The organism is Chryseobacterium sp. W4I1 (assembly GCF_030816115.1).
Lineage (GTDB): Bacteria > Bacteroidota > Bacteroidia > Flavobacteriales > Weeksellaceae > Chryseobacterium.
This window is the reverse complement of the sequence record NZ_JAUSXQ010000001.1, coordinates 1,095,761-1,153,431: the sequence shown is the minus strand read 5'-3', so window position 1 is coordinate 1,153,431 and position 57,671 is coordinate 1,095,761. Positions and strand designations below refer to the sequence as shown.

The window sequence follows — 57,671 nt, the reverse complement described above, 5'->3', positions numbered from 1 at the left end:
CTTCCAGTTCTGCATTGGCCTGCATCAGCTCTTCCTGCTGGACTTTCAATTCTTCTTCGGATGCCTGCAGCTTTTGTGTTTGTGCTTCCAGTTCCGTGTTCAGATTTTCCAGTTCAGAATGCTGTACCTGTAGTTCTTCTGACTGCGCCTGGGTTTCTTCAAGCAGTTGCTGTTCTTTTTCACGGCCTTTTGCTGCATTCAAGGCAATTCCGATGTTACGGGTACATTCTGCAAAATACTCAATCCTGTCCTGATCAAGGTCTGAAGCGGAACCCAATTCAAGCACCCCAATGTTGTGACCGTCTGCACGGATGGGAAGTAATATAATACCGTTGATTTTTATTCTGCTGCTGGCAAAAGTTACAACAAAATCTTCTTCATGAAGGTTGTTATAGACCTGCAGCTTCTCATTCATAAAAACCTGGCCTACCATTCCTTCTCCCGGCTCGAACGACTTTTTCATCATACTTTCCAGGCCGAAGGATGTACTCAGTTTAAGGACGCCTTCATCAAACAGATATAGTGCCCCATTGATGCACTTTCCATATTCAACAAGCTGGTTTAAAGATGCACTGGAAACGTCTTTTACCGATTTATTGCCTACCAAAGATTCATTGAGTAAAGCAAGACCTTTCTGTCTCCAGTCACTTTTATTAATCTTATCAAAAGACTTCTCAAGAGAATCTGTCATGTGGTTTAGGGAATCTACCAGATCACCCAGATCATCCTGTGAATTATCCACTGCTTTCTGGCTGTAATCACCATTGGCTACCCGGTTCGCAATCTGTTGAATAGCACTTACCCTTCTGCTTATTTCCTGATCTTTTGCTCTCAATTCTTTCTCAAGCTTATCTCTTCTGATCAGATCTGACCTTAATTTAATATAAAAGAATATGGTAACTACGATTGCCGATATGGCGGAGAAAATAATAAATAAGACGGTGGTACCGGATGAACGGTTGAGATCTTTATTTTTGATTTCAAGCTGGCTTTCTTCATATTTTACAAAATCACGGACGATCTCGCGGCATTTGTCCATATAGCTTTTGCTCAGCAGGATCTGTTGCTGCGTCATAATGATACCATTGTGTCTGTTCTGCACAAACTGTTTTAAATTGCCAATATTGCTGTTGACATTTTTTTCCAGGTCATTTAACCGCTGCAACTGATTATTATCGCTAATATCCAATGATTTTGCAGTTTCTATCGCCTTAGGAAATTCAATTAAACTCCGGTTATAAGGCTCTAAAAAAATTTCTCTTCCTGTAAGCTGATAACCTCTGTTTCCTGTTTCGGCATCCAGTAAGGCAACAAGAACATCTTTTACGGCAGTGATGGAACGTCTGCTTTTAGACAAACTTTCCCGGTGATCCATCTGGTTTTGAATACTCAGATAGGAAGCCGCCGAACTGGCAATTAAGATTAATAAGGATATTCCTACTCCAAACTGGAGATTTCTAATTATTTTTTTTGGCATGAAAACTAGTTTAAAGGTAAAGCAAAATAGAAAGTAGAACCTTCCTCTAATTTACTGGATACTCCAATAGTTCCGTGATGCTGCTTAATGATCTCTGAACAGATGAACAACCCTATTCCCATTCCCTGGAACTGCAGCGAAGATTCTTCTACACGATAAAACTTACGGAAAACAGCATCCTGCTTAAAGTCCGGAATTCCTATTCCAAAATCGGTTACACTTACTTTTACTTCCTGCTTTTCTTCGTCTACGAAAGTAGTGACAATCACCTGGTTATTCTGTGGAGAATATTTTATTGCATTGGTAAGGAAGTTAATCAGAACCTGCTCTATGCGTATTTCATCCAAAGGAATTAAAACATCGGAATTTATGCCGTGCCATGATATTTTCACGTTATTTTCATCATGAGTCTGCAGGATGGTTTCCACTGCATTGCTGATCACTTTTTCAAGGCTGGTAGGCTTTCTGTTGATTTTAAGCTTACCGTTTTCTATTTTGGAAACATCAAGAAGGTCGGTGATGAGGGTATTGAGTTTTTCGATCTGATCCTGAACCTTGGCCATAAAACCTGCTTCTGCACTCTCTTTTTCAAGCTTTAATTTACGGTCCAGCAGCTGAACATAGGCTTTTATACTTGTTAAAGGTGTTTTCAGTTCATGACTGGCAATACTCAAGAATTCATCTTTTTCTTTTTCTACTTTTTTCTGATCGTCGATATCGGTAAAGGTTCCTACCCAGTTTTTGATAACGTTTCCTTCATGCACAGGGGTTATACGTAAGAGGTGATAGCGATAGTCTCCTGAATTGATGTTTTTTATTCTGGCCTCCAGTTCCAGTGCTTTACTCTTTTTTCTGCAGTGTTCAAATTCTTCTCTGATATTAAGATCATCCGGATGCGCTTCCGGAAAATCTGTCTCAGAATCGGAATATTCATACCATTTGCCGTTTACAAATTCAATATCTCCTTCTTCATTAAGCGTAAAGGCAATCTGTGGCAGAGATTCCAGCATCAGCTGAAAATGATCGATCTGAGACTTCATAGTCACCTGCGATTCTCGTCTGCCCTTGACTTCCAGCTCCAGACTCTGCTGGGTCTTTTTCATTGCAATATTGTGCTCCTGAAGACTATAAAATGTCTTCACCTTCAGCATTAGAATCTCAGGATCTACCGGCTTTGTAACATAATCCTTACCGCCGGATGCATATCCGCGTGTTATGAATTTTTTCTCCGTATTTACTGCGGATAAAAAGATGATGGGTACTTCTTTGGTTTTGCTGTAATCAGCAAGGGTTTCGGCCACTTCAAATCCGTCCATTCCCGGCATCTGCACGTCCAGAATGATCAGTGCATAGTTATTTTTTATAGCTTTCCCTAAAGCTTCTTCTCCGGAACCGGCTGTATCTACCTGAAAATCTTTAGATTCCAGCAACTTCTTCAGTGAGTAAAGATTACTTTGGTTGTCATCAACGATTAAGATCATAAAATGAATCAGTACTTGTTGGTTTGTATTAATTAATAATCCCAAAAATACTCACAAAATTCCGAAAAACATTTATTTATTAATCATTTTATGCTTAGATACCACACGTATAAACTTATAAATCAATTTTCTAAAAAAAATAATGACAAATAATTAATTATAGTCAAAAAAAGCTTTGATCTGTTAAATAAACAGCATCCGTCAGCAGGTGTATGTTTATACAATTAAGATACAAAAGTCCTTCAACTGTGGGTTTGCTTTTATCATCTTTCCTTAAGATGAGTACATATTATTTTAAGGCAAATAAAATAGTTCCGCTAATGATGAGTAAAGCTCCGATGGTGGTTTTCAGCGTTAATGTTTCTTTGAAAAACAACACGGACAGTATGATGGCTATTGCCACGCTCAGCTTATCTACGGATGCCACCTGGGATATTTTCCCGATCTGTAAGGCTTTAAAATAAAACAACCAGGATAATCCTGTTGCAACTCCGGACAGCACAAGGAAGGTAATGTTCATTTTTGACAGTGAACCGATTCCTTTTAAGTCTCCTTTTATCAGGACAATACTCCAGACCATGATGAGAATAATGACCGTCCTGATCCCTGTTGCCAGATTGGAGCTGATATTTGCCACCCCTATTTTCGCAAAAACAGCAGTGAATGCTGCAAATAATGCTGAAAGTAATGCGTAATAGAACCACATTTTTTTAGTTTTTAAAGTTTATATTAAAAAGTTTTCACCAATCCTATCCCTAGCGTTTTGTTCTGATAAAACGGCATAACCATCGTAGCTGTATTTTTATTTTTACCTGTCAGCATATTATTGATTTTAGGGTATAACCAATAGGCCAGCTCAGTGGAAAGGATACCAAAACCGGCTCCTGCCACGACATCCCCTACCCAATGTTTATCATTTAACATTCTGTAAACTCCCGTGAAAACGGCCAATGAATAACCGGAAACTCCCAGCCAAAAATTGGTGTCTTTGTATTCTCTGAACATAAACTGTGCAGAAGCAAATGCTATGGCCGTATGTCCTGACGGAAAGGATAGATTATTGGACTGGTCCGGTCTTTCTTCTTTAACGATATGCTTTAAAGGGATTGTAATGGCTGATGTAATAAGCATTGAGGTTCCGTAAATTATACTTCTGTCTTTGAAATTATGCTTCCCCTGTACACCTGCCGCATTAAGTCCGTAAACTAAAACTGCTGGAGCAAACTGAGTGTAGCTATCAAGACGTATATGATCCGGCTTGTGTTCATTAATTTCATCCCTGGTAGAAAAGTTAAGCTGTTTCAGATCTTTAACTGTCAAACTTGCAACTCCGTAACCTATCAATGCTGCGGGTACAATCAAACTTTTATAGTGAAGATGACTTTTTTCAGGAGTTAATATGACTACACTGTCATGCTGCGGCTCCTGGATCTGTATAGTATCGGTGCTGTTCTGAGCCGTGATCTTTCCGGAAGCTGAGATCATGGCAATCAAAACGATCAGTATTTTTTGATGGTATCTTGGCATCTGATTATTGTATTAGTTTGTTTCTAAATTTTATTCTTGATTGATCAACTGGATATTGACTTCTTTAAACTTTGTCAAAATTTTTTGCCCGTATTCCGTGAAATAGGAATGACAGGTAAGGAAAGCGGAATTCTTGATCCTCCATTCTTCATCGGTATAGACCAGTCCCAGATATTTTTCAAATTCCTGCCTTATTGCTTTTTCATACTCCTGATAGCCGGGACGGGTTAAATGATACATATCTGCATCACAAATCACTTTTTCAGCTAAAGAAGATGGATTTTGAGGATACTTTGTAGATTCAATACAGTTTAAAACACTTTTGATCATCGTTTTTCCGCATCCTGAGTTTTCTAAAAAATGCTCCGCTATTTTTTTGCTTTCTTCCTCATGTCCCATATAGGCATTGGCATATCCGCAGTCATGAAACCATGCAGCGATCTCTAGCATATTCATTTCTTCCTGAGAAAGGCCGCACTGTAAACCAATCTCATGTACAGCTGCAACGACTTCATAGGTATGATGGATATTATGAAATAAAAGTTGGCCCGAAAGATTTTCCGAAAGAAATGCAATCACATAACTACGAACTGCTTCTGTTAAATTATTCATGATCATGATGGTTTTAAAATTTATAGCTGTATCCGAGCCTGATCACCTGTGTTTCATAATAGTCATCGCTTGTGTAAGCAAACCCATTACCCTGAATTTTCTTCTTAATAACCATGGTATTTAATAGATCGGCTGCATTCAGAAATATTTCACCTTTCCCATTTTGAACAGATTTTTTCACTCCCATATCCATTGAAAACCTTGATCCTATCCTACCTTGCGGAATAATATCCGGGGCCAGATAAACAGCTGTCAATTGGGCATCGAACCCATTAGAAAATTTGAAAATGTTATTTAGTTTTATATTTCCTGAAACCGCCGTTTGCCTGTTTGCTGAAAATATATTGGGTTGCGGATAAAGGTTTTCAACGATAAAAGCCTTGATCTGATTTCTGTATATATTTCCATTAACATTAAAAGAATAAAGCTTAGAAATTTTCTGATTCCAGATCATTTCCAATCCTGAATTGTAGCTTTTTCCTGCATTCTGAAATACGGCATAAATCAAAGTGCTTCCCGGAACAGTACTGGAGATCCTGGAGATCGTACCATCCGCAAAACGGTGATACAGTGCAGAATACAGATAACCATTATTCCAATTATATTTATGTCCCATTTCTATTGAATTGGTAAACTGAGGTCTCAGCCCGGGGTTACCTACTTTTATGATCTCGGCATCATCATATTTCGGGAAAATCCTGATGTCTACTTCATTTGGCCGATCTACTCTTCTGTTATAAAATATGGAGAGCTTGTTATGATCATTAAGCTTATAGGCTAATCTCAGGTTGGGAAAAGGCTGTGTGTAATTGTAGCTGTCACTTTTGTAGGTGGGATGATTGGGGTTTACATCGTATTGTACTTTTACATACTCCAATCTTACGCCAAGTTCTGCTTCCCACTTTTCATTTTCAAAAACGTAGTTTCCATACACTGCCGGAATCAGTTCTTTGTAAGTTGCCCAGCCTCCCGCATTGACATCCAGAACAGAATTCGCACCGGGAATAAAGTTCATATTGGTTGGGATGCTTCTGTTTCTCAGTTTAATTCCCGTTTCAATTCGTCCATATTTCAATGGTTTTATGTAATCAACATTAAAATCATACACCTGCTCATCAGATAAGAGTTTGAAAGCATCCGTGCCCGTTGAGGCCGGTAGGTAATTATCATAAAAATATTTCTCATCTTCCCGGTGAAAGGTATAATTGAATCCCACATTCAATACATGTCCTGCTTCTTTGAATTTATGCTGATAAGAAGCGGTTCCCATGACCGTGGTTTTCAATTCGTCTTCCAAAAACTGCCAGAGACGGAGACGCTGTGAAAGATCTCCATTAAAAAACGGCTGATCTCCGCGGTCAATAATCTTTTCACTTCCGTAAAGTCCCGAAACCGTCAGTGTATTCTGAGCATCAATATTCCAGTCCACTCCTGCTTTTGTGGTGAGATAATTGGTATTTCTATTTCTTTTTAACTGTGAATTAATGATTGTTCCATCATCATAAGTTCTGGTAACAAATTCATTTTTATTCAGTGTTTCTGTATATAAATTATCAGCCTGCATAAAAATATTAACCTTATCTTTTCTATAATTAAGCGAAACTGAAGGATTGATTTTTGGAGTGACCGTATACTGAGGTCTTATGGTCGGAAGATTTTCTTTTCTTACCCAATAAGAACCTGTACCATAAGTAAAACCAATCTTTCCGTTCCATCCGTTCTGCTTGTTTTTCTTCATGATAATATTGATGATCCCTGCGTTACCATTGGCGTCATATTTTGAAGACGGATTGTTGATGATCTCAATTTTGTCAATGGCTGAAGATGGAATATTATCCAGTCCGCTCTGACTTCCAAAACCCGTCATTGCAGTTTGTTTACCATCGATCAGAACCGTCACCTTATCATTACCCCGCAGCTGTACTTTATTGTCCTGCACTGTAATTCCGGGCAGGTTTTGCATACTTTGGAGCACAGAACCTCCGCTTTGGCTGATGTTATCGGCAAGGGAATAGGTCTTTTTATCAAGCTGGCTGCTGAGTTCATTTTTTTTGGAGGCTGTTATTGTAACCTCATCAATTTTTGTTTCTTTTTCTTCTTTTATCTGTTCAAGTTCAACCGGAGGAATTTCTAAAAATTCTGAATGGCTACCCACAAAAAACGGTTGAGTCTGCTTCCGAAATCCTGAAAATGAAAATTCCAGTTGATAGTTACCCGGTTTGATTCCTACCAAAGAAAACCGACCTTCTTCGTTGGTTATCGTGCCGGATACAAATACGCTATCTTTTTCTGTTTTAGCAATGATATTTACATAAGGTAAAAAAAGACTGATCTGTTTTGCTTTTAACGATTCCGGAAACAGTCACATTAGTCACCTGTCCCCAGATAACGGAAGAAAATAGTATTGAAATCGAAAAAAATAGCAGCTTTAACCTATTCATTATTTTAGTTTTTTATTTCTCTTAAAAAATTTCCTTTACTGTCAAAAATCAGATCTTTGCCTTTCATTTCTGCTTCGTAGGTGACCACTCCTTTTGCGTCCGTTATTTTAGCAGCTTCTTTTATTTTTTGGTGCGGATAGTTTTTAGCCAGATAGCTTTTAATGGGTACAGAAAGAGCGTTGATGCCAATCTCATTTTCGGTTTCGAGAATTTTACCAAAAGGATCTATTACAACAGTAGTTTCCGCTTCTTTTGATTTGAATCCTGCTTCATAATTCCCGTTTTCCTTTTCCCATTTTACCTCTTTTACTGTTGGAAACTGTTTCTGAAAACTTTTCTGAACTGATGCGGGCACTTCTTTTTGCTGAACTTTCTGGGCATTGAATAAAGCTGCCAGTGCTGTCATCGTTAATAGAAATACTATTTTTTTCATTTTTTTAAACTTTAATTGTTATACAATATTCAGGGATGATTTAGAAGAAATTTTGAATTTTAGCTTTGATGAAGTATTTCTTTCTGTTGTTTTTGGTGCGAAATAATGATCATCACGAATAATAAAGCCAAAGAAACTAATGAAGCATATAAGGTACTGAGCTCCAAACCTCCTTTCACTAAAGGTTTAGTAAGAAAATCTCCAAAGGTGGCTCCGAATGGTCTTGTAAAAACAAAAGCAATCCAGAAGAGCAAAACATGATTGATCTTTGTGAAATAATGCAGGAAAACAACAATAAGGATAATAAGACCCGTAATCACCGCTCCGGCTAAATAACTGTATCCTAAATTGTCACTCAGAAAATCACCAAATGCTGTTCCCAGGCTGTTGGAGAAAAGAATGGCAACCCAATAGAATATCTCCTTGTTTTTTTCAAAAATCGGATATACTTCCAGGTTATTATATTTTTTGTACCATAAAAAAAGAGTGAACAAAAGACCACTTACTAAAATTAAACTACCCAATAAATAGCCTGTTTCCAGAGTTCGGTCTATAAAATCAGAAATTTCTGTCCCTAAAGTAGTGGTCCCTATAATGACCAGCCAGTAAATGACGGGAATATATTTTTTTACATTAAGCTGTACGGAAATAATGATGATGAAAAACAAAAGTGTAACTCCTATTCCTACAGTATAACCCAGGCCGAGTGTCATGGAAATAAAATCTCCCAGGGTTTCCCCTAATGTGGTTGCTGTTATTTTCATCAGCCAGAACAGGATGGTAACGGCTGCTACTTTATTGAGCGGTTTCATATTTTTTCTTACAAATTTGAGAGTCAATTTTGTAGAAATTTAGAACTGCCTGATTTCAGCTTCTTAATCAATAAAATAAGTAGTTAAGATTGGAAAAAATAGAAATGTAGATCAAAAACTTCCTGAAAGTTTTATTTAAAAAAAATACCATTTCTATGTACGAAAGGGCAAAATTGCAGGCTACTCTGAAGAATGTTAAATTTTACAGGCCGATAGAGAAAACGTGGTGCCCGTTCTCAAATCGATAGGTTATGGTCCATTTTTGAAATTTACAGATTTCATTTATAATAGCCAGTCCAAGACCGCTTCCACTGTTATCAGCTGATAGTTTTGAAAATCTTTTGAACAGCAGATCCGTATTCAGTTTTTCTGTTCCGGAATTGGAAACTTCAAAAAAAGAATCTGTCAATTTTACTGATATCGTTCCATCAGATGAAGTATGGCGAATGGCATTTAAAATGAGATTATTAATGAGAATTTCCGCCAAACTGCTATTGCCTTTCACCTTAACATCAGGAGATATATTTTCAGTCACCGAAATATTTTTTTGTACAAAATGTTCGTCAAGCATTTCCATACTCTGATGCAGCAATCCGTCAAACTGAATGGTTTCTGAATTGTCAAACTGATGATTATCAATTTTAGCCAGCAGTAAAAGGTTTTTATTAATCCTTGAACTTCTGTTTAAAGCCCTGTTCATTTCCTCAGCAATAAGGTATTGTTTTTCAGTGAGACCTTCACTTTGCAGTAAAATATCCAGTTTATTTTTTAGGATCGCCAGAGGAGTCTGCAGTTCATGGGAAGCATTTTCAGTAAATTCTTTTTGTGTTTTAAAAGCTGAGACATTATGCTCTATCAATTTGCTTAAAGAATGGTTGAGTTCTTCAAATTCCGCCGTATCTGTTTCATCAAATTCAATTTTCGTCTGGCTGTTGAGATTGAATGTCTTCAGCTTATCAAGCGTATTCCGGAATGGCTCCCATATGGAATTCGAAAGTTTTTTATTTAAAACCAATAAACCAACAACAATAAGAATGAAGAAAAAAACAGTGATTAAAGCAATAGCTGCAACGGTTTCCTGAGATTCTTCAATATTGGTTTCTATGGTAAAGAGAAAGGGTTGATGGTTGATATAAACCACTTTTTTCAAACATCGGTATCTTTCTATTTCCGGTTTTGAAGCAAAAGTTTTCTGCTTTTCAACCGTGAAAAAGCTATCTTTTTTTAAATTATTTAGTGGTAATCTTTCAATATCTGTTCCCGGCTGAATTTGGTTCCAAAGTATAATACTCTTTTCCAATTCCTGGTCTGAAAGCTTTAAATTATTGAATTCATAAGCCGTTTTTTCCGCTATAGTCACATTATGCTCATCCAGCTCCCCTTTCCAAATGGTATCCACAACAAAATAGTACACGGGAATACTGATGACCAATATAATTAGGACATAAATGATAAATGGCTTTGTAGTCTTGCTTAATAATGGTTTCAATGGATAATGAATTTAAGATTGATAGTTATGATCCTGTAATAACGTTGATATTTTCAATTTGAAAACATCAGACTCCTGTTTCCCATTTATATCCTGTTCCATATACCGTTTTCAGATAATGTTCGCATCCTGCTTCATATAGTTTCTTTTTGAGGTTTTTTACGTGTGCGTATACAAAATCATGGTTATCCAGCATGTCTGCAAAATCACCGGAAAGGTGTTCTGCCAATGTACTTTTAGAAATGACCTTATTTTTGTTGCCAATAAAATAGATAAGAAGATCAAATTCTTTTTTTGTGAGAATAATTGTTTTATCATTAATAGTCACTGTCTTAGCTAAAAGATCAATCTGCAGTTCGTTTTGTTTGACAACATTTGAATTATTAAACTGTTTTCTGCGGATAATAGAATAAATTCTTGCCATCAGCTCTGAAAGATGAAAAGGTTTGGTCAGATAATCATCTGCTCCCAGCTGCAAACCGGTGATCTTGTCATCCAAGGCATTTTTAGCGGAAATAATGATGACACCGTCCTGCTTATTCTGTTTTTTCAATTCTTCCAGTAAGGTAAGACCATTTCCATCCGGAAGCATGATATCCAGTAAAATACAGTCGTACTGGAATGCTTCTGTTTTTTCCATCGCTTCACTGAATGTTGATGCGAACTCGCACAGATAGTTTTCTTCTGAAAGGTATTCAGAAATACTTTTGGCCAATTCGGTTTCATCTTCAATAATCAGAATTTTCATCAGTAGAATGGTATTTATTTAAAATCTGACAAAACACAGATGTTTCACTTCGCAAATGTAAAGATTCAATTCTGAAGAAATTTTGAATTGATCAATAATGAATGAAATTAAAAGATAAGAAGTCCATTGAATTACTTTTTCAGTAGTATATCAGATCCTGCTTTCATGTATGCTGTATCGGATAAATCTTTCAACTTCACCTGGGGAGAAAATCCCTCTCCCACTTCAGCATATTCTTTTTTCGTCCGGTCTACTATATTTCCTGTCGTCAAGACAAGAAATGCTCCATCGGAAAGTTTATATTCCTGGTTTCCTGAGGTGAGTCCCATCGTATTCTGCCCGATAACCGTTGCATTCTTCTGCCCTGCAAATGCAATGGTACTGAACTCGCCTGAGCTTGAAGTTTTCTTATTGACCATAACCACCACCGGTTTTGTTATACGCTGAGGAACTTTTTTGATCTTAAAATGATGAACGAGCTGTTTACCCTCAAACAAGCTGCCGTTAGTATGATAATCAAAATAAGCATATTCTCCTTCTGCATCTACTGTCCCGATCACGTTTTGTTTATCCAGCAATGGAGAAAGAGCAGCCAGCATGGGATAAAACATTCCGCCCCCGTTGTCTCTGAGATCCAGGATCCAGCCTTTGGGTTTTTGGACATCCAGTTCTTCAATTCTTTTATAAAAGGTGTTGACGAATTCATCCCATTCTGCAAAATGATAACAGGCAAAACCGGGAAGTTTAATATAGGCCAGCTGGTTTTCAGTCAATTTTGCCTCAATTACAGGGAATTCCTGGCCGGTAGCTCTGTAGCCGAGTGTGTAGGCCTGAACCATTTCAGGTGGAAAGAAATTGGAATGTGCATCTTTAAGAGCACCAAGAATATCTTTGATAAGCGGATAAGTTTCCCTGATGGTATGTAGATTTTCAGCTTTTTTGCGTGAGTCTGCATATAGTGAATCCCAATTGATCCGATGTTTGTTGACTGACTTAGCTTTCATCAGATCAAGGGCGCTCACGACATAGTTTTTGACGCTGTCGTTTTGTGCGTTTACATTCATATGAATAAAAAGAAGGAAAATGGTAATCAGAAAGTAAAATTTTTTCATAATATCTTATCAATTGAAAGGTGATAAAGATAATATATTTCAGGGATGATTATACAAAGAATAAAAATGGATCATTAATCTGATGGCATTTCCACAAGTGAATCTGTTTTACATCAAAATGGAATCAGCTTTTCAGCCAGTTTAAACATTCCGTGATCTGTCTTTTGCTGATAAATACATCAGCATCCACTTCAGGTTCAGGGGAAAGCTTAAGTTCTACTTTTTGGCTTGAATGTTTAATAATTTCAGTGACTGCTTCTTTATTAATGATAAACTTACGGTTTACCTTAAAGAAAACATTGGGATTTAATTTTTGGATAATATCTTTAATGGTATCATCATAAATATAAGTCTGATGGTCCTTTGTCGTTAAGAAAAGATATTTTCCTGATGCGAAAAAATAGGCTGTATGATGCTCGTCTACGGATTTAAGTTTATTCCCTTCTCTTACCATAAAACGTTTCATCATTTCGGAATCTCCCTGATGTAAGGTAGAAATGGATTTTAAAGTAGGTTCGGGATCAAAATTATTCCTGATAGAAATGAATTTCTGTAATGCTTTGTGTAAGTCCTGCTCTTCAAAAGGTTTTAGGAGATAGTCAATGGTGAAATGCCTGAAAACCCGTATCGCATACTCATCAAATGCCGTGATAAAAATAATAGGCGTAAAAAGATCCACCTGTTCAAAGATCTCCAGGCTCATTCCATCACCAAGATGGATATCCATAAAGATAAGATCTGCGGAATCTTTTGTGAAAAAATCTATTGCCTGCTTTTTGGAACGAAGAATAACGGTCTCTGTAACAGGGACTATGTTTTGATTATCCAACAGGTTTTTCAGATAATTAACAGCCAGCAATTCATCTTCTATAATGGCAATTTTCATACTATTGGCAAAAGTACAAAAAAACCGCTTAAACAATCAAGTTCAAGCGGTTTCAAGGGGTGTTAATATGAAGTGTTATAAATTCGGATTATTCTTCTTCGCACTCATCGGATATTCTATAGTATATCTCGGGTCGTTTTGTTGAAGAATATATTCTATGCCTAGTACGGTATGCGTTATTTTTTTCTGATTTGCTCTTCTCAAATCAAACCATCTGTGGCCTTCCAGTGCAAATTCTCTGAATCTTTCATCAAGAATAAAACTCATGAAATCTGTTGTATTCATCCCGTTGAGCTGATTCTGAACGGAAATATATCCGTCTGTCGTATATCTGTTTTTTAAAACCGGAAGCAATGCTTCTTTTGCTTCATCAAGCCTGTTTAGTTTCAATAATGCTTCAGATTTTATAAAGTATAATTCAGCTGTTCTGAAAGATACTCTGAAATCATTACTTCCTCCCTTGATCACTTTATATTTGTTCTTATTTTTCTCAAAATAGATTCCAAATCTTTTGTCTGTGGCGGTATTATATTGCGCAATCAATTCCGGAGATGCGAAAATTACATTTTGCACATTGGTATTCAGCGGGTTATCTAATGCTAAAATAGATTCCACTGAAGCATAGTGGTTAGGGGCAGTATTGCTGGTATTTAAATTACTTAATTCTCCTTTTACAGTCAATAGCCCTTGTGCATCTTGCAGTGCTTTATTCCAGTCTCCCTGATAAAGTGCCACTCTTGCACTGAAAGCCATCAGTGCATTTTTGGAAAATTTATAGTTAGCACCAGCAGCCTGCTGTTGTTCTACCATAAGCCCTTTCGCCTTTTCCATATCTTCATGGATCTGATTGTAGACTTCCTGTACTGAAGAAGGCTTCAATACGGCTTCCATGTCAGCTATCAGACTAATAGGAACTCCCCTGTCTGAAGAAGCTGTAGCACCATTATAAGGTTTTGCATATAAATTAATCAAATCAAAATAGGAATAAGCACGCAATGCGTAAGCTTCCGCCAAAATCTGATTCTTTTCTGGAGAGTCTTTCATGGTCTTACTTCCCTCGTTGATAGCCTGGTTCAGGTAGAAGATTACTGTATAAAAATCTGCCCACTGAAATTCTTTTGTTTCAGCATCATAATTGCTATCCTTCCACATAGACAGTTCACGATAATAAGGGAAATCGCTGGTATCTTCATCAATTATCATCTCATCTGTACGAAGGGCTGAAAGGGATTTATGAATAGGGTATTTGGAATACGCCGAGGTAAGTATTTTTCTATAATCTTCAACACTTACCGGGATTACTTTCCCTTCAGGCTGGATGTCCAGAAACCGCTCACATCCTATACTTGTAAAGCTAATGACTGCCAGAGCAATGAATGTAGTTATTTTTCTCATTTTTTTCAAGTTTTAAAAAGAAACATTAAAGCCAATTGTAACTGATTTGGCAATAGGTTGTGCATAAATATTACCATAGGTTTCAGGATCAAAATATCCGTTATATCCGTTACTGAATACAAAAAGGTTACGGCCTTCCACACTCAATCTCAGACTACTGATTCCCATTGGACTCGTAAATTCTTTAGGAAGTGTATATCCTAAACGGATACTGCTGATTCTCAGGTAACTGATCTCTTTTGCCCATATATCAAGCAGCCCATATGCATTATTCGGGCTATCGGTAAGCCATTTGTTCCCCATCCATCCCGGGTTATCTTCCATATTAGGACTTGTTATTGCCGGAAGTGAAGCTCCTGCTTCATAAATATCCCTTGTATAATTTCTTCCTCTGTCTAAATCCATTCCTCTGTAAGAAGGCGATCTCATCACGGTCTGCTTAAAGTTGAAAGCTGCTGAAACAGTGAGATCAAAATTATGTACTTTAAAAGTGTTTATAATACCTCCGGTAAATTTAGGGTCCCTGTCTCCAATGTAAGTGAACAGGCCTCTCATTTCTTCAGCGGTAAGCTTTGTCCCTACCAGCTGTCCCGGAAGGAATTCTTCATACACATCATACAGTTTAAAGAAGTCTTCAATTTTCATCTTTTCATTCCCTTTCCAGAACATAGGGTTTCCATTCTCATCCATCCCTGCCGTTTTCAAAGCAAACACAGCATTTACGGGAAGTCCTTCTCTTGAAGGAAGCATCGAGTTCTGACGAGGTTGTTCAGTAATGACGTTACTCTTATTATGAGCAAAATTAATAGTGGTTGACCATTTGAAGTTGTCTTTCTCGATATTTCTGGTTGAAATGGCCACCTCAAAACCTTTGTTCGTCAAGCTTCCCCAGTTCATCATCGTATAATTGAATCCCGTTTCAAGCGGTGTTTCTCTCATACTGATCATATCTGTTCCCTTTCTGTTGTATACGTCAGCAGTAAGGTTGATACGGTTTTTAAACAATCCAAGATCAATTCCGAAATTCACATTGGTTGTTTTTTCCCAACGAAGCTTGTCATTCGGAGAAGTTATTACATTAATAATTTCTTCTTTTTTTCCCGGAAGAATGGTTGCTTCTCCATATTCTCCGATAAAAAACGGCGATGTATTACGGTCAATATTTCCCTGTAAACCATAAGAAGCCCTTAATCTAAGATTAGAAATAAGAGGTACATTCTTCATAAAATTTTCCTTTGTCACCAACCAGGAACCTGAAGCGGCCCAGATTGGCAAATACTTGTACTTTTTATTTACCCCAAAAAGGTTGGTACCGTCATATCTCACACTTCCGAAAAAGGTATATTTCTGGTCATAGGTATAAGAAGCCGTTGCAAACATAGAAGCATAAGCATTCTCTACAGTAGGCATTTCACGGTAGGTTTCGTATTTTTTATCTCCGGCAAAATCAGAGTTAGGAAATATAATCGGAGTTCCTGTTTTGGTAAGGCTATTAAAACCAAAAGCTCTGGTAACCCTGGTGTTATCTTCTGTTTTTCGAATTTCAGTTCCGGCCATTAAATCAATCTCATGTAGCGAATTGATTCTTGTACTATATAACCCCTGCACTTTCCAGTTGTATTGAAAGAAGTCATTATCCCAGTTTTGTTTTACTCCTCCTACCGGTAAGAAATAGCGGGCTGCTCCGTCTTTATAATAACGGGTTCCCTCTCTCATCTTCCTGGTAAAATAGGTGTTTTCAGCGGCAAATTTTTCCGTTTTGTTGGTATCATACTGCATACCTAACTGTGAAGTAAACTTAAGACTTTTGGATACCTTATACTCTAAATCCAATATCCCTTTTAATGAATAATTTTTCAGGGTATAGTTTGTATTTGCTCTCTCTTCCAAAAAGTTGAAAGGAATATAGGCATCTCTTGTACCGTCTATATCCGGATCATATTTATAGCTCCCATCTGCATTGAAAGGTGTCAGATAAGGATTGGCATTTCTTGAATAATTAATAGGATTGGCTGCAGCATCAGCATCCGTCATGAAAGACTCTTTTTCACTCTGAGTACCAAAAATAGAGATTCCTGCATTGAATTTATCGCTTATTTTATAATTATTCTTCAAGGTCAGGTTATATCGTTTGAACCCTGTGCCTATTGTTGTTCCCTCTTCATCAAAATATCCTAATGAGAAATAGTAATCTGAACGGTCACTTCCTCCGGAAAGACTTAATCCGTATTGTCTGTTGATCGCGTTTCTGTATAGCAGTTTTCCCCAGTCAGTATTATTACCTCTCAAGCCATCAATCTGCTGACGGGTCAATGCATTCAGCCCCTCTAAACCGCCTGCTCTGAAAGCATCAAGCTGATTGTTTTTAGTTAAGATTCTCATCACTTCCCCTTTATCTGCACGGTACGTTAGATCTGCACGTTTTGCAAGCATTAACTCCAGATCTACTTTTTCGTTGGAGTTCAAAAGATTAAGCTTGTCAAAATCAGGACGGGATGTAATGAAAGTATCTGCTGAGAAGTTGATCCTCAGGTTTCCTTTCTTTCCTTTTTTCGTGGTAATAGAAATCACCCCATTGGCTGCCCTTGCCCCGTAAATAGCGGTAGCGGCTGCATCTTTCAGGATGGTGATATCTTCAATATCATTTGGATTCAGCCCGGCAATTGAAAAGTTCTGAAGCTGATCAATATTATCTTTATCACTAAAGTTTGGAACATCATTTCCTTCCAAAGGAAGACCATCTACTACCCATAAAGGATCCTGCGGCCCTGAAAGAGAAGCCGTTCCCCTTATCCTGATCTTTGCAGGACTTCCGGGAGCTCCGGTTTCAGGAGTCACTACCACTCCTGCAATCTGTCCTGATAACATCTGGTCTACACTGGCAACACCAGCCTGGTTGATATTATCCATCTTAACTGTTGAAACGGCAGAGGTCTGCTTACGTTTTTCAATTTTCTGGTATCCGGTAATGATGACTTCCTGTATTTTATTTTTGTCTGAAATTTCAGGAGTCAGTCTGACGGTATAATTGGTCTTATCTTCATTGATCAGGATGATCCTGGACTCGTAACCCGGATAGCTTACCAGCACAGACTTGGCATCTGCAGGGATTTCAAGGATAAATTTCCCGTTCTGGTCGGCCACCGTACCTACGGATACGCTTTCAATAATTCCTTCGAGGTCTGTTTTGGTAGACACAGACTGGGTCTCTATTTTTACAGATGCCCCGGCAATCACGCTTGAGGTACTGCTGTCTTCTATTTTTCCTGTGATGGTTTTCTTTTCCTGGGCCAATGCGATCTGAGCCGCCAAAAGAGGTACAAGTATTAGAGTTTTTTTCATAGCTGATTATTTATATTTAAAGCCTCTTTTATTCGGATGATCAAGTCTGCATAATGAGCCCTGGAAGCTTCATCTCCTTTATTTTTAGTTTTATTCAGTAAGTTCAGTACTTTCTGCAGTTCCGCTCTTTTGTAGGTGGTGACTTCAGACACTCTTTTCATGGATGAGTAGTTGATATTCCTAAGTTCATGCTCTTCTCCATGGAAGTTGCAAATCATTGGCATATTCAGTGTATTTTCAACCTTAAGAGCCTTCACTGCCGTTTTCTCAAACAATTTATTCACAGAAACAATGAGAGCATCCACATAGTTTTTCTGGGTCATCTTTTCAAGGATGGTCAGGCTTCCTTTTTTATTGAAGATCGCTTCTCTTACCTGGTCGAATAGATTTTCTACTGTGTAAATTTCTTCTTTAGAACCGGAAACTTCCTGTTTCAGTTCATTTTCAAGCATTCTGAGCAGGCGGTCATCCATAAACAGGGAGTAAAGACTGCCATACTGCATTCCTCTTGCGAGATTGTAAGGCGTCTGTTCAAACGGTCCCATGGGTGAATTTTTCACAGGATATGTTTTTTCAGTAATCGGATTAAAGAAAAGCCACTCCGGAAGGTTGATCGCATTTTTGATCAGATAATCCACTGCTCTTTTCTGGGTTTCGGCAGGCACTGCTTCATAAGCTTTTTTATTGCTTCCAAAAACGGTATTATTCAGGTAGATTCCTCCCACATTGGCCATCACGTGTCCTGTATAGAGATCCCATTGTCCTATAACTCCCAGATACAGCTTACCTGCATCGGTATAGGTTTTCCCATCCTCATAAGTCCATGACAGAAGGTTATTGGTGACTACTTTCAGGTTTTTTATGCCGTACTCACCGGCTTTCATCGCATCATCACCCAGGTCTTCAGACTGGGAACGGGGATCAATGGTTTCTAAATAGCTTTGCTGCTCGCCATAGAAATACAATGGATCGTCCTGATGCTTTTCTATTAAATTTCTTAGGGCTTTTTTCTCGGATATTTCATCCTGATACCAGCGGTAGCCCCACTCTATGGCATATTTATCATAAACTCCGATCTTCGGGGTTATTGCGGTAACGCCATCTTCGGGCTGAGCTACGTAATTGTAACGGGCATAGTCCATGATGGAAGGTGCCGTTCCACCCATTTTATCTGTAAACTCCTTAGAACGCAGAGATTCTACAGGAAATGCAAAGGAAGCTCCCATATTATGCTTCAGCCCGAAGGTATGGCCTACTTCGTGGGAAGACACAAAACGTATGGCCTCGCCCATATGCTCGTCGCTGAATTTATTTCCTCTGGCTTTAGGATCTATCGGGCCAGTCTGAATCCTCATCCATTCCTGAAGTGAAGTCATCACATTATGCCACCATATAATATCCGATTCTATGATCTCGCCACTTCTCGGATCCACCACGGAAGGCCCCATCGCATTGGCCTTGGGTGAGGCGGCATAAGTGATTACAGAATACCTTACATCATCAATATCAAAGTCTTCATCTTTCTCATCAGGCATTTTTGCGATCACAGCATTTTTGAATCCTGCCTGCTCAAAAGCTGCCTGCCAGTCATAAACTCCTGCAATGATCTTTTCGCGCCACTGTTTCGGTGTCGACGGATCTATATAATAAACAATCTGCTTTTTCGGTTCTACGAGTTCTCCCCGAAGGTATTTTTCTTTATCTTCTTCTTTGGGCTCCAGGCGCCATCTTGTGATAAACTGTTTTTCGTCCATCTTCTGCTGACGGTCACTGAATGTCCAGTGCTTTTCGCTGAAAAAACCGACTCTGGAATCTCCTGTTCTAGGCTGCATCGGCACTTTGGAAAGCAATACCAGGTTGGTGGTAACGCCTAACGTAACAGGCAGATCTACTCCTCCTTCGTTGACAGAGGTTGTGAGCTGGGATTTTACAACCAGGTTCTGAGGGAAGGTTTTTACACCTTCAATGTAGGAAAGGTTTGACTTTACAGATCCTCCAAGTCCTACATTGGCCAGGACATCGTTGAAGCTTTTCTGGTTTCCGTCAAAAATCTTATTGACTTTAATGGCTACAGAGGTGGAATCATTGTTTTGGGCTTCTATATCAAAAAACTCAATTATAGATTCTGAAAAGTTATCTTTTACCGATCTTGTGATGGCATCATTCACAGGAGATGATACCTGCGGTACCACGGTCTTCACCCACACTTTTTTAGCTACTGCATCACGGTGGAAGGAAATGACTTTGTTTTCGTAGTTCATACCTTTATTCAGACCTGCTTCATTCACCTGCATAGGAACCTGGGAAAGTTTATTGACAACCAGAAACTGCCGCTCCATGAGGCTGTCCGGAATCTCAAAATAAACGTCTGTCTTGACCTGGATGGTATTGAAAAGTCCTTTTTTATAGGTTCCTTTCTTGATCAGATCTGCAATTTTCTTTGTTTTCTTTGATGAAACATCTGTTTTGTCAGTCTTTTCTTTATCTGTTTTTAAGGTGTCTTTTTTCTGTGCAAATGCTGCCGGTGAGGCTAACGCAAGTCCTAAGTACAGTGCCAGTCTGTAGTTCTTCATTAAAATAGTCCGATTCATTCCAAATTATTAGATATCTTAGTTTCTGCGGCAAAACTATAGGTAAAGAAATAATATAAACAGTATTAGGGAGTGAGAGGTGTGATTTCGGGAGTGAATGGATTTCACTTTTACTCCAATAAAGGTAAAATACATATAAAATATTCACCATCTACAGAAATATTAACAGAATTCTTCTTGAAATATCTATAAACCTGATTCAAATAATCAATTCCAAACTTCTCTCCCTGTACAGCCTCATCGGTCTTTGGCTGCCATGTATTCTTTACGCTGATGATTTGGCTTTCTACAGTGATAATGATCTCGAGAGGACTGTCTATAGTGGCTATGTTGTGTTTGATAGCATTTTCCACGACCATCTGAAGGGACAGGTAAGGAATCTTTTTTTCGAGGCTTGTGTCACCAGTGATGATCAATTCAAAACTGATTTCTTCATCAAACCTGCTTTTGAGGAGCTCCATATACTGCCGGATAAAGGAGATCTCCTGTGCCACCGGTACAATATTTTCTTTAGGAGGCACAATGAGATAACGGTAGATCCTGGAGAGGTTCATGGTGAATTTCTGTGCATTATCTTTATTGATCCCTATCAACATGTATAGTGAATTCAGGGAATTGAATAAGAAATGGGGATTGATATTATTTTTAAGCTGCTGAAGCTGGTGCAGAACTTCTTCTTTATGCATCTTCTCGTTTTCTATAAGGAGGAAGTTCTTTTCAGCCTGTATCTTTTCTTTTTCCCGGTAAGCCATGGCGGTAGATCTGTAGAACAGGATAAATACGGCCACAATCAGAAATAAGGCAGCCAGAAAGATATAGACGGTATAGGTCTTTGTTTTACTTACGCTTTCATCGATAAGGAAATTAACATGATTTACGACGGTATAACCGTCAAAGTTGTCCGTTTTCAGTGGTTTTATAAAGCGGGTGACATCTACGTTAAGGTACTCTGAAGCCGCAATTCCTTCGGTATATCCCAATTGGGTTTCAGCGGCCAGAGTATCTTTTGGTTTAATATCTGTAAACTCAAAAACGTTCTTTCCTATGTATTTCTTTTCGGGATGGGTAATGCAGATGCCTTCTTTGGTAAATACGTAAGCATAATTATTAGGGGTTCTGTCTACAGTGATGAAATACTGGTGAAGGTCATCAAGGCTAACGGCAGAACCATAATACAGCCTGTCTTTACCGGGCAGTGCCAAAGAGTCATAGCTTACCCAATAAATGCTGTCTTTTCGGGTGATAAGGAGGTCGCTGAAGTGTCCCGATCTGTTATTTTCTATTTTTGTATAGTTCCCTGCCTTATCTTTTTCTGTGAAAACACTGGACAAAGGACTGTTGCTGACAGATTTTCCGGAAGTATGATCATAGTAGGAATACCAGCTGTAAGGCAAGAGGTTGCGCTTCCGGTTCAGATCATTGAGGACGGAGGAATATTCTCTGTAATTTTTCAATCCATCTTTCCGGATAAGGGCCCGCAGCAGATACTGATAATCTTCTATATTGGTGAATTCTTTTTCTATGGTCTCATATTTCCGTACAAAGGTCTTGCGTGCAAACTCTTCGTTATTCTTCCGGCTGTCGTGGGTAATAAGGACGCTGAGAACCGCAAAAGCCCCCACCGCAATGAAGCAGGCTACCAGAACCGCTATATAAATAGATCTTTGGGAGAGTATATGTTTAAAATTAGTATTCAACTGTTGATAATAGGAGCAGCACCAAAAAAACTGCCTGGAAATAAATTCAAGAATGATCCCAAAGCAAATATTTTAGTCGATAGAGGCATACTAGCCAACATCTAACTCCTCTTTTATCTTCTTTGATACATTAAGTCTGCAAAGATAAAATAAAATATTTAAGTGATTAAGGAGATCATTTATTCTGTCCGGAATCTGAATTATTTGTAGAGCTTGACCCGGCAGGGCCTTCATTCCGGTTTTGAGTAGAACGGCCTTTTTTTTCGTAAAGCTCATGCAACTTATCAAGCTCCTCCTCCGTCAGGTCCTCTATATCAACAATTCTGTTATTGGCTTTATCATGGGCAGTAATAAGTTCATTGAGTTTGATCTGAAGCGCTTTGGAATCTTTATTCTGTGCTTTCTGAATGAGAAAAACCATTAAGAAAGTAATAATGGTAGTTCCGGTATTAATGACCATCTGCCATACCTCAGAAAAATTGAATAACGGACCCGTTGCAGCCCATATGATAACTAGGACACTTGCGATAATAAAAGCAGTTGCACTTCCGGTAAAATAGGCCGCCTTATTGGCAAAAACGGTCAAAGAAATTACTTTTCATATACTAGGTTTTAAACAAGTATTGATACCGGGCCCTATTTATGCACGGTATCCTATTATCTTTAAAAATAGAGTTTTTTATAAATCAATTATTTGCAAATTCTTTACCGAAGGGCCGGTAAGCATTTTTCCATTGACATTGAATCTCGATCCATGGCATGGGCAGTCCCAGCTTATTTCTGCACTGTTCCAACGCACTTCACACTTGGCGTGCGGGCATGTGCTTCTAAGAAAGTGATTTTTACCATTGGATTCTTTATAAACAGCAAAAGATTCGCCTTCATATTTCACAACCTTCGCTTCTCCTGCTTTAAGCTCGGCTAATGAATTGATTTTATCGACAAAAAGCTTGTCTTTTACAAAATCGAATACCACGGTAGCGGTTTCTTTAACAAAGTTAGGAAACCCTGCTATCAGTTTTATTCTTCCAGGATCAAACAAATCTGTATATTTATTTTCCTTTGCAAGAATCAGATCTCCTAAAATTTGCGAAGTAATGGTTCCAAATAACATTCCGTTTCCCCGAAAGCCTGTGGCGGTGTAGACGTTCCCTTTACTGCCAGGTAATACGCCAATATAGGGAAGTCCGTCTGCGGGTTCATAATATTGGCTGGACCAGCTGTAAACTGCAGTATCTACATCAAAATACTGCCGAACATAATTTTCCAACCTGGAAAAGCATTCTCCGGTATCTTCAGTATGTCCGGTTTTGTGATCTTCACCTCCGGCAATCAGCAGATTTTCACCATTAATTTCCTGAGTCCTGTAATAATGATAGGGATCAATAAGGTCGTAGCCGAGATCCGTAGGATAATTATTGCCATTTAACTTGAAAGCAATAGCATAGCTCCGATACGGGGCATTCATAAAATGAAGACTGTTTAAGCCTGGAGGTATATGAGTGGCGTAGATAAGATTTTGTGCTCTGAAATTGCCTTTTGAAGATTTTATAACGATAACATTGTCCTGTTCTTCGTGTCCCTCACATAAACAATCTTCCACTATTATTCCTCCTAACTTAATAAATGCTTCTGCCAGGGCCTTAATGTATTTTATCGGGTGAAACTGAGCCTGACCAGGTATGACCACCGCCTTTTTAAAGGGAATAGGAAATGGAATTGTTTCAGTATACGTCATAGGAAGCCCTACTTGTGAAGCTCCCTTCATAATATCATCCAGCTGTTTTTCCTGCTTTTCGTCCAAAGCAAAAAGGTACCCTGTCTTGTTTTCAAAATCACAGTCGATATTGAATTCCCTTATGTTGTTTTTAATAATATTCTGAGCTTCTATCCCTACATATTTAAGCAATTTGGCATTCTGTAAACCAAAATCTTTAATAGCCTGGTCATAGGTAGTGTCGAAGAAGTTATTCAAGTGGGCGGTAGTGCCTCCGGTGGTTCCGAAACCTATATTGGAAGCTTCCAGAAGAATACATTTTTTACCTTCTTTCTGCAGCCGGATCGCTGTGGACATTCCGGTAATGCCACCTCCGACAACTGCTACATCATATTGTTTTTTCTCAAAGGCAGAACCTGAAGAAAACGATTTGATCTCTTCCTGCCATATACTTTTCCTGGCTCCATCTCTATTCATAGCTATCCGATTTTGAGAGTATCACTCTTTATTCTGCTGTCATTTTTCTTTTTATCATCATCTTCTGTGATGTCACAGCGGCAGGCTGTCAAACTTATCAGGCAGCACGCCAATACAATCATTGTTTTCATATTTTTGCTTTTTGAATTTATTATGATTAACCATTAATTATGATTCCACCATTTGGGTGAAGAACCTGTCCGGTGATCTGTGCGGCGGCATCGGTCGCAAGGAATAAAAAGCTTTCAGCAACTTCTTCCGGTGAAGCATTACGTTCAAAAGGAGGCTTATCTGAATCTTCTTCTTCCTCTCCGAAAGTTTTTTCCGTAAGCGGTGTTGCAACGGGACCCGGAGCTACAGCATTAATGCGTATGCCTTTCGGTTTTGCCTGCAAAGCCAGAGAGCGGGTAAAAGATACTATAGCACCTTTGGTTGCTGAATAGTCCAGCAGTTCTTCATGTCCCTGATAAGCTACTGCTGAAGTGGTATTGATAACACAGCCTCCTGATTTCAGGTAAGGAAAAACAATTTTCGTAAGTAAAATCATCCCAATAATATTGGAATCAAATGTTTTACGAACATTTTTTTCTTCCAAATTCTCAATGTTATCCGAAGGAAACTGTACTCCGGCATTATTAACCAGAATATCTATTCCATGAAATTCGGAAACTACTTTTTCCACCGTTTTTTCACAGAATTCATAATCATTAATATCACCGGGAAAGATCAGACATTTCCGTCCCAGAGCAGCTATTTCCTTTTTTGTATTTTCAGCATCTTTATCATCATCATGATAAATAATTGCGATATCCGCTCCTTGCTGAGCAAAAAGCAGCGCAACAGATTTACCGATTCCACTGTCGGCACCGGTAATTAAAACTGATTTGTTTTCTAATTGACGTTTTTCCATACGTTACTTTTCATTCATTGGTTTCTGCATCTCTCCCATCCTATAAGCAGCCATATCATCTGTTTCAAGATTGGTCATAGCGACCGTCAGTTTATTTTTGAATCCCGAAATTATTTTATCATCACCGTTCATTAAAGCATTGTAACCATCTTCTGCCACCTGTTCTGGGCTGGCAAGGCTTTCTTTATCTTCTATAATTTTACTCCTGTTCATGTCTGCTTTATTAAAGAAGTCAGTGTCCGTAGGTCCCGGCAGGAGTGCCGTTACTGTAATCCCCGTATCTTTCAGTTCTTCGCGGATGGCCTCTGACCATGACAGTACAAAAGCCTTTGTTCCATGATAGACAGAGTGCCATGGACCGGGAGCCTTACTGGCAATGGAAGCAAGGTTTAGAATCTTTCCGGATCCTTTAGCCAGCCGGTCTTTCAGAAACAGTTTAGTCAAAAGAATGACGGAAATGATATTGAGGTTGATGATATTGATCTCTCTATGAATATCGGTGTCCTGAAATTTTCCGTAAACACCCTGGCCCGCATCATTAACGAGAATTTCAGGACTGATACCGTGCAGCTGCAGCGCAGAGTAAATTGCATAAACGTCATCCTGTGAAAAGAGGTTCTTTGACATAGAAATGACATTGACGCCAAAGGCCTTAAATTCTTCTTCTTTATTTTTTAGCTCTTCATGGTTCCGGGAAACGATTACAAGGTCATAACCATTTTTAGCAAACTGTTTTGCCAGTTCATACCCAATTCCACTGGTGGCCCCTGTAATTAGGGCATAACGATTTTTACGTTCCATAGTAGATTATTTTAAAGTTAGCAGTTTATTTATTTCAGTTTTAAAACATCCTAATATGAACTCGGTGTAGAAAAGCTGAGCACTTAAAGCTTCTGTCTTGGGATGAAGTTCAAGCTTATGAGTAAGGATAATCTCTCCTTTGTAAGCAAATGAGAAATATGCGAAAATTTTATAGGATGAATTCCTGATCGGCGTGCAGTAACCTGTAGTGGCAATACCCCAGTCTGTTTCATAAAGTTTGGAAACATTAAGGGCCATTGTTTCTGCAATATTCTCCGAAACGCAATCACATTGCTTGGCTTCCTCCTGATCAACATCCAAAAGTTTTACTTTGACCGGTAAGGTATAAGCCGTCATTCCTCCCTTGTAAAACATCGATGCATTAGGCATCTGGGAAAATGACAGCTGAAGACAGCCAGACGTTACACTTTCCGCAACTGAAATGGTTTCATCAGACCTTATGAGTGTTTCGCTGATATATTCCAGTAGCTCCTTTTGCAGTTCTATAATTTTATTCATTAGTATTAGTTTTTAAGTCTACTGTTTTCCAGGGATCTAATATAACCTTCACGCAACCGTCTTGTTTTTTGTCGAAAATCTCATATCCTTTGGCTACTTCATCCAGGGAAAGCCGGTGGGTGATGATATCATCCAGGACCACGTCACCATTTTCCACATACTTCATCAGCTGGTCTATAATAGGATGTACCGGAGCCTGACCTGCTTTTAAAGTGATGCCTTTATCAAAGATCTGTCCCAGTCTGAAATTGTCATAATTAACGGGATAGACCCCCAAAATTGAAACGATTCCGCCACGTCGTACGGCACTCATACAGGCTTCCAGGACTTTAATCGATCCTTTCTCGAAATTCAGAACAGCTTTCGCACGGTCCAGAAGATCTCTTTCCGGTTCAAATCCTACTGCATCAATGCAGAGATCCGCTCCTCTTCCATCCGTCATATCCCGGATCTGTTCAATAGTACTCTTGGCATCTTCCCAGAGAATGGTCTCACAGCCGGTAAGTTTTTTTATTTGATCCAGTCTGTACTGTAAGGTATCAATAACAATTACTTTTTTGGCATGATGGAGAATGGCACTTTTAACGGACATAGACCCTACTGGTCCAGCACCGAAAACAGCCACTGTCTCTCCACCTTTCAATTCACCCCACATAACTCCTGTATAACCTGTCGGGAATATATCCGTAAGAAATAAAACCTGCTCATCTGTAAGGTGGTCAGCTACTTTTCTTGGACCAAAATGGGCATAAGGAACCCGGACATACTGAGCCTGCCCGCCATCATAACCTCCGTAAAGGTCGGTGTAGCCGAATAAAGCACCTCCTTTTTCTGTCAGAATACCTCCTTCCGGACCATAATGCTCAGGATTACTATTTTCACAGGCTCCAGGCAGATCATGCTGGCAAAAAAAGCATCCGCCACATGCTACTGGAAATGGTACCACTACACGATCACCTGCTTTAAGATGAGTGATCCCCTTACCTACTTCTTCTACAATTCCCATAAATTCGTGCCCCATCACCATGGGGCGAAGTTGTGGTAATCCGCCTGAATACATATGGAGATCACTTCCACAGATAGCTGTTGAAGTGACTTTCAGAATAATATCGTTCGATTCCTTAATGATAGGATCATCTATTGTGTCACAGGTAATTTTACCCGGGGCATGAAAAACAGCTGCTTTCATAATTTTATATTTAGGTGTGGTGTTGAAGGTAATTTAGGAAGTAGTTTCTATATATTTTCGGTAATTTATTTTCAGGTAAATAAAAACAGACCATGCAGAGATTAACTTCCGCATGGTCGATAGCATATCGTGTATTAATCTTCCTGTTCAGCATCAAAATTGATAAAGGTTTCAGCAATCTCAGTAAGATTGTAGTCCGTATCTTCTTCTTCCTGAAGTGTTTTTTCAAGTAAGTCGGCTACTTTGTCATGTCCCATTGTAATGGCCAACTGAGCAAGACCGCCATAGGTAGCAATTTCGTAGTGTTCTACTTTTTGTGCAGCAATAATTAAAGCAGCATCTCTGGTCATAGATCCTTCTTCCGTTGACTTAATGATCTCTTCACCTTCTTTAATGATACCCTTTATCGCTTCACATTCTTTTTTCTCGGGTTTTTCTTCGATTAATTTGAAAACCTTTTCTAAACGGCTGATGTGTTTTCTAGTCTGTAGCTGATGGTCCTCAAAAGCTTCTTTCAGTTCCTCTGTGGTTGCTGCTTCTTCCATTTTCGTCAGTGCATCTACAATTGCATTTTCTGCAAAATAAATATCTTTAAGAGAGCTTACAAAAAACTTGTGAAGTGAAGAGTTCTTCATTTCATTCTTATCTACAACAGCATTGTCTACTTCCATCTTCTTTTCAGATGTTGATGTAGTGCTTTTTTCCAGAGTTTTTGCTTCCGGGGTTTTTGTTTCTTGTGTTTTAGTTGCCATAATATAATGTGGTGTTTAGTGGTATGGAAAAAATTGCCTCTCCAATTAAATCAAAGAGGCAATCATTAAAAATTATGAATTATTACGTCTTCCTCCAAAGCCTGATCTGCCAGAACCTGAAGATCTTCCGCCGCCATGGGAAGCCTCGCCTCCCATACGTGCAATTCTTGTACGTTCAGATTTACTCATTGAAGCGAAACCTCTTTTTGATGTTCCATTGCCTGAATTTGAGCCTCTACTGCTGCTGCCTGAATTTGAACTACGTCCTCTTCCTGAGCTGCTGTTACCGCCAGATCTTGAACTTGAACTTCCTGATCGTGAACCGGAATTTGAACTACGTCCTCTTCCTGAACTGTTATTTCCACCTGAGCCGGAATTTGACGTTCTGGAGCTGCTGCCTGATCTTCCTCCTGATCCTGAATCGGAGCTACGTCCTCTTCCGCCACCGTGAGAAGCTTCTCCTCCCATACGTGCAATCCTTGTACGTTCAGATTTACTCATTGAAGCGAAACCTCTCTTAGAAGTGCCACTTCCTGATGAGGATGAAGATGATCTTCCTCTTCCACCGGATCTTGACCCTGAACCTGACCCTGAACCTGAACTTCCGCCTGAACGGGAACCACTACGTGATCCGCCGGAGCTTCCTCTTCCACCTGAGGTGAATCTGCCCTGGCTGTCTCTATCCTGGCTTCCACCTCTGGATCCCCTGTTTCCGCCCCTTGAACTGCGGCCTCTGTTATCGTCATCATCATCGTCATCATAGTCCTCGTCATCATCATAATCTTCGTCATCATAGTCTTCGTCATCATCATAGTCCTCGTCTTCGTCATCATAATCTTCGTCATCGTATTCATTGTCGTAATCATCGAAATAATCCTCATAATCTGAGAAATCATCATCATAATCTTCATCTTCTGATGCATCGCTATAACCATGGTCATAACCTAATTGATAAACTTCTTCAAGAGTTGAGTTTTCTTCGTTTGAAGAATTGTTTCCTGATCTACGGTTGTTTGAATTTCTAGTGTTCATAATAAATTTTTTATTATTAATATTTGGGTGATATATTACTGCTTTTAACTAGTATTAAAGCGGCAATGGTTTTTGTCTTATTTTATGAATTTTACAAGCTGAATGCTTTTCGATACCTTTATTAAATCAAAAGGTTTTTAGAGTTTTTATCATAATTGATATATCAAAATTACAGCATCATTGATTCTCTATTTTATGATTGACGTCATATCAGGACGATTAATAGAAAATTTTTCTGTTTTGTATTTTTAATACTTTTTGTTTTCCATTCGTTTGATACCCTGATGGCTATTTCTACCCTGAGGCTGGTAAACGAAGCCAGCTGCTGTCGCGTGAGAGGAATTTCGAAGGTGAAACTCTCCTGTTTCTCCTGAAACTTTTCAGATAGTCCATAATTCCTTCCAACTGTTCTTCCAGTTTCCAGAGATTTTTCTGCAGCATAATATATTTGTAATAGAGCCGGTCTGCAAGACTTGTATACAGATTGTGTTTATACTGTAAAACCATACCTATTTTATGTAAAAACAGAGGACGATCAATTTTTAAACATTTGTGATTGGCATCATAAATATAATGTCCTTTTATTCTCTAAGTTTGGAATAACAAAACCGTCATTATCCTATTCTAATCTATCTTATAACCGAAATCACAGGTATAAAATAGATAATGACCAATTCCATTAACCTTAAAAATTTATTATGACTCCCGCAGGCAGATTACTCATTATAGGAAATACAAAACACAAGACGGATGAAGGAGAAACCGGAAATAATCATTCCGGCCGCTTTAATGTCGCTCCGGAGTTCCTGAATATTTTAACCGAAAAAAAAGATGACCGCATCGAGATCATCACCTCAGCTTGTTTACCGTCCGCTGATTTCCGAAATGAATGCTGTGACAGTTTAAGCCACATGGGATTCAGTAATTTTGACTTTCTGCATATAGAAGAACCTCTGGATGAAGAGCAATGTTTGGAACGGTTATCAGAAGCAAAAACAGTTTTTTTTATTGGTGAACAGTCCCGGATTTACAGTATCCTGAAAAATTCTGCCGTAATACGCCTTTTGTATAAGAGATATCTGTACGAAAGTCATTTCACCATTGCCGGACTGTGTCGGGGAGCCCAATGTATTCCCGGAATTATGATGCTTGACGATGAAGACAATATGATAAATCTTGAGCCGGGGCTAGGGTTTATCAATCACTGTATTATAGACACGCAGTTTCAGAATACCCGCTTTAAGCAACTTGCTTTAACAGCTATAAAACATCAGCAGTTTTTGGGAATGGGAATGGGAGAAAACACGGCATTGATTATTGAAAAAGGATGTCTGGCCACCTGCAAAGGAAGCGGAACTATTATGGTCATTAATGCGAGATATATAAAAGAATCGGATCCTGATTACAGGCCCGATTGTATCTATCTGAAAAATCTTAAAGGTCGTGTTCTGATCGATGGATGCAAAATCAATCTTCAGAGCGGTGACGCTATATCATAAATAAAATTAAAAAATAATACAACTCTAAAAAACAAATAAATTATGATTTCAAAGGGAAAATTATTAATTATAGGCGGTAAAGAAGACAGAAACGGAACAGAAGTGAAAATGGAAAATACCAATGATGATTTTTCACCACATGAAATTCTCAAGCTTCTCGTTCAGTCGAAGGATGACCGTATCGAGGTAATTACTACCGCCAGTTCTGAACCAGAAAGTATGAAAGAGATCTACCAGAAAACATTCAATGAGATCGGGTATACAAATTTTGATTTCCTGGATATCTGCGATCAACAAATGCACACAGATTATCATTTAAAAAGAATCACTGATGCCAAAACCGTGTTCTTCACTGGGGGTGACCAGAACAAAATATGTGAAGAGCTGAAAATGTCTGTAGTCAACGATATACTATTAGAAAGATATATGAATGACAAGGATTTTGTGATTGCAGGAACAAGTGCAGGTGCCATGTGTATGCCGGAAATTGTCATTGCTGAAGCGGAAAATGGCGAAGCTATTGTAGATCATGACATTAAGCTGCGCAAAGGTTTAGGACTGATTGATAACTGTATTGTAGATACACATTTTGTACACCGGGGAAGATTCGGAAGACTGGCTCATGCAGCTATACTGCATCCGGAACATTGGGGAATCGGATTGGGTGAAGATACCGCATTACTGATAGAGAATGGAAATACTGCAATCTGTAAAGGTTCAGGAATGGCTGTCATCATCAGTGCAAAGAACATGAACCAGACCAATATAGATTCTGTAAAGGATGGAGATCCCGTGTACGCTGAAAATCTCAAAGTACATCTGATGACAGACGGCTGCCGCATCAATCTGACTACCGGTGAAATGAAAGGAAGTCCGGATTAAAATCTCATCAATACTACAAACGATACTGTGTTTAGTTCCTAATGATTTGATTAAAGTTATCATTAAAAAATTAAATTATGCATAATAAAGGCTTAAATCTAACGCTGAAAATCTGGCGTCAGAAAAACAGGAAATCAAAAGGCAGATTTGAAGTTTATAAGGTTTCGGATATCTCGAAAGATGCCTCATTTCTCGAAATGCTGGACATCCTTAATGAACAACTGATCAATGAAAATCAGGAGCCTATTGCCTTTGATCACGACTGCCGGGAAGGCATCTGTGGGATGTGTTCCTTATATATCAACGGAAGAGCCCATGGCCCGGATACAGGAATCACTACCTGTCAGCTGCATATGCGGATGTTTAATGATGGAGACACCATCGTTATTGAACCATGGAGAAGTATTGCCTTTCCCGTCATTAAAGATCTTATTACAGACAGAAGCGCTTTCGACCGGATTATGGCAGCTGGAGGATTCATCTCAGTGAATACTTCAGGAAATACGCTGGATGCCAATGCTATTCTGGTTCCTAAAGAAAACGCAGACAAGGCAATGGACGCAGCCGCATGCATAAGTTGTGGAGCCTGTGTTGCCTGTTGCCCCAACGGAGCTGCCATGCTGTTTGTAGGAGCCAAGGTTTCGCATTTTGCACTGCTTCCTCAGGGACGGGTTGAAGCAAGAAGACGGGTTCTGAATATGGTACAGGCCATGGATGACGAAGGATTTGGAAACTGCTCTGTAATAGGCGCCTGCGAAGTCGAATGCCCAAAAGGTATTTCCCTCGATAATATTGCCAGAATGAACAGGGAATATATATCTGCCTGGATTAGCAAGGAATAACTTTTAGTTGTAGGAATAAGAAGAATACCTTAGAAATAGATCTTACAGTCGCGAATTTTGACAATTGCCTGCTGTTCCATCGTTTGATTAGCCTTAAGTGATTGGATGAGGTTTCAGATAAATAGATTAACTTGTTATGATAAATCAACACCAACTGCTATGATCACTGAAGAACTTTTTACTGTCTTATGGACCAGTCACGGAAACTTTCGCTTCGGGCTACAATTCCATGACAGCTGAAAAAAGTGAAAGCCTTAAGGATGCATTATAAAGTTTAAATCACTTATACTCTTATCTGATTAAAATTATCTTTTATGAAAAATATTTTTGCCTTATCTGCTCTATTCTTTACCCTATTCATTCAGTCACAAACTTATAGATTCGTTTATAAGCTACAGTACAAAATGGATTCAACAGAAGCAGGATATGAACAACTAAATATGGTGCTGGATATCAACTCCCGGGAAGTCAAATTTTATGGCCAGAATTTATTGGAAGTTGATTCCCTAAATAACAAATTTGGCACAAACAATAGCCACACTGACATGTCGGGACAGATTGTGAAAAGAAAGATTAATACTTTTGATCATATAAATTTCATTGCCATAAAAGAAGGATACTATTCTTTTAACACAACAGATAAGCTAAGCTGGGTTATTTCGGATGAAACAAAAAAAGTGGAAAATTATACACTCCAAAAAGCCACTACCCAATTTGGAGGAAGAAACTGGACTGCATGGTTCTGTAAAGATATTCTTTTTTATGAAGGACCTTATAAATTCAGAGGACTTCCGGGACTGATTTTTGAACTCTGGGATTTTAGAAAAAATTTCATATATAGCCTGATAAAAAGCCAGAAGCTTCCCGGAATTCAGTCTACTGACCATTTTGTAGAATCGAACTTCGGAAACAGAGCAATTCCGATTAATGAAAAACAGAAAGTTAAGCTGATGAAGGATTTTTACAATGATCCTTTTGCTTTTGAAAGAAACAATTTCAACAAATCCAATACAAATTTGAAAATTAATATCAATGGAACGGAGATTCATACTGTTGACGAGCTGAATAATCAGACAAAAAATATGCAGGAGGTGATCAGAAAATACAATAATCCTATAGAAATAAATAAAGCGGTTCGTTATTGAGTTCAGTTAGCCTAAGGTAACTCAGAAAATTCTCAAGCAGTATCTTCTAATTAAACAGTTCATCATGAAATTATCACCATTGAATAGAGCAGTTGAATAAATTCATATCTCATGATAGTCTGAAAATCTTGTTTAATCTTCAGACTATATTGTTTTCAGTATACCATTTAAAAAGGTAAAATTCAAAAGGCATTCATTTACAGAATGCCTTAATCTTATAGTTTTTAATTAAACATACTTTTTTTAATAGCATGGAATGTTTATAAATTGTTGGCTTTATGATTCATCTCTTGTATTCTTCACAAGGCCTATTCCCGAGAAAAAAAATATCAGACCAATAATACCAACTACGCCCAAAGTCGTATAGCCAGAACTTTTATTGATCAATTCATACCCAGTGTAAATCATACCTGCAATTCCCAGGATTGTCAGAATCGTTCCAAATGTGCGTTTAACGTTCATAGTATTTATTATTTTAATGTTTTACCTTAAAAAATTGCCCTGTGCAAGGTTGCAGTTACCTGATCAAACGAATTTTTACCGGAATCAGAATAAAGTCTGAGGTACATCGGCTCAATGATCAGCCTACAAAGTGACATACATGTTTGTTAGTGGCTCTCATGATTTTCAGATCCGATTATTTAGCTGAGGTCCTTTAATAATATATTTTCCGCTCTTTGATAGCAAGCATGCAATCTTGCTCCATTTTCTTGATCGTACGGATTACGGTTTCGACCCGAAGCCCGACTATTTTAGCAATCTCCTGCCTGGTAAATGGAACTTTGAAAGGATGATTGTTTTTAATTCCGCTGTACGCCTTATAATAATCAAGCAACCCCTTAATTTTACTCACGGGCTGGGATTCTGCGATAATAGTTTGTATGTTATAATAGTATATGAGATCAGCAGACAGCCGTTCTAAAGCCCGCATTGCCAGGGCAGAGTCATTTCTCAGAATTTCGAGAAAACTGGTTTTATCAAGTTTTAATAATGTACAGTCGGTCTTTGCCACACAATTTATGGGATAGAGCTGATCTGTGAAAAGTAAGGATTCTGCAATACTATTGCCTTCTGAAAACAGGCCAACCATTACTTCTTTACCGTCTTCAAGAAAATTATTGAGCTCAACACTTCCTTGCGTAATCTGCATATAATATCGGGGAGTATCTCCGACAAAAAAAATAGTTTCTTTTGCTTCATAATCCTGAAATATTGCACCATGGCTAAGCAATAAATGTTCATCGATCTTCATAAATTTTTATATTTAAGTTAAGGTTATTAAAGATCTTAGTTGAAATAGAATTGGTGGCATACAAAATGCAAAATCCAGACCAGTTACGATCGATGTGGTACCTAAAAAATAATAAGTATTCCATCCTCTGATATAACAATAAAAACTCCTCCTAAGAACAGGAGGAGCATAAAAGGGATGCAAAAATGATGAAATTCTAACTCAAAATTAATGGAATTATCATTTCTGGTTTATGATCAAGATCATAATAGCTGTATATGATTTATTTAACTGCAGCCTTAGTTTTTTCTGATTCCATTAGGTGGTGTTGTAACGTAGGTAATGTTTTGTTGGCAAAAGATTTTAGGTTTGCCTCAGTACCGTCAGAACCTTCTTTTTTAAATTCTTCAATATCCTTTTTATGATCAGAAACCATTAAATCCGCATACATGCGGTCGAAATCTGTTCCTTTTTTTGCTTTCAGGTCATCATATTTCTTTTGTTGATCAGCATCTAAAACAGATGGCAGTGTGTAGTTAGCTGACGATGCCCATTTTTTGAGTTCATCATTGGCCTTGCTATGATCTTTTACCATCATTTCTCCCAAGGTCTTTACCGAAGCATGTGTGCCATTGGTAGCAGCCAGTCGTCCCATCATTACTTCCATGAGACCTCCTTTGGCAGCAGCATCAGCAAATTTTTTGTCCTGATCACTAAGAGTACTGGAAGCTGGAGTGTTGGTGGTTTTTACAGTGTCGTTTACAGCCATTGGAGAGTCCATTGGCGTCACTGATACGCTGTCTGTAGAATGACTTACGGTCGTAGTTTCATTTTTTTTGCAGGCCATAAGAGAAATGGCTGCAAAAACCGTTTAAAACAGAATTTTTCATAATAATAAATTTTAAATGGTGATAATAATTTAATAAATGATATTAATGAATGATATAACAAATTTTTTGCCAAATATTTACGAAATACATACCATTGAATAATAACTTCTACATTAGGCACCAGCTAACTTACCTATAGCCTTTTTCTACAACCACATTAAGATCATTGTCAACTCAGGACTCATATTTATAAAGAACTACTTATTTATTTTTTTTAATCTTGCTACCACAAGTTACAGACAGCAGGCATAGTTATTGCAAATTATGTTAAACACCATTTAAAATTTTTATTATGAACGACGAAAAAACAGTATCAGTACTTAATGATTTACTGAACATTACCAACGACAGAATCGAAGGATTTTCAAAAGTTGAGGACAAAGTATGGAATACTCATTCTGCATTAAGAAATGATTATGACAATATGGTCGCCCAATCTCAAACAATGAAAACAGAACTCATAGGACTCATCAATGCAAAAGGTGGGCAAGCTGACAATACCACGAGTACTGCGGGAGCTATCCACCGGGCATGGATTGATGTAAAAAATTCTCTTACAGGAGATAAAGATGAATCTACACTTGAAAACGTAGTATTCGGAGAAAATGCTGCTATTGATGCTTATCAAAATGCCCTTGATAGTGGTGATCTGTGTCCTGAAAGTTCAAGACTGGTTTCAGATCAGCTGCATCATTTGAAATCTTCTTATGCTAAGTTTGAAAATCTGGAAAGACAAAACTAGGAATAGGAATTCACTAGATAAAAGAGAGTTTTTAAACTCTCTTTTAAATCTAAATCTCTTAGATAATTTGCAATTGATATTTTAACTGCCTGCTTGTTAATGCTTTAATATGCATTTTATAAAACTATAGCAAGTAATTTTAAACAATAAAAACAGCATTATGGATAATAAAATAAAAATAACATTGGGCTTGATTGCAGCTGGATCATTGTTTTATGCTGCATTCCGTAAAAGAAATAATAAAGTAAAACAATTTACTGCTCCTGACGGAAACATGTACCTGGAAAACCAGCTCTACAGAACCTATGATGATAAGTTGTATAAAAACGGTAAGCAAGTCCGTTTTAACACTAAGGATATGGAAGAAAAACTTTCAACCGTAACCAATCACTATGACGACAATCAGACAATTCCTAAAAACTTTCAATTATTTAATAAAAATGTCAGTTATCATCAAAGAGGAATCAGGCATCATTAAATAAAGGTAAGCATCATAAGTATTCCCAAGAAACGTTCAACATGATCTCACTCATATAAATACGGTGGAGTAAATATTTAATTTTGAATCTCTAGAGAATTTAACTAACCCACTATTAAAATAAACTTATGAAAAATTTATTCTTACCAATTATCGCAATAGGCTTAATCGTAGTAGGCTGTAAAAAACAGGACACCGAAAAAAGCACAGTGTCTGCTGACTCTGCCACTGTGACATCCAGCTATCCCGACACTACAGATTCAACTAATCAGCTTCCCAATGACAGCCTGGGAAGTAAGGACAGTATCAATACAAAAACTCATATAGGAGGCCGCAAAACCAGCAATAACAATACAGGTAACGGCAGCGGCAACGTTAATGCGGCGGTATCAGACAGCGCAAGACCCGCCAGGTAATTTATTTTAGAATTCGTTGGTTTATGAGTTTTTTGTTTAGAACAATTTTTATATAAATTTTACAATGCCAATGCATTTGTATAGAATATAAGCCCCAGAAAATCCAAGTGACAGTTTGCTACCTGGATTTTCTGTTTTATAAAATTAGGTTTCCGATAGAAAATCAGCCTCTACTTCACCCTGTTTTTTATTTGTTAGCTTTCTTAACGGCAATACATTCTATTTCGATACTTGCCCCTTTAGGTAATGAAACGACTTCAATAGTACTTCTTGCAGGAAAACGGTTTCCAAAATAACCACCATATATCTTATTCACCGTTTCAAACTGCTTTATATCTGTAATAAAAATAGTAGTTTTTGTTATATGTGTTATATCGGAGTGATTGTTTTCAAGAATTACTTTTAAATTTTCAAAAATCTGAACCGTTTGCTCTTCAATTCCCTGTTTCAGGTTGTTAGTTTTTGGATCCAGACCTATTTGACCCGATACAAATATAAGATTATCATAGCTGGTTGAGTGGCTATAAGGTCCTATTGGTTGGGGTAAATTAGTATGGTTCATTATTACAATATCTTTTTTTATACTGCACGAGACTGTTAGTAATAAAAACAGAAATAAGACAATCCTATTCATATGATTTGAATTTATAAAAAAGAGGCTGACTATTACAAACCAACCTCTTTTAGTTCATATTTTATTTTTTATAAAGGACAATAGTTCAGATTGAGTTTCATCCTTGGTCCATAGACCGTAATTAAAGTCTGTACGTTTTATCCAGACAGGCGCCGCAGCTCCGAAAAGTGCCATCTTAAATGGATGATTCCGCTTTAAATTTCACTTTTTGCCCGGTTAATTCTTATGCTTTAATAAATGATAAAATATCTTCATTAATTACCTCAGCATTGATAGTTGGCATTCCATGAGAGAAGCCAGGATAAATGATCAGTTGACCATCTTTAAGGAGTTCTGCTGCTTTAACGGCCGTTGTACTGTAAGGAACAATTTGGTCATCATCTCCATGTAAAACAAGCACAGGCATTTCAACATTTTTCAGATCTTCTGTAAAATCGGTCTCTGAAAATACTTTTATACAGTCATACTGCGCTTTTATACCCCCCATCATTCCTTGTCTCCACCAGTTATCCTGAATTCCTTTCTTGATCACAGCACCTTCTCTGTTATAACCGTAAAATGGAACGGTTAGATCCTGATAAAACTGTTGTCTGTTGTGCAGTGTATTGTCTCGGATGTCATCAAATACTGCCAGAGGGACTCCTTCGGGGTTATTATCATCAGCAATCATATAAGGAGTAACTGCACTTATCAAAACTACTTTGGAAACTCTGCCTTTACCATATTTTGCTGCATACCGTATTGCTTCACCACCACCCGTTGAATGACCCACGTGAATAACATCCTTTAGGTCCAGGAACTCAACCAACTCGGATACATCAGCAGCATAAGTGTCCATATCATTGCCTTGGTATGTTTGCGTAGATCTTCCATGTCCTCTCCTATCATGGGCAATTACCCTGTAGCCCTTTTCCAGGAAAAACATCATCTGTGCATCCCAGTCATCAGAAGATAATGGCCAGCCATGGTGAAAGAAAATAGGCTTTCCTGTTCCTAAGTCTTTGAAATAAATTTCTGTTCCGTCTTTTAATGTAAATGTGTTCATTTCTTTATTTTTTAATTGTTATTGTTATTTTGATATGGCAAAGTTGGCCTATTTCCGGAGGTATAACAATGGATGGTTTTCGCTTTGGGCTGCACTTTTTTCTCTTCTTATGAGTTTAGATGCATTTTTTTGGTCATTATCGGTTCAGAACGTTTTTTTAAGCAGTTATAAAATAAAAAAGCACAATCCGTAGATTGTGCTTGCTTTATAAGCAGAATATATTTTCTAGAACTGTTTTCTAAAAGTACTTGGTGAAATACCTGTATTTTTTGTAAAAAATCGGATAAAATAGGCATCGTCTTCGTAATTCAGACTATAAGCAATTTCTTTCACGGTCATAGAAGTATGGGCTAAAAGCCGCTTGCTTTCAAGAATGATTCGGTTTTTAATAATTTCATTTGGAGTTTCTTTGCTCACTAACTTTACTTTTTTACTTAAATTTTTAGGAGTAATGAAGAGAAGATCTGCATAGTCTGCAACCGTATGGAGTGTTTTATAATGCTGCTCAACCATTTTACTGAATTTTCTTAAAAACTGTACATCAGCCTGCTGTTCTATATCTGCCAATTGATGCTGCTGTTTCCAAATACGCGTAGATTTCAGAATAATCATTTTTAAAAGAATCCGTAACATTTCTTCGGTACTGGAGTCTTCATCTTTCATCTCCGTCTGGATATCACTTATAATCCTTTGAATTTCAACCGACTGCTTTTCGTTCAAATTAATAAAAGGTATTTCAAAGACATTATTGTATAAAATGCCATCACAGGCTACTTCCTGATCGTGAATTTCTACACAGTAAAAATCTTTGTTAAAATGCATCAGCTGACCTCCAACGGTTTCACAAGGTTTTAATACCACATTTGGGTTGATAAACAACAGCGAATCAGTTTTCATTTCAATTTCCTGAAAATCAACTTGAATAATTGCATTTTCAGGAATAAAAAGAATCTTGATATGTTCGTCTATTGCAGTCAACGTATGCTCTTGTACAGACGATTTGCTGAATTCTATGTTGCCAAATTGTTTGTATGAAAATTCTTTGATCATTTTTAAGTTGAAAAAATTGTTTGGGTTTATATCGGTCGTAAAATTATGGAATAAAAATGCAGCAATTCTAAGAAAAGCTGCAATTAATAACAGTTGGTAAAAAAATATCTTTCAACCTGGGACGAGCCCTAACAATCCATTGATAGTCGCAATCCCTTGATCTCCCAGTCTATTCAACATAGTTTTTTATTGATGAAAAATAAGTTATTTATTTTTTGAATAAAAGTAATGGCCTATCCTTCTTAACAATGTAAGTTGCTAGTTCACAGGCTTTAGTTTCACCTATATTCTTTGCAGAATGATTCTTTCCAGCAGGAATAAATAACACCTCACCAACACTAAGGATAACAGGCTTCTCGCCTTCGATCTGGTATTCAAATCTACCTTCAAGCACATAGATAACCTCTTCTCCGGGATGGGAATGCATTCCAACAGCTGTTCCAGGTTCCAATTCAATGCGTGCCTGAATTGTTTCATACCCCGCAGCTTCAATATTATGCCTTTGAAGGTCTATCCGTTTCACACCAGATTGCTGTGCATATACATTGCTGGATATTGACAGGGTAAATAATCCAATTGCCAGTATTAATTTTTTCATAATCTTCGATATTAAATTGTTATTTTATTTGATATTGCAAAGATGGATTGATTTCAGAAGCGATAAAATGGATGGTTTTCGCTTTGAGTTGCATTTTTTACCTAAAATTGCAAATGCAGAATATGGCTATCAAAAATAAAACAGAAACAATTTTCAGAACGAAAATTATTAATCAATCTTGTACTGTCCGGCAATCTCAGATCTGAACCAGGAACATTAATTTTGCCCGTTCCTTTTAAATTTTTGAAATAGATAAATATTCCAAAGAATCATTTCATACCCATAAACCGTATCTTCTACGGGAATAGTAAGCATTCTTATCCCCATAAAATCATCAGGATTGTAATTCACTATTGGTGATGGCAAACCCGTCCCTGTAAGTATGCCATTAACAACCAGGAATCCGAGCATCAGCAAAAGGTAGATCAGTGATGCTTTTCCTATCCATCTTGCTTTGAAAATGAAATAAAGCGTAAACATAGTTGCCGCTGTTGATAAAAAAGTGACAAGCGTGTATATTTTATCATAAAAACAAACAGCAATTATCACGGCACTAATGATTGAAATAATAACGAATATTTTTTCAGGTAACAGCTTCCAATCCAGTCTGAAAAATTTGTCCAGACAGAAATAAGTGAAAATACATGAAAACGGAATACAGAAGAAAAAAAGAATTTCTTCAATGGGCAAATTGTAAAGCCTGAATCCCAAAAGATAATCATCATTGAACCACCATACTCCTCTTTTGGTAAACCAGATATCCCAGCAAATAAATACTACAGCCACAATAAATGCTGCCTTAAAAAAAGCGGCAAAATATCTGTTGAATTTAATTTTAGGATGAAAAGAAAATATAAAACAGATGATTACAGTGAAGAAATTAATCAAAAGATAGGTGTAATGCATCATTGTTAGGCTTTATGCTTGTTAAAATACATTTTAAAATATTTCACAGGCACCCATAAAAACCCAAAACACTCTCCTTTTTCTTTTCCTGTATGTTTATGATGCTGTTTATGAGCACGTCTTATCGCCAGTAAATAAGGATTTTGGGTATCCCGTAAAAACTTTATCCTCTGATGAATAAAAATATCATGGACAAAAAAATAAGCCATACCATAGATGGCAATTCCTAAAGCAATGTAAAAATAGATGTTATAATCATTGACGGTTCCGTAATACATCAGCGCAATAGTAGGCACAGCAAAAATCAGGAAGAAATAATCATTTTTTTCTACATGCCCTTCATTACTGTGATCGTGATGATCCCTGTGGAGGGCCCATAAAAAGCCGTGCATGATATATTTATGAATCAGCCATGTCATCCCTTCCATGATGAAAAATGTAAGTACTACAATAAGAAAATTCATAATCCTATTTTTTATTAAACATTTCTTCTAAAATTTTGTACCGGTATCCGAAAATATGCTCAATCTTTTTTCTGACAAAAAGAATATGTGCCAATTCTCCCAAAAACCCAAGCGGAAGCTCATAATGTACCGTATCTTTCATCAGCACACCCTGATCGTTAGCAATAAATTCATGGAAATGATTCCAGAGTTTGTAAGGTCCTTTCTTTTGAAAATCTGTAAAACTTTTCTGGAAAGAAACCTGCTTAATTTCTGTTGTCCAGTCCAGCTTGATTCCCAACAAGGGTGAAACATGATAATCGATGATCATTCCTTTATAAATTTCATCATCTTCTGTTTTGGTGAGGACCACAAATTTCATGTCTTTCGGAGTAATCTTCGAAAGATTATTCGCAGAAGAAAAAAACTTCCATGCGGTCTGAATATCGCAATTCAATTGCTGTTCTCTGAAAAGTCTATGTACCATTTTTTTATTTTTTACAGGAATGAAGTTTTATATTGAAGATAGCTGCTCATCATTAACGAAATCTTTTTGCTGTTGGAGATTCTTATCCTTTGATTGATGATGGTATGGGCAGAAGTCCTTTTTATTTTTCTGAAGAGTGAAATATAATACCGGTATGCCAGATATACGCCAAACCGTGAAGAGCTTGGAAGCTTTTTAATACCGAACAATGCTTCTTTGAATTCTTCATCAATATCTTTTTCAATAGCTGCTTTTATTTTGTTATCAAACATGGAAATATCCACATCCGGAAAATAACTTCGCCCTAAAATCTGGTAATCATCCTTCATATCCCTTAAAAAGTTGACTTTTTGAAAAGCAGATCCCAGCTTCATGGCAAATGGCTTTAAGCGTTCAAATTCAGCAGGATTTCCTTCCACAAAAATTTGGAGACACATCAACCCCACCACTTCTGCAGATCCCAGAATATATTCATTATAAAGTTCAGAATTATAATCTATTTTGTGAAGATCCATTTCCATACTTTTTAAAAATCTGGTGATTAAATTCAGGTCAATTTTAAACTGGTGAACCGTGTCCTGAAAAGCCTGTAAAATAGGGTTTAAAGATATTTTGTCTTCCAGCGCCTGAAATGTCTCTTCCCTGAATCTCCTTAGCAATTTATCCTTATCATACCCATGAAAGCTGTCCACAATTTCATCTGCTAGCCGCACATATCCATAAACAGCGTAAATTGGATTTCTGATTTTAGGGGACAAAGCCAGAATCCCTAAAGAGAAGCTGGTACTGTATTGTCTGGTTGTTTCTTTACTTACACGGTACGATAAATCGTCAAATAACTTTTTCATAATTAAGCATTTTTGGTGGCTTCAAAGGCAGCAATTTTTCCGGAAATAATGGATGGAGGAACACCGGGTCCCGGAACCGTAAGCTGTCCTGTATAAAAAAGATTTTTCACTTTTTTATTTCTGAGGGATGGTTTTAGTACAGCGGTCTGTGATAAAGTATTGGCAAGCCCGTAAGCATTTCCTTTATAAGCATTATAATCTTCCTTAAAGTCCTTTATGCAATAGCTTTTTTTGTAATCTATTTTGGATAAAAGGTTGGCAGCACCTGTATGTTTTTCAAGTCTGGCAATCATTTCATGAAAATATTTTTCTCTTTCTGTTTCTGAATCTTCAATTCCGACAGCAACGGGCATAAGAAGGAAGAGATTTTCACAGTTTTCAGGAGCTACTTCCGGATCTGTTTTTGAAGGCGAGCAGGCATAAAACAGCGGTTTTGTGGGCCATTTTTTATCTTCATAGATTTCGGTTGTATGAAGATCCAGATCATTTTCAAAAAACAGGGTGTGATGCTTGAGATTGGCAATTTTTTCTTTAAAGCCCAGATAAAAAATCAGGCAGGAAGGAGCAAAAGTTCGAGTCTGCCAGTAAGATTCTTTATAATTTCTATATTCTTCAGATAACAACTGGGCTTCTGTATGGTGATAATCTGATGAGGCAATAATGGAATCAAATTTGATTTGCTCGCCATTAACAAGTAATGAAGAGGCCATTTTATCTTTCACCGTAATCTTTTCTACACTGGCATTGAAATGAAACTGAACTCCGTATTCTGAAGCAATCGCTGTCATTGCGTCAATTATTTTTGAGAAACCTCCCATTGGATACCAGGTTCCCAATTTGTAACCTCCATAATTCATCAGGCTGTATAATGCAGGAATATCTTTGGGTGCCGCACCTAAAAAAATTACCGGAAACTCCATTAGCGTAATGAGTTCAGGATGCTTAAAATATTTCCTGACAAATTTCTGGAAATTGGTAAGAAGATCCAGCTGTAAAGCACTTCTGGCAATTTTAGGGGAAACAAATTCCAACCATGAATGACAGGGTTTGGTGACAAAATCTTTCATTCCCACTTCATATTTATACTGTGCATCTGCCATGAACTCGTCCAGCTTTTTTCCCGCTCCAGGTTCTTTTTTTTCAAACAGACTTTTTAATTCATCATAATGATGGGGTATTTTCATTTTATCTTGTGAAAAAACCATTTCAAATTGCGGATCAAGGGAAACCAATTCATAGAAATCTGAAGATTTTTTACCAAAATCCTCAAAAAATGCTTCTATAATGTCAGGCATCCAATACCAACTTGGACCCATATCAAAGGTATAGCCGTTTTGTGTTCTGAAATTTCTAGCCCTTCCTCCTGCTGTGCTGTTTTTTTCAAAAACATGAACTTCATGCCCGTCTTTTGAAGCATAAGCTGCTGCAGAAAGCCCTGAAAAACCCGATCCTATAACCGCAATTTTTTTTCGCATAATTAATTTCTCTGAAATGAATATTCGTCATTGACGGTTTTTATCAAATCCTTACTGTCTATATTGCGACAGAAAATCGGATAATGAAAACGGTCCAGTTTATTAAGAATCCGGATAAGTTCCATCTTATCTTTATGGGTAAGATCTCCTGCTACAATATCTGTTGCATTTCTGATTTTATTCATTTGCTGCTCAAGGGCTTCCAGGCCTTTTGAAGTGATGCTGATCATTTTATTGCGTTTATCAACATCAGACTCAGTCTGCTCAATCCATCCCTGCTTCAGTAATCTTGCTATAATAAGCATCCCGACAGGTTTATCCTGAATGTTCTTTTTTATAAGCTCAATTTTTGTCATTTGCACCAAAAGCTTTTAGGTTAATCAGATAAATAAAATCTTCCTGCGTAGCAAAATGAGATTCTGAAATAGCAGATTTGGAATAAGTTTTAGCATATCTGTTAAGGTGTACCAATAATGTACTTATAGCACTTTCTGCCGTTCTTCCATTTTCTTTGCCTTCCCAATAAGGCTCATCAATCTGTTCTGTTTGTTTAGGAATATTCTTAGCACAAACCCAAGCTTTAAAACCTTCAATGTCTGATGTATAAGATTTTGATTGGTTTTCTGACTCAAATTCTTCAAGCAAATTGATGACATCTTTTATAATTGAATAATGCATTTTCTCATAATTAATACACAAATATACTAATTAAATAAAATAAAGAATATAAATAAACTTTATTTTTAACTGGATATTATTATTTTTTATTGTTGAAAAAAAATATAAAAGATCAAGACTTACGGTTCAAAACTGTCCCACCCTGCAGTAACAAGGCCTTTACAATGAGTCTACACAACAGTCGCAACATCATCATAAGTGGAAGGTTTGTTAAAGTCTGAAACAGGATTTATGATGTAAAATAAGTGTAATATTAACTCCATGGTTTTCTTGGAATGAGCAAGTATGCAAATGGAAAATATCCTTTCCATCACAAAAAACTCCAGAAAGAAAATAATTTATTTTTAACACCGACAGTGCAGGATAATTTTTAATCATAATTATTTTAGATTGCGATAAAGAAAGAGATTCTTACTATTGATGCGCTTTCTTAAATTAATATTTCTCTAACATTATGAAAAAATATGCTTTAATACTTTTCGCATTCATTATATCAATTCCCGCTTCGGCGCAATACAAACCGTGGACTTCCTCAGAACAACCTTTAAAGGAAATTGAGGCACTTAAAAAACAAATGGTAAAGCCAAATTTCAGAAATAAGGATTATCTTATTACAGATTTTGGAGCCATTGGTGATGGAAAAACAAAAAATACGGAAGCATTCAGAAAAGCCATTGAAAAGTGTAATGCAGAAGGCGGCGGAAGAGTTGTCGTTCCAAACGGAATATTTTTAACCGGTGCTATTTATTTAAAAAGCAATGTTAATCTTCACTTGAGCGACGGATCTACAATTTTATTCAGCCAGGACAGCAACGACTACCCTATTGTTTTCACAAGATGGGAAGGGATGGAATGCATGAATTATTCATCATTAATTTATGCTTATGAAGAAGAAAACATCGCTGTAACCGGAAAAGGAACACTAGATGGAAATTCTGATAACGACCATTGGTGGTTTTGGTGCGGTGCAACAAAATATGGATATAACGAATCCCGTCCCGGAAGACAAAACCCTGCCCGAGCAAAACTTCACGAATATATGGCGCAAAGACAACCTGCCAGAGAAAGGATTTTTGGAGACGGATATTATTTAAGACCGAATTTCGTTCAGCCTTATAAAAGTAAGAATTTCTACATGGCAGATGTTTTGGTTAAAAATTCTCCCATGTGGAATTTGAATCCTGTGCTGTGTGAAAATGTTTTGATTGAAAGAGTAAAAGTAATCAGTCACGGTCCTAATAATGATGGTTTCGATCCTGAAGCTTGTAAAAATGTATGGATTAAAGATTCATATTTTGATACAGGAGATGACTGTATCGCCATTAAATCCGGAAGAGATGAAGACGGAAGGGATATCGGAAGGCCGGCAGAGAACCACATTATCGAAAACTGTGAAATGACAGACGGACACGGCGGTGTTGTGATCGGAAGCGAAATCGCAGGCGGAGCAAAAAATATTTATGCCATAGGAAATGTGATGGACAGTAAAAACCTTGACAGAGCCTTAAGGATTAAAACAAGCTCAAGCCGCGGCGGAATCATTGAAAATGTATTCTTCTACAACACAAAAGTCGGCGCTTATAAAGAAGCTGCGGTACGCTTCAATATGCATTACGAAAAACCTGGAAATTATATTCCGATCATCAGAAATATCTGGGTAGAAAATCTAACGGTGGAAAAAGGCGGGAAATATGCCGTTCTTTCTGATGCTTACGAAACTTCTCCGGTAACAGATTTCACGATGATTAACACAAAAATGAATGGAGTTGAAATTCCTTATAAAGTAGATTTCTTAAAAAATGTGACATTGAAAAACGTAACCGTAAACGGAAAACCTTTAACTGAACTTAAATAATAAAATGCGAAGAAGAATCATTTTCGCCGGACTGATTGTTTTATCATCCTATTCTTTTTCCCAGTCTAAACATTGGCAGGAAAACGAAAGAGAACTGCATTATAAAGAAGACAAAGGCGATTTTTTATTGGTTAATGGAAAATATAGATTCAACCGTGCTTTGTATGGAGACAATCGTGCTTCGCGGGTAGAAGCCGGAGATTTACCGGAATTTGCGTTATACCTTCCTGGAATGGGAGGAAATCTTCAGTTCGTTATTCAGAAAGGAAATTCAATTAAAAAATTAATTCAAGCCGATAAAATTGAGACCCGTTATCGTCCCGGATCGATGCTTTATACCATTAAAGATCCGATTCTTGGAAATGGGAGCTTAAAATTAACCGTTTTAGCTCAATCAAAAGAAGAAGGTTTGGTTTTAAAAATGGAAATGGAGAATATTGATCCCTCATCAAAAATCTATGCTGTTTATGGCGGTGCAAGCGGAACAACATTCAGCAGAAATGGTGACATCGGCGCAGATCCGGAGTCCGGATTTTATCTGCTTCCTGAATATTGTGAAGGCAATCAGTTTCAAATCAATAAAAACCAGTTTGAGCTTACTTATTTAAACAAAAAAAAAGAAAATCAGCTTATCAACGGAAGTTTTTCAAATGCTAATTCATTACAATTGACAGATGCGAAAACGTTGGAAAAACTATCTGATTTTACTCAAAATAAAGCAGAGCAATCTCCAATAATTTACGCAACTTATTCTGCACAGAAAAATCCTGTTTACATTCAAATTAAAAAAGGAAAATCAGATAAAAATTTTTCAGACGAGCAACTTGCAACAATTTTTAAAGAAGCCGAGCAATCCCGATTAAATTTAATCAATAGAATTCAGCTAAAAACTCCCGATGCAGATTTAAATAATTTCGGAGCAACATTAGCGGTTGCCGCAGACGGAATCTGGGAAAGCCCAACCTTCATGCACGGCGCTGTTGCCTGGAGGATGAGATTAAATGCGTGGCGGGGAGCTTATGCAGCCGATGTTCTCAGTTGGCACGACCGCGCAAAAGAACATTTTGAAAGCTATTCCAATTCTCAGGTTTTGAAGCCGGATTCTGCGCCTGTTGAAATGGATACGCTGTTGCATTTGGCAAGACACAAAGAAAAAATGGGAACTTCGGTGTTTTCCAGCGGATATATTTCAAGAAATCCGAATGATAATTCAAAACCGCATCATTATGATATGAATCTGGTATTTTTTGACCAGATGTTTTCGCATTTCAATTACACCGGAGATAAAGAATTTCTGAAGAAAATGTGGCCAACAATGGTTCGTCACATGGACTGGGAAAAACGAAACTTCAAACGGGGTGACCTTTATGATGCGTATGCAGCAATTTGGGCAAGTGATGCGCTTCAATATTCAGGTGGAAAAGTGACACATACTTCCGCCTATAATTACAGAGCCAACCGTGAAATGGCGAAACTGGCAAAAATTATTGGCGAAGATTCTACTCCTTACGAAAAAGAAGCTGAATCTATTTTAAAAGCCATGAAAAACCAGCTTTGGATTAAAAAAAACGGTTATTTTGCTGAATTTAAAGATGCTTTGGGCAATCAAATTCTTCATGACAAGCCTGGAATCTGGTCAATTTATCATGTTTCGGACGCTTATATTTTGAATGAATTTGAAGATTATCAAAACACACAATATATTAATAATTACATCCCGAAGATTCCGGTAACGGTAAAGGGAGAAGCTGATAAAAACTATTATACACTTTCGACAACAAACTGGCAGCCTTACGATTGGTCGCTCAACAATGTTGCTTTAGCAGAAAACTTACAGACGGCTTTAGCCTATTGGCAATCAGGGAGAAACGAAGATGCCTTCAGACTTTGGAAAGGGAACCTTGCAGAAAGTATGTATTACGGAATCAGTCCGGGAAATTTCGAACAGTTATCACATTATGATGCTTTTCGTGGCGAATTGTACAGAGATTTTGCCGATCCAATTGGAGTTGCTGCAAGAACTCTGACAGAAGGACTTTTCGGTGTTTATCCAAAATTATTAGAAAATAAAGTTAATATAAAACCAGGGTTTCCTAAAGATTGGAATTTTGCAGAACTTAAACTTCCGGATTGGGAATTTAAATTTAAAAGAAATTCTAAAAAAACAATTTATTGGTTTAGATCAAAATTTACAAATCCTGTTTCACTTGATTTGTTGATTCCGGTAAACCATACTCAGATAAAATCAGTAACGGTAAACGGTAAAAAAGTGAAATGGGCGATTCAGCCTAATTCTATTCTACAGCCTTTTGTAAAACTGGAAACAGAAAAAGGGAAAGAATTTACCATTGAAATCACCTATTCTGGGGAAGAATTAACAACTGAAAAGACAGATTATATAAATTATATTTCTGAAAATCTTCAATTGAATTTAGATCCAAAAAAGAAAATCACTCAAATCTACGATCCACAAGAGTTGATCAAAAATTCCCCTCCTCTGGAGGGGTGGCCGAAGGTCGGGGTGGTTAACAACAAGTTTGAATTATCTAAAGAAGAAAGAAAAGGAACTTTTTTCGTTCAGCTGGAACAAAACGGAACGAAATGGTGGCAACCTGTAAATGTTGATATTCAATATCCTTTACAAATTAAATGGGTGAATAAAAAGTTCCAGATTCAATCAAAATCATTAAATAACATCAATGGAAAATTGAGTATTAATGGTTTTGTTGATACTTTTTCTGTTAAAAAAGATGAAATGAAATTCATTGAGATTCCAACAAGTTCTTTAAGTAAAGGAACCAATTCTATTGAACTTGAATATAATGGAATCAAGCAAAATATAGAAATCACAGACTGGAAAATTGAAACTCAAGGTGAATTTAAACCAATTTCATTAGCCTCAAAATATAATGAAAAAGTCACCCGAATTTTTAATCAAGAATATCTTTCACCCCGACTCAACGTCCCTACTCTACAGCTTCCGTGGCAGGGAATCGGGAACTGGTGTTATCCGTTGATCACGGCTCAGATTGACGACAGCGGATTGATGGCAAATCGTAAAAACGGAAAACTGGAATATTTAGGAATTCCTTTTTTAATTGATAGTACAGATAAAAATATTGTCTTTACGAGCCAATGGGATAATTTTCCGAAATCAGTTGAAATTCCGTTGACAGGAAAAGGAAAAAAAATCTATTTTATGATGGCTGGTTCTACCAATCCAATGCAGTCACAGATTACCAACGGAACGATTACCGTTCAATATGCTGACGGTTCACACACAGATTTGGAATTGAAAAATCCGGTAAACTGGTGGCCTATTGAACAGGATTTGTTGGATGATAATTTTGCTTTTGAAATTCCGGATGATAAAATTCCGTACCGGGTAAAATTGAAGACCGGAGAATTATACAAAGGAGGAAGCTTAGCCCAATATTCAGGCATTAAAGGATTTACAGACCGTGCTGTAGAAGGTGGTGCTGCAACTATTCTTGATTTACCGATTGATCCGAATAAAGAATTAAAATCAGTACAATTAACAGCAGTGAGCAACGATGTCGTAATCGGATTGATGAGTGCCACTGTCCTTAAATAAACATAAAATATCAATAGAGACGGGCTTTAGCCCGTTTATACATAACAAAAATATCAAGGCTTTAGCCGAAACTTATTTCAAGTTCGACAACGCCTGATTCAATAAAATAAATTTAAAAATGAAGAAATTAGTCATATATCTAAGTCTTTTTTGCATTGGATTTTCTTCTCTCAATGCTCAAAAAATTGACCGTAAAAAAGTCGTTCAGCGTCATAATATCGTCAACACAAAAGCTGATACTTTATCTTCTTTAACGGTCGGTAACGGAAAATTTGCATACACCGTTGATATTACCGGAATGCAGTCTTTTCCTGAATATTATAAAAAGGGAGTTTCTCTCGGAACTCAGTCTGAATGGGGTTGGAACAGCTTTCCAAACACTCAGAATTATACATTTGATGAAACGTTAAAAGCTTATGATTTTAATAATGACGGGCGCAAAGCATTGTATAGTGTTCAATTAAAAGAACCGGAGCGAAACAAAGGCGCCGTAGAATATTTCCGCGTGAATCAACACCGTTTGCAGCTGGGAAATATTGGTCTTGAATTGATTAAAAAAGACGGTCAGAAAGCGAAGATTTCAGATTTAACAAACATTAATCAAAAAATTGATCTTTGGACAGGAATTATTACAAGTGAATTTTCTCTGGACGGAACTCCAGTGAAAGTCTGGACTGCTTCTTTTCAAAATTCCGATAAAATTGGAATTAAAATTGAGTCGGATTTAATTTCTCAAAACAGATTGAAAGTTTTTGCACGCTACCCTTCTCCGACAGGACAATTTTTGGACGACGCTGCTTTTTACGGAAATGAAAACGATCATTCAACAAAAATTATTTCATCAAATCAAACTCAGGGAGTGATTGAACACAAGTTGCAAAGTGCTGATTATTATACTCAATTTTATTTCACAGATGGAAAACTACGGGAAGCGGGGAAACATTATTTCGTGTACGAACCTTCTTCTAAAAATAAAACAATAGAATTAAGTGTAGAATTTTCATCTAAGAATCCAAAAAGCAGTAAAACACTATTTGCTGATGCAGAAAAAGAAAGTACTTCAGGATGGGAATCTTTCTGGAAAAGCGGTGCTGCCGTTGATTTTGAAGGAAGTACAGATCCAAGGGCGACTGAACTGGAACGCAGAGTTGTGTTATCAGAATATTTGACAAAAGTTCAATGCGGAGGAAGCAATCCGCCACAGGAAACGGGGTTGACATTCAACAGCTGGTACGGAAAACCGCATACAGAAATGCATTGGTGGCACGGTGTTCATTACGCTTTATGGGGAAGACCTGAAATTTTGGAAAAACAATTGGATTATTATTTCAGATCGTTTGACAAAGCAAAAAAACTAGCCGAAAGACAAGGTTACAAAGGCGTTAGATGGATTAAAATGTCGGATAATGATGGAAATGAAAGTCCGTCTTCTGTTGCTGCATTTTTGATCTGGGAACAGCCGCATCTTATTTATATGACCGAACTTTTGTACCGTGACAAGCAGGATAAGAAAGTTTTGGAAAAATATAAGGACCTGATTTTTGCAACAGCAGATTTTATGGCAGATTTTGCTACTTATGACAAAGAAAAAAACCGTTATAATCTGGGTAAAGGAGTCATTCCCGCACAGGAAGTTTTCCCTGCAAAAGATACTTACAATCCGACTTATGAAGTGGCCTATTGGGATTGGGCACTGAAAACGGCTCAACAATGGAAAGAAAGATTGGGACAACCGAGAGATAAGAAATGGGATGACGTGATTTCAAAATTAGCTCCGCTCCCGGTTCAGGATGGTGTTTATCTGTCTACCGAATCGGCAAAAGACTCTTTTACATTTCCAAAATGGATGACCGATCACCCTGCGGTTCTCGGTGCGTTGGGAATGGTTCCTGAATCTCCGAAACTGGATAAAAAAATTATGAAAAACACGTTGGACATCGTTTGGGAAAGATGGAATTGGGAGCATACCTGGGGTTGGGATTTTCCGATGACAGCGATGAATGCTGCAAGACTTGGACTTCCAAATAAAGCTCTGGATGCGCTTTTTATGAACATTCAGACGAATACGTATCTGAAAAACGGGCATAATTTTCAGGATGGTCGTTTGAGAATTTACCTTCCGGGAAATGGCGGCGTTTTAACAACCGTTGCCATGATGCTCAAAGGTTGGGACAGTTCTAAAGGTGAATTTCCAGGTTTTCCGAAAGACGGTTCTTGGAAAATAAAAGCGGAAGGTTTCAAAAAAATGCCTTAAAAATTTCACATTCATATAGTTGAAGTCTGCTGAAAGGCAGACTTTTTTATGTTCTGATTTTAATTTTTCAAATCAAATAAATAAAGACAGAATAGATAAGTTGAGATTAAACAATTCACCGAAAGTACAGGATAGTCTGCTTATATGTTTATACTAAATTAGCAGTAAATCGAGATAAAATGGACAAGCCAAGACACTTTACACGCAGAGATTTTTTACAGACTTCAGCCCTTGGGATCACAGCTGCGGTTCTGGGATTGTCATTTACAGGTTCATCTTCCGAAAAACCTTATTTCAGCTTAAAACCAATCGGACGGACCTTTTCATTGGAAAATTATTACATCTGGTGTAATTCTCCGATTTGGGGCGAAGATGGTAAGGTTCATCTTTTCTATTCCAGATGGAAAAAAGAAAAAGGAATGGGCGGCTGGCTCAACGGTTCTGAAATATGCCGTGCAGAAGCCGATTCTCCTTATGACGAATTCAAGCATAAACAAGTTATTCTTACTCCCCGAGGTGATGAATTTTGGGATGCCACCACTTGTCATAACCCTTTAATTACCAAAGTAGAAGACGAATATTATCTTTTCTATATGGGCAACCAAAACGGAAAAACAAATACCAAAAGGATAGGGCTTGCCACTTCAAAAAGTCTTGACGGAGATTGGGTAAGGCCTGAGAAACCTCTGCTTCTTCCCGGGGAAAAAGGCTCATGGGACGACCATTGTACTACAAACCCTGCTTTTATAAAAGGAAATGACGGTAAATTCTGGCTTTTTTATAAATCCTGGAACACTGAAGAATATGAAAATCAAAAAGGTCCGGTGAGAGGAAACCGAAAATATGGACTGGCAAAGGCTGATCACCCTGCAGGTCCTTATGAGAAAATAAAGGAAAATCCTGTCATTGATTTTTCATTGCTGCCCGACAATGCCCAGCTGGAAGATGCCTTTATTTGGAAACAAAACGGGAAATTCCATATAGTAGCCCGTGATATGGGATTTTTTAATCATGAATACGGTTTACATCTAACTTCCAAGGACGGCCTTAACTGGTCCCAACCAAAAATCGCTTATCTTAATATGGATACTTATATTAAGGAGCCTGCACCACCTGCTCATTTAAAACGATTCGGGAGATTAGAACGCCCTATGATTTTAATGGATAAAGACGGCAAGACCCCTAAATTTCTATTCGGAGCCACGCAGGGAGGAAAGTTTGAAACGTCTACCTCTTTTGTCTTTGAAATTATAAATATCAACATTTAATTCTCAAATCCATTTGTGTTTTCTTGCTTTACAGGAAATAAACTTCAGATTAGCATAGTCAAACGGCTAGCTCTATATTAAGATATATTGTAAGTTTTTACACCTTTATATACTAAAATTGTATTTTCCCGTTATAATATATACCGGGATAGTCACAATTATAATAAATATGTAAACATTTACAATTATTAAAAGCATGTCAAAAAAGTTATTATAAAATTTTTGTAACTTGCCTTACACCGTTCGTAACTTTTGAATTATTTTTTAAACTGAAATAAATATCTCCTATCTAATATCATGTCAGAAACATTTGAAATAATAATCAATGAGCATTCCCGAGTTCCTAAATACAAACAGATTGTAGATTCTATCCTTAATGGAATTGACAGTGGGGAAATCAAAATTGGGGAAAAGATTCCTTCTATAAACGAACTTAGCGAATCCTGCTTTCTTTCAAGAGATACGGTAGAAAAAGCTTATAAAGAGCTCCGAAAAAGACAAATTATAGAATCTGTGAAGGGAAAAGGTTATTATATCTCCCGTATTAATAAAAATGATGTCATCAATATTTTCTTTCTAATCAATAAGCCGAGCACTTATAAAATGATGATCTATAATTATTTCGTCAATGCAATCGGTACCAAAGGCAATGTTGAGATGTATATTTATCATTGTGACGAAACTCTTTTCATTAATTCCTTAAAAAAGAACCTGGGCGGATTCGATTATTATGTGATCATGCCCCACTTTAGGGATGAACAGTCTAAGCACACCAGTTCCACACAACAGGTGTTGGATATGATTGAACAAATACCGAAAAATAAATTGCTATTGCTGGATAATACCAAGCCTAATATTTCCGGGGAATACGGCTCTATTTTTCAGGATTTCGAACATGATATCTACAACGCATTAAAAGAAGGTTTAGATAAAATAAAGAAATACGAAAAGATAATTTTAGTGTATCCCGATAAATCCATTCACCCCTATCCTTTCCGTATTGTGCGTGGTTTTGAGAAATTTTGTAAGGACTTTAAGCTTGATTATGAAATTCTTGACGAAATTTATCCCGACATGGAATTGCAGGATAAGGATATTTTCATCACCATTCGGGAACGTGATCTGGTGAATTTAGTTAAACAAATCAGGCAGAAAAATCTGAAATTGGGTGAAGACATCGGCATTATTTCCTACAACGAAACTCCGCTTAAAGAATTGCTTGGAATTACCGTAATTACTACAGATTTTAAAGCCATGGGAGAATCCGCAGCCTATATGATTCTAAAAAATAAAAAGGAATCTGTAAATAATGTTTTTAAATTTATTCAGAGGGATTCTTTGTAGATTTTTTTTAAAATCAAAAGCGCAATCGATTGCATTATCAATATATACTTTAAAGTTTACTATTTAACATTGTTTAATTATGATTAAAAAATTAATTTTTGCCACGACTTTTTTAATGGCACTTTCTGTATTCGGACAGAAAAAGAATGATAAAGACGCGGTTTCTGACGCTGCTGAAGAATTAAGATCAGCAATGATAAGCGGTGAAAAATCTGCCTTAGAATCTTTGATTTTACCGGAACTAACGTATGGACATTCAGGAGGTCACATAGACGACGCCACAGAATTTGTCGATAAATTAGTCAGTAAAAAATCAGATTTTGTAACCATTGATATTACCAATCAAACGATCAATATTGTTGACAATACAGCGATTGTTCGCCACCATTTTTATGCAACGACTGCTGATTCTGGAAAAGCTCCGGGTGATGTAACATTGGATGTATTGTTGGTTTGGGCAAAAGTGAAAAACGACTGGAAATTGTTGGCAAGACAGGCTGTAAAATCTGAGAAGAAGAAATAAACTTCTACATTGTAATAAACAAAATTCGCAAGGTTGTCTTTGCGAATTTTTATTTTGCACTGTTTAGTTTTTTAACGCAAAGTTTTATTTAAGATCCTGAATATTTTTAAGTTAGCAAAGAATGGAATCAATAAAATTGATTCTTACGAAGCTAGCTTCATCAGCGACTTTGTCGCATTACTTTGCTTCTTAAAATTATGTGTTCTTAAAACTAATCTTTGCGTTTAAAATATTTTGAAACCAGTAAACAGAATGATCAGTTTTGGCTAAAGCCAATCAGAATTTTTTACAATGAAAAACGGGCTAAAGCCCGTTCCTATTGATAAATTTATTCTATAAAACTTTAAACTTCCATCTTCCATCTTCATATCAAAAATTATTTTACTCTGAAGTTTTGTAAATCCTCCGGTTTTTCACAGCAAACCTGCTCCATTACCTGTCTGAATTGCATTTTTAGCATTTCAATAATATGATCACCGCCTTTATCACCTAAGGCTCCGACTGCATACATAAATGTTCTTCCCATAAAGGTAAATTCGGCGCCGCAGCTCAACGCGCGGGCAACATCCGGACCGGTTCTTACGCCGCTGTCCATCATTATTTTGATCTGGTTTTTATATTTTTCGCTGATGTCTTTTACTACGGCGATAGTAGATTCTCCGGCATCAAGCTGTCTTCCGCCGTGGTTTGAAATAATCATTCCGTCGAACCCTAAACGAACAGCTTCTGCAGCATCTTCATCTGATGCAACGCCTTTAATGATTAATTTCCCTTTCCATTTATCGCGAATTGCTTTTATTCTGTCGGAATTTAATCTCCCCGAAAAAGTAGAATTCATAAACTGTCCCAATTGCTTCACACCCATATTTTTATCCATGTATTTTTCCATGGTCTTAAAACCTGGAACGCCATGTTTCAGTATTTCCAGACACCATTCCGGTTTTGCCAACGCCTGGGAAACGTTTCTGAAATTCAATTGAGGCGGCATTGCCAAACCATTTCTGATTTCCTTTGCTCTGTATCCGAAAGTTGGAACATCAGATAACACGCACAACACGTCATATCCTGAAGTTTCGCAACGGTCGAGAATATCGTCACGCAGC

At 37.4% G+C, this 57,671-nt stretch carries 54 protein-coding genes (2 of these 54 running past the window's edge); 13 read left to right on the top strand and 41 right to left on the bottom strand.

Translation table 11 applies throughout. From position 1 onward, the window contains the following. The 26 genes from QF044_RS05280 to QF044_RS05155 form a co-directional block, all read right to left on the bottom strand. Nucleotides 1-1,477 carry the beginning of a response regulator gene (locus QF044_RS05280; RefSeq protein WP_307264543.1) on the bottom strand. It extends 2,135 nt beyond the left edge of the window, so the window shows 1,477 of its 3,612 coding nt (coding positions 1-1,477); the start codon lies at nt 1,475-1,477; its stop codon lies off the left edge, out of view. A 5-nt stretch (nt 1,478-1,482) separates the two neighbouring features. Further along, nucleotides 1,483-2,958: a response regulator gene (locus QF044_RS05275; RefSeq protein WP_307264540.1), complete on the bottom strand. Its 1,476-nt coding sequence runs from the start codon at nt 2,956-2,958 to the stop codon at nt 1,483-1,485. Between the two features lie 289 nt (nt 2,959-3,247). Continuing rightward, on the bottom strand, nt 3,248-3,664 hold the full coding sequence (locus QF044_RS05270) for an EamA family transporter (protein WP_307264537.1): 417 nt from the start codon (nt 3,662-3,664) through the stop codon (nt 3,248-3,250). Between the two features lie 23 nt (nt 3,665-3,687). Beyond that, entirely contained in the window at nt 3,688-4,485 is a 798-nt protein-coding gene (locus tag QF044_RS05265) for a phosphatase PAP2 family protein (RefSeq protein WP_307264534.1), read from the bottom strand. Between the two features lie 30 nt (nt 4,486-4,515). Further along, nucleotides 4,516-5,097, bottom strand: a complete 582-nt coding sequence (locus QF044_RS05260; protein WP_307264532.1) for an HD domain-containing protein — start codon at nt 5,095-5,097, stop codon at nt 4,516-4,518. Nucleotides 5,098-5,110: 13 nt separating this feature from the next. Next, entirely contained in the window at nt 5,111-7,357 is a 2,247-nt protein-coding gene (locus tag QF044_RS05255; protein ID WP_307271950.1) for a TonB-dependent receptor domain-containing protein, read from the bottom strand. A 185-nt stretch (nt 7,358-7,542) separates the two neighbouring features. Continuing rightward, nucleotides 7,543-7,971, bottom strand: coding sequence for a PepSY-like domain-containing protein (locus tag QF044_RS05250; protein ID WP_307264529.1), 429 nt, complete (start codon nt 7,969-7,971; stop codon nt 7,543-7,545). A gap of 59 nt (nt 7,972-8,030) precedes the next feature. Continuing rightward, nucleotides 8,031-8,783 carry a hypothetical protein gene (locus QF044_RS05245; RefSeq protein WP_307264526.1) on the bottom strand — a complete coding sequence of 251 codons (753 nt, stop codon included), beginning with the start codon at nt 8,781-8,783 and terminating at the stop codon, nt 8,031-8,033. A gap of 202 nt (nt 8,784-8,985) precedes the next feature. Further along, nucleotides 8,986-10,272: a HAMP domain-containing sensor histidine kinase gene (locus QF044_RS05240; protein WP_307264523.1), complete on the bottom strand. Its 1,287-nt coding sequence runs from the start codon at nt 10,270-10,272 to the stop codon at nt 8,986-8,988. A 67-nt stretch (nt 10,273-10,339) separates the two neighbouring features. Continuing rightward, nucleotides 10,340-11,020 (bottom strand): response regulator transcription factor, encoded by a 681-nt coding sequence (locus QF044_RS05235; RefSeq protein ID WP_307264521.1) that lies wholly within the window; start codon nt 11,018-11,020, stop codon nt 10,340-10,342. A gap of 131 nt (nt 11,021-11,151) precedes the next feature. Next, a complete protein-coding gene (locus QF044_RS05230) occupies nt 11,152-12,132 on the bottom strand; it encodes a S41 family peptidase (RefSeq protein WP_307264518.1) in 981 nt (326 codons plus the stop codon). A 124-nt stretch (nt 12,133-12,256) separates the two neighbouring features. After that, nucleotides 12,257-13,018, bottom strand: a complete 762-nt coding sequence (locus QF044_RS05225) for a LytTR family DNA-binding domain-containing protein (protein WP_307264516.1) — start codon at nt 13,016-13,018, stop codon at nt 12,257-12,259. A 75-nt stretch (nt 13,019-13,093) separates the two neighbouring features. Next, nucleotides 13,094-14,413, bottom strand: a complete 1,320-nt coding sequence (locus QF044_RS05220) for a RagB/SusD family nutrient uptake outer membrane protein (protein WP_307264513.1) — start codon at nt 14,411-14,413, stop codon at nt 13,094-13,096. 12 nt (nt 14,414-14,425) lie between these two features. Next, nucleotides 14,426-17,755 (bottom strand): SusC/RagA family TonB-linked outer membrane protein, encoded by a 3,330-nt coding sequence (locus tag QF044_RS05215; RefSeq protein WP_307264510.1) that lies wholly within the window; start codon nt 17,753-17,755, stop codon nt 14,426-14,428. Further along, nucleotides 17,752-20,346: a zinc-dependent metalloprotease gene (locus QF044_RS05210; protein WP_373462594.1), complete on the bottom strand. Its 2,595-nt coding sequence runs from the start codon at nt 20,344-20,346 to the stop codon at nt 17,752-17,754. The genes QF044_RS05215 and QF044_RS05210 overlap by 4 nt, the downstream gene beginning before the upstream one ends. 110 nt (nt 20,347-20,456) lie before the next feature. Beyond that, nucleotides 20,457-22,043: a histidine kinase gene (locus QF044_RS05205; RefSeq protein WP_307264508.1), complete on the bottom strand. Its 1,587-nt coding sequence runs from the start codon at nt 22,041-22,043 to the stop codon at nt 20,457-20,459. A 175-nt stretch (nt 22,044-22,218) separates the two neighbouring features. After that, nucleotides 22,219-22,629 carry a low affinity iron permease family protein gene (locus tag QF044_RS05200; RefSeq protein WP_307264505.1) on the bottom strand — a complete coding sequence of 137 codons (411 nt, stop codon included), beginning with the start codon at nt 22,627-22,629 and terminating at the stop codon, nt 22,219-22,221. Nucleotides 22,630-22,722: 93 nt separating this feature from the next. Continuing rightward, nucleotides 22,723-24,237 carry an FAD-dependent oxidoreductase gene (locus QF044_RS05195; RefSeq protein ID WP_307264502.1) on the bottom strand — a complete coding sequence of 505 codons (1,515 nt, stop codon included), beginning with the start codon at nt 24,235-24,237 and terminating at the stop codon, nt 22,723-22,725. Nucleotides 24,238-24,239: 2 nt separating this feature from the next. Then, complete coding sequence (locus QF044_RS05190; RefSeq protein WP_307264499.1) at nt 24,240-24,368, bottom strand: hypothetical protein; 129 nt, start codon at nt 24,366-24,368, stop codon at nt 24,240-24,242. A 26-nt stretch (nt 24,369-24,394) separates the two neighbouring features. Then, entirely contained in the window at nt 24,395-25,147 is a 753-nt protein-coding gene (locus QF044_RS05185) for an SDR family oxidoreductase (protein WP_307264496.1), read from the bottom strand. Between the two features lie 3 nt (nt 25,148-25,150). Then, nucleotides 25,151-25,948 (bottom strand): SDR family oxidoreductase, encoded by a 798-nt coding sequence (locus QF044_RS05180; protein WP_307264493.1) that lies wholly within the window; start codon nt 25,946-25,948, stop codon nt 25,151-25,153. A gap of 6 nt (nt 25,949-25,954) precedes the next feature. After that, nucleotides 25,955-26,467, bottom strand: a complete 513-nt coding sequence (locus QF044_RS05175; RefSeq protein ID WP_307264490.1) for a CinA family protein — start codon at nt 26,465-26,467, stop codon at nt 25,955-25,957. Next, entirely contained in the window at nt 26,460-27,656 is a 1,197-nt protein-coding gene (locus QF044_RS05170; protein WP_307264487.1) for a zinc-dependent alcohol dehydrogenase, read from the bottom strand. The genes QF044_RS05175 and QF044_RS05170 overlap by 8 nt, the downstream gene beginning before the upstream one ends. A gap of 134 nt (nt 27,657-27,790) precedes the next feature. After that, nucleotides 27,791-28,408, bottom strand: coding sequence for a ferritin-like domain-containing protein (locus QF044_RS05165; protein ID WP_307264484.1), 618 nt, complete (start codon nt 28,406-28,408; stop codon nt 27,791-27,793). Between the two features lie 72 nt (nt 28,409-28,480). Beyond that, nucleotides 28,481-29,440 (bottom strand): KGG domain-containing protein, encoded by a 960-nt coding sequence (locus QF044_RS05160; protein ID WP_307264481.1) that lies wholly within the window; start codon nt 29,438-29,440, stop codon nt 28,481-28,483. A 294-nt stretch (nt 29,441-29,734) separates the two neighbouring features. Further along, a complete protein-coding gene (locus tag QF044_RS05155; RefSeq protein WP_307264479.1) occupies nt 29,735-29,947 on the bottom strand; it encodes a hypothetical protein in 213 nt (70 codons plus the stop codon). Nucleotides 29,948-30,138: 191 nt separating this feature from the next. Between QF044_RS05155 and QF044_RS05150 the strand changes: the two genes are divergently transcribed. The 4 genes from QF044_RS05150 to QF044_RS05135 all read left to right on the top strand — a co-directional run bounded on the left by QF044_RS05150 (nt 30,139) and on the right by QF044_RS05135 (nt 33,808). Beyond that, complete coding sequence (locus QF044_RS05150; RefSeq protein WP_307264476.1) at nt 30,139-30,939, top strand: cyanophycinase; 801 nt, start codon at nt 30,139-30,141, stop codon at nt 30,937-30,939. Between the two features lie 42 nt (nt 30,940-30,981). Then, entirely contained in the window at nt 30,982-31,821 is an 840-nt protein-coding gene (locus tag QF044_RS05145) for a cyanophycinase (RefSeq protein ID WP_307264473.1), read from the top strand. A 74-nt stretch (nt 31,822-31,895) separates the two neighbouring features. Next, nucleotides 31,896-32,663 (top strand): succinate dehydrogenase/fumarate reductase iron-sulfur subunit, encoded by a 768-nt coding sequence (locus tag QF044_RS05140; RefSeq protein WP_307271946.1) that lies wholly within the window; start codon nt 31,896-31,898, stop codon nt 32,661-32,663. 314 nt (nt 32,664-32,977) lie between these two features. Then, nucleotides 32,978-33,808, top strand: a complete 831-nt coding sequence (locus QF044_RS05135) for a GLPGLI family protein (protein WP_307264472.1) — start codon at nt 32,978-32,980, stop codon at nt 33,806-33,808. 276 nt (nt 33,809-34,084) lie between these two features. On the opposite strand, the gene QF044_RS05130 is transcribed toward QF044_RS05135, so the two are convergent. From QF044_RS05130 to QF044_RS05120, 3 genes are all read right to left on the bottom strand, one after another. Continuing rightward, on the bottom strand, nt 34,085-34,270 hold the full coding sequence (locus tag QF044_RS05130; RefSeq protein ID WP_307264470.1) for a hypothetical protein: 186 nt from the start codon (nt 34,268-34,270) through the stop codon (nt 34,085-34,087). A 193-nt stretch (nt 34,271-34,463) separates the two neighbouring features. Then, the gene (locus tag QF044_RS05125; RefSeq protein ID WP_307264468.1) at nt 34,464-35,060 is read right to left on the bottom strand and encodes a Crp/Fnr family transcriptional regulator; all 597 of its coding nucleotides are present in this window, start codon (nt 35,058-35,060) and stop codon (nt 34,464-34,466) included. Between the two features lie 262 nt (nt 35,061-35,322). Next, on the bottom strand, nt 35,323-35,886 hold the full coding sequence (locus tag QF044_RS05120; RefSeq protein ID WP_307264465.1) for a DUF4142 domain-containing protein: 564 nt from the start codon (nt 35,884-35,886) through the stop codon (nt 35,323-35,325). A 335-nt stretch (nt 35,887-36,221) separates the two neighbouring features. On the opposite strand from QF044_RS05120, the gene QF044_RS05115 reads away from it, so the two are divergent. The 3 genes from QF044_RS05115 (at nt 36,222) to QF044_RS05105 (ending at nt 37,565) form a co-directional block, all read left to right on the top strand. Continuing rightward, entirely contained in the window at nt 36,222-36,671 is a 450-nt protein-coding gene (locus tag QF044_RS05115; RefSeq protein WP_307264462.1) for a PA2169 family four-helix-bundle protein, read from the top strand. Between the two features lie 160 nt (nt 36,672-36,831). Continuing rightward, nucleotides 36,832-37,149, top strand: a complete 318-nt coding sequence (locus QF044_RS05110; protein ID WP_307264459.1) for a hypothetical protein — start codon at nt 36,832-36,834, stop codon at nt 37,147-37,149. Nucleotides 37,150-37,277: 128 nt separating this feature from the next. After that, nucleotides 37,278-37,565 carry a hypothetical protein gene (locus QF044_RS05105; RefSeq protein ID WP_307264457.1) on the top strand — a complete coding sequence of 96 codons (288 nt, stop codon included), beginning with the start codon at nt 37,278-37,280 and terminating at the stop codon, nt 37,563-37,565. A gap of 187 nt (nt 37,566-37,752) precedes the next feature. On the opposite strand, the gene QF044_RS05100 is transcribed toward QF044_RS05105, so the two are convergent. From QF044_RS05100 to QF044_RS05050, 11 genes are all read right to left on the bottom strand, one after another. Next, entirely contained in the window at nt 37,753-38,127 is a 375-nt protein-coding gene (locus QF044_RS05100; protein ID WP_307264455.1) for a Rid family detoxifying hydrolase, read from the bottom strand. A 295-nt stretch (nt 38,128-38,422) separates the two neighbouring features. Beyond that, a complete protein-coding gene (locus QF044_RS05095; protein ID WP_307264451.1) occupies nt 38,423-39,244 on the bottom strand; it encodes an alpha/beta fold hydrolase in 822 nt (273 codons plus the stop codon). A 225-nt stretch (nt 39,245-39,469) separates the two neighbouring features. Continuing rightward, complete coding sequence (locus QF044_RS05090) at nt 39,470-40,294, bottom strand: AraC family transcriptional regulator (protein ID WP_307264449.1); 825 nt, start codon at nt 40,292-40,294, stop codon at nt 39,470-39,472. 208 nt (nt 40,295-40,502) lie between these two features. Then, complete coding sequence (locus QF044_RS05085; protein ID WP_307264447.1) at nt 40,503-40,892, bottom strand: cupin domain-containing protein; 390 nt, start codon at nt 40,890-40,892, stop codon at nt 40,503-40,505. Nucleotides 40,893-41,108: 216 nt separating this feature from the next. Continuing rightward, nucleotides 41,109-41,801: a lycopene cyclase domain-containing protein gene (locus QF044_RS05080; protein WP_307264444.1), complete on the bottom strand. Its 693-nt coding sequence runs from the start codon at nt 41,799-41,801 to the stop codon at nt 41,109-41,111. A 2-nt stretch (nt 41,802-41,803) separates the two neighbouring features. Further along, complete coding sequence (locus QF044_RS05075) at nt 41,804-42,262, bottom strand: sterol desaturase family protein (RefSeq protein WP_307264441.1); 459 nt, start codon at nt 42,260-42,262, stop codon at nt 41,804-41,806. Nucleotides 42,263-42,266: 4 nt separating this feature from the next. Beyond that, nucleotides 42,267-42,728 carry an SRPBCC family protein gene (locus QF044_RS05070; protein ID WP_307264439.1) on the bottom strand — a complete coding sequence of 154 codons (462 nt, stop codon included), beginning with the start codon at nt 42,726-42,728 and terminating at the stop codon, nt 42,267-42,269. 11 nt (nt 42,729-42,739) lie between these two features. After that, nucleotides 42,740-43,576: a phytoene/squalene synthase family protein gene (locus QF044_RS05065; RefSeq protein ID WP_307264436.1), complete on the bottom strand. Its 837-nt coding sequence runs from the start codon at nt 43,574-43,576 to the stop codon at nt 42,740-42,742. Between the two features lie 2 nt (nt 43,577-43,578). Then, on the bottom strand, nt 43,579-45,051 hold the full coding sequence (locus QF044_RS05060) for an NAD(P)/FAD-dependent oxidoreductase (protein ID WP_307264433.1): 1,473 nt from the start codon (nt 45,049-45,051) through the stop codon (nt 43,579-43,581). A 2-nt stretch (nt 45,052-45,053) separates the two neighbouring features. Continuing rightward, nucleotides 45,054-45,356, bottom strand: a complete 303-nt coding sequence (locus QF044_RS05055) for a hypothetical protein (RefSeq protein WP_307264428.1) — start codon at nt 45,354-45,356, stop codon at nt 45,054-45,056. 37 nt (nt 45,357-45,393) lie between these two features. After that, nucleotides 45,394-45,729, bottom strand: coding sequence for a hypothetical protein (locus QF044_RS05050; protein WP_307264425.1), 336 nt, complete (start codon nt 45,727-45,729; stop codon nt 45,394-45,396). A 454-nt stretch (nt 45,730-46,183) separates the two neighbouring features. On the opposite strand from QF044_RS05050, the gene QF044_RS05045 reads away from it, so the two are divergent. From QF044_RS05045 to QF044_RS05020, 6 genes are all read left to right on the top strand, one after another. After that, nucleotides 46,184-47,584, top strand: coding sequence for a glycoside hydrolase family 28 protein (locus QF044_RS05045; RefSeq protein WP_307264423.1), 1,401 nt, complete (start codon nt 46,184-46,186; stop codon nt 47,582-47,584). Nucleotides 47,585-47,588: 4 nt separating this feature from the next. Beyond that, complete coding sequence (locus tag QF044_RS05040; RefSeq protein ID WP_307264420.1) at nt 47,589-51,179, top strand: DUF4450 domain-containing protein; 3,591 nt, start codon at nt 47,589-47,591, stop codon at nt 51,177-51,179. Nucleotides 51,180-51,297: 118 nt separating this feature from the next. Continuing rightward, on the top strand, nt 51,298-53,433 hold the full coding sequence (locus tag QF044_RS05035) for a hypothetical protein (RefSeq protein ID WP_307264417.1): 2,136 nt from the start codon (nt 51,298-51,300) through the stop codon (nt 53,431-53,433). 179 nt (nt 53,434-53,612) lie between these two features. Continuing rightward, nucleotides 53,613-54,701 carry a family 43 glycosylhydrolase gene (locus QF044_RS05030; protein WP_307264415.1) on the top strand — a complete coding sequence of 363 codons (1,089 nt, stop codon included), beginning with the start codon at nt 53,613-53,615 and terminating at the stop codon, nt 54,699-54,701. Between the two features lie 297 nt (nt 54,702-54,998). Further along, complete coding sequence (locus QF044_RS05025) at nt 54,999-56,045, top strand: GntR family transcriptional regulator (protein ID WP_230038362.1); 1,047 nt, start codon at nt 54,999-55,001, stop codon at nt 56,043-56,045. A 79-nt stretch (nt 56,046-56,124) separates the two neighbouring features. Beyond that, nucleotides 56,125-56,568, top strand: a complete 444-nt coding sequence (locus QF044_RS05020; protein WP_307264408.1) for a nuclear transport factor 2 family protein — start codon at nt 56,125-56,127, stop codon at nt 56,566-56,568. A 376-nt stretch (nt 56,569-56,944) separates the two neighbouring features. On the opposite strand, the gene QF044_RS05015 is transcribed toward QF044_RS05020, so the two are convergent. Next, nucleotides 56,945-57,671: the 3' portion of an alpha-hydroxy acid oxidase gene (locus QF044_RS05015; protein ID WP_307264406.1), read on the bottom strand. The gene runs 425 nt beyond the window's last position; the window shows 727 of its 1,152 coding nt (coding positions 426-1,152); the start codon falls outside the window, past its right edge; its stop codon occupies nt 56,945-56,947.

Excerpts from the sequence above, each read along its gene's own strand:
- QF044_RS05190 (WP_307264499.1), bottom strand. The coding sequence starts at position 24,368 with ATGAAAACAATGATTGTATTGGCGTGCTGCCTGATAAGTTTGACAGCC.
- QF044_RS05025 (WP_230038362.1), top strand. The coding sequence starts at position 54,999 with ATGTCAGAAACATTTGAAATAATAATCAATGAGCATTCCCGAGTTCCT.
- QF044_RS05095 (WP_307264451.1), bottom strand. The coding sequence starts at position 39,244 with ATGAACACATTTACATTAAAAGACGGAACAGAAATTTATTTCAAAGAC.
- QF044_RS05050 (WP_307264425.1), bottom strand. The coding sequence starts at position 45,729 with ATGCATTATTCAATTATAAAAGATGTCATCAATTTGCTTGAAGAATTT.
- QF044_RS05085 (WP_307264447.1), bottom strand. The coding sequence starts at position 40,892 with ATGAAAAAATTAATACTGGCAATTGGATTATTTACCCTGTCAATATCC.
- QF044_RS05070 (WP_307264439.1), bottom strand. The coding sequence starts at position 42,728 with ATGGTACATAGACTTTTCAGAGAACAGCAATTGAATTGCGATATTCAG.
- QF044_RS05185 (WP_307264496.1), bottom strand. The coding sequence starts at position 25,147 with ATGGAAAAACGTCAATTAGAAAACAAATCAGTTTTAATTACCGGTGCC.
- QF044_RS05055 (WP_307264428.1), bottom strand. The coding sequence starts at position 45,356 with ATGCTTATTATAGCAAGATTACTGAAGCAGGGATGGATTGAGCAGACT.
- QF044_RS05115 (WP_307264462.1), top strand. The coding sequence starts at position 36,222 with ATGAACGACGAAAAAACAGTATCAGTACTTAATGATTTACTGAACATT.
- QF044_RS05175 (WP_307264490.1), bottom strand. The coding sequence starts at position 26,467 with ATGAATAAAATTATAGAACTGCAAAAGGAGCTACTGGAATATATCAGC.
- QF044_RS05105 (WP_307264457.1), top strand. The coding sequence starts at position 37,278 with ATGAAAAATTTATTCTTACCAATTATCGCAATAGGCTTAATCGTAGTA.
- QF044_RS05215 (WP_307264510.1), bottom strand. The coding sequence starts at position 17,755 with ATGAAAAAAACTCTAATACTTGTACCTCTTTTGGCGGCTCAGATCGCA.
- QF044_RS05065 (WP_307264436.1), bottom strand. The coding sequence starts at position 43,576 with ATGAAAAAGTTATTTGACGATTTATCGTACCGTGTAAGTAAAGAAACA.
- QF044_RS05260 (WP_307264532.1), bottom strand. The coding sequence starts at position 5,097 with ATGAATAATTTAACAGAAGCAGTTCGTAGTTATGTGATTGCATTTCTT.
- QF044_RS05170 (WP_307264487.1), bottom strand. The coding sequence starts at position 27,656 with ATGAAAGCAGCTGTTTTTCATGCCCCGGGTAAAATTACCTGTGACACA.
- QF044_RS05180 (WP_307264493.1), bottom strand. The coding sequence starts at position 25,948 with ATGGAACGTAAAAATCGTTATGCCCTAATTACAGGGGCCACCAGTGGA.
- QF044_RS05035 (WP_307264417.1), top strand. The coding sequence starts at position 51,298 with ATGAAGAAATTAGTCATATATCTAAGTCTTTTTTGCATTGGATTTTCT.
- QF044_RS05275 (WP_307264540.1), bottom strand. The coding sequence starts at position 2,958 with ATGATCTTAATCGTTGATGACAACCAAAGTAATCTTTACTCACTGAAG.
- QF044_RS05125 (WP_307264468.1), bottom strand. The coding sequence starts at position 35,060 with ATGAAGATCGATGAACATTTATTGCTTAGCCATGGTGCAATATTTCAG.
- QF044_RS05195 (WP_307264502.1), bottom strand. The coding sequence starts at position 24,237 with ATGAATAGAGATGGAGCCAGGAAAAGTATATGGCAGGAAGAGATCAAA.
- QF044_RS05225 (WP_307264516.1), bottom strand. The coding sequence starts at position 13,018 with ATGAAAATTGCCATTATAGAAGATGAATTGCTGGCTGTTAATTATCTG.
- QF044_RS05120 (WP_307264465.1), bottom strand. The coding sequence starts at position 35,886 with ATGGCCTGCAAAAAAAATGAAACTACGACCGTAAGTCATTCTACAGAC.
- QF044_RS05090 (WP_307264449.1), bottom strand. The coding sequence starts at position 40,294 with ATGATCAAAGAATTTTCATACAAACAATTTGGCAACATAGAATTCAGC.
- QF044_RS05080 (WP_307264444.1), bottom strand. The coding sequence starts at position 41,801 with ATGATGCATTACACCTATCTTTTGATTAATTTCTTCACTGTAATCATC.
- QF044_RS05235 (WP_307264521.1), bottom strand. The coding sequence starts at position 11,020 with ATGAAAATTCTGATTATTGAAGATGAAACCGAATTGGCCAAAAGTATT.
- QF044_RS05245 (WP_307264526.1), bottom strand. The coding sequence starts at position 8,783 with ATGAAACCGCTCAATAAAGTAGCAGCCGTTACCATCCTGTTCTGGCTG.
- QF044_RS05045 (WP_307264423.1), top strand. The coding sequence starts at position 46,184 with ATGAAAAAATATGCTTTAATACTTTTCGCATTCATTATATCAATTCCC.
- QF044_RS05250 (WP_307264529.1), bottom strand. The coding sequence starts at position 7,971 with ATGAAAAAAATAGTATTTCTATTAACGATGACAGCACTGGCAGCTTTA.
- QF044_RS05020 (WP_307264408.1), top strand. The coding sequence starts at position 56,125 with ATGATTAAAAAATTAATTTTTGCCACGACTTTTTTAATGGCACTTTCT.
- QF044_RS05270 (WP_307264537.1), bottom strand. The coding sequence starts at position 3,664 with ATGTGGTTCTATTACGCATTACTTTCAGCATTATTTGCAGCATTCACT.
- QF044_RS05155 (WP_307264479.1), bottom strand. The coding sequence starts at position 29,947 with ATGGTTTTACAGTATAAACACAATCTGTATACAAGTCTTGCAGACCGG.
- QF044_RS05165 (WP_307264484.1), bottom strand. The coding sequence starts at position 28,408 with ATGGCAACTAAAACACAAGAAACAAAAACCCCGGAAGCAAAAACTCTG.
- QF044_RS05075 (WP_307264441.1), bottom strand. The coding sequence starts at position 42,262 with ATGAATTTTCTTATTGTAGTACTTACATTTTTCATCATGGAAGGGATG.
- QF044_RS05040 (WP_307264420.1), top strand. The coding sequence starts at position 47,589 with ATGCGAAGAAGAATCATTTTCGCCGGACTGATTGTTTTATCATCCTAT.
- QF044_RS05135 (WP_307264472.1), top strand. The coding sequence starts at position 32,978 with ATGAAAAATATTTTTGCCTTATCTGCTCTATTCTTTACCCTATTCATT.
- QF044_RS05030 (WP_307264415.1), top strand. The coding sequence starts at position 53,613 with ATGGACAAGCCAAGACACTTTACACGCAGAGATTTTTTACAGACTTCA.
- QF044_RS05060 (WP_307264433.1), bottom strand. The coding sequence starts at position 45,051 with ATGCGAAAAAAAATTGCGGTTATAGGATCGGGTTTTTCAGGGCTTTCT.
- QF044_RS05265 (WP_307264534.1), bottom strand. The coding sequence starts at position 4,485 with ATGCCAAGATACCATCAAAAAATACTGATCGTTTTGATTGCCATGATC.
- QF044_RS05130 (WP_307264470.1), bottom strand. The coding sequence starts at position 34,270 with ATGAACGTTAAACGCACATTTGGAACGATTCTGACAATCCTGGGAATT.
- QF044_RS05110 (WP_307264459.1), top strand. The coding sequence starts at position 36,832 with ATGGATAATAAAATAAAAATAACATTGGGCTTGATTGCAGCTGGATCA.
- QF044_RS05210 (WP_373462594.1), bottom strand. The coding sequence starts at position 20,346 with ATGAATCGGACTATTTTAATGAAGAACTACAGACTGGCACTGTACTTA.
- QF044_RS05160 (WP_307264481.1), bottom strand. The coding sequence starts at position 29,440 with ATGAACACTAGAAATTCAAACAACCGTAGATCAGGAAACAATTCTTCA.
- QF044_RS05230 (WP_307264518.1), bottom strand. The coding sequence starts at position 12,132 with ATGAAAAAATTTTACTTTCTGATTACCATTTTCCTTCTTTTTATTCAT.
- QF044_RS05150 (WP_307264476.1), top strand. The coding sequence starts at position 30,139 with ATGACTCCCGCAGGCAGATTACTCATTATAGGAAATACAAAACACAAG.
- QF044_RS05100 (WP_307264455.1), bottom strand. The coding sequence starts at position 38,127 with ATGAACCATACTAATTTACCCCAACCAATAGGACCTTATAGCCACTCA.
- QF044_RS05145 (WP_307264473.1), top strand. The coding sequence starts at position 30,982 with ATGATTTCAAAGGGAAAATTATTAATTATAGGCGGTAAAGAAGACAGA.
- QF044_RS05220 (WP_307264513.1), bottom strand. The coding sequence starts at position 14,413 with ATGAGAAAAATAACTACATTCATTGCTCTGGCAGTCATTAGCTTTACA.